Genomic DNA, 56,922 nt, shown 5'->3' with positions numbered 1-56,922 from the left:
TCCACGAGCGGCGAGCCGTCCTTGGCGGTCTTCCACCGCTCGTACGCGACCAGCGCGCCGAAGACGACGAGGGAGCCGGCCATCATGACGTACCCCCACGTCGGCCAGCCCAGCTCGCGGCCGCGGGTGAGGGGGTAGATCAGCATCAGCATGCCGAGGGTGACCAGGACGACGCCGACGAGGTCGAGCTTGAGGGCCCTCGGGGCCTTGGACTCGGTGATGAACTTCCGGCCGAGGACGACGCCCGCGATACCGACCGGCAGGTTGATGAGGAAGATCGGCCGCCACTCCAGGCCGAAGAGGTTCCACTCCGTGAGCAGCGCGCCGAGCAGCGGTCCGGAGACCGCGCCGAGGCCGACGATCATGCCGAAGAGCCCGAAGACCTTCCCGCGCTCGTGCGCGGGGAACGTCGCGTGCACGATGGACAGCACCTGCGGCACCATCAGCGAGGCCATAGCGCCCTGGAGGATGCGGGAGGCGACCAGCATCTCCGGGTTGGCGGCGAGCCCGCACAGCGCGGAGGCCACGGTGAAGCCGGTGATGCCTATCAGGAAGAGCCGCTTGCGGCCGTGGATGTCGCCGAGCCGTCCGCCCGTGATGAGTCCGGCGGCGAACGCGAGCGCGTAACCGGCGGTGATCCACTGGATCTGGCTGTAGGTGGCGCCCTGGTCCCGCTGGATCGACGGGATCGCGATGTTGACGATGGTGACGTCCACGAGGTCCATGAAGGCGGCGGTCATCACGATGGCCAGGGCGAGCCACCGGCGCCGGTCCGCCGCCGGCCGGGCTTCGGGCAGGGTGCTGGGGGAAGAACTCATGCCGGAAGGCTAGAAGGCATGTAGGTCATAACAGTTCCTATATCCACGGCATGCTGGATGCCATGACGACGACCGAAGGTCCGACGAGGACCGCGCCGCTGCCCCGAGTGGCCGGCGCGTGACGGGGGCGACGGGCGCCCAGACGCCCATCCGGCTGCTGCAACTGCTTTCGCTGCTCCAGACGCCCCGCGAGTGGCCCGGCAGCGAGCTCTCCGAGCGGCTCGGGGTGAGCCGGCGCACGGTGCGGCGCGACGTGGACCGGCTGCGGGACCTCGGCTATCCGGTGCAGGCGACCCAGGGCGCCCTCGGCGGGTACCGGTTGGTCGCGGGCAAGGCCATGCCGCCGCTGGTCCTCGACGACGAGGAGGCGGTGGCCATCGCGGTGGGGCTGCGGGCCGGGGCGGGGCACGCGGTGGAGGGCGTGGAGGAGGCGTCCGTGCGGGCGCTCGCCAAGCTGGAGCAGGTCCTGCCGGCGCGGCTGCGCCACCGGGTGTCGGCGCTGCAGATCGCGACGATGCCGCTGACCGGCGGGGACGGGGCGAGCATCGCGCCGGAGACGCTGACGGTGATGGCGTCGGCCACGGCCGGCCACGAGCGCCTGCGGTTCGCCTACCGCGCGGGGGACGGCACCGAGTCGCGGCGCCTGACGGAGCCCTACCGCCTGGTCTCGACCGGGCGGCGCTGGTATCTCGTGGCGTACGACATCGACCGGGAGGACTGGCGCACCTTCCGGGTCGACCGGATCGCGGAGCCGTTCCCCACGGGGGCGCGGTTCGTGCCCAGGGAGCTGCCGAAGGGGGATGCCGCGGAGTTCATCCGCCAGTCGGTGTGGCGGGGGCAGGAGGCGTACGAGATCGACGTGACGTTCGCCGCGCCCGCGGAGTTCGTGGCGGCCAGGCTGCCGTCGACGCTCGGTGCGGTCGAGCCGCTGGACGCGGGCCACTGCCGACTGCGCGGCAGGGCGACGGACTCCGTCGAGTGGCTCGCGGTGCGCCTGGCGGTGACCGACTGCGACTTCACGGCCCACGGGCCGCCGGAGCTGATCGACTGCCTCCGGGAGATGGGCAGCCGGCTGACCCGGGCGGCCACCCCGGATCCCGACGGGGGCCCGGCCCGCCCTGCCTAGCCGGTCGCGCACCTCGGCCCACGGAGTCGGGGCCACGCGGGCTCCGCGCCGGCCCGCTAGGCGACCGCGTCGAAGCCCGTGTCCCGCGCCAGCTTCTTCAGTTCCAGCAGGGCGTGCTTCTCGATCTGGCGGATCCGCTCGCGGGTGAGCCCGTGCTCCTTGCCGACCTCCGTCAGCGTCCGCTCGCGGCCGTCGTCGATGCCGTACCGCATCTTGATGATGGAGGCCGTGCGCTGGTCGAGGCGGCCGATCAGGCCGTCCAGCTCCTCGCTGCGCAGCAGTGACAGGACGGACTGCTCGGGCGAGACGGCGGAGGTGTCCTCCAGGAGGTCGCCGAACTGGGTGTCGCCCTGGTCGTCCACGCCCATGTTCAGCGAAACCGGGTCGCGGGCCCAGTCCAGGACGTCGATGACGCGCTCGGGCGTCGAGGACAGCTCGGCGGCGATCTCCGCGGGCTCCGGATCGCGGCCGTGCTCGCGGTTGAACTCGCGCTGCACGCGGCGGATGCGGCCCAGCTCCTCCACCAGGTGGACGGGGAGGCGGATGGTGCGCGACTGGTCGGCTATCGAGCGTGTGATGGCCTGGCGGATCCACCACGTGGCGTACGTGGAGAACTTGAAACCCTTGGCGTAGTCGAACTTCTCGACGGCGCGCACCAGGCCCGCGTTCCCCTCCTGGATCAGGTCGAGGAGGGGCAGGCCGCTGCGCGGATAGCGGCGGGCGACCGCGACCACCAGGCGCAGGTTCGACCGGATGAAGACGTCCTTGGCCCGCTCGCCGTCGGCGACGAGGGCTGCCAGCTCCTCGCGGCCCGCGGTGACCTTGCTGTCCTCGACCTCGCCGTCCAGGATCTTGCGGGCGTACACACCCGCTTCGATGATCTGGGACAGCTCCACTTCCTTGGCGGCGTCGAGCAGTGGCGTACGCGCGATCTCGTCGAGGTACATGCCGACCAGGTCGCGGTCGGCGATCTCCCCGCCTACGGCGCGAACACTGCGTGCCGCGTCGGTCTCGCCGGAGGCGGACTTGCGACGGGCGACGGCACGGGTTGCCATGCGTGCTCCCTTGCGTGTGGTGTCCTGGTCGGCCCTTTTGCCGGGGCCTGCTGTGTGTCGGCCCCGCTGGGGCCTGTGTGGTGGATGGCACACCCTCGAGTGCCCTGCATCCGATGGAAACAACGACTGGAATCCGGACAGAATTCCCATGCGGCGCTTCTTTTTTCCTGACGGTGCAGTACCCTGTCGCGCCACACGGGGAGGGCAGTCGATGACAGAACGTGCGCGGGCGCAGGTCAGGCCGGGGGTCGAGAGCGATCTCGAAGCCCTCACCGACCTCTACAACCACTACGTACGTGAGACGGCCATCACCTTCGACACCGTCGCCTTCCTGCCGGAACAGCGCCGCCCTTGGCTGCTCTCCCACCCCAAAGACGGCCCTCACCGTCTTCTGGTTGCCCAGGAAACGCGTTCCGACGCACGCCCCGGCCGACTGCTCGGCTACGCGACCAGCGGCCCGTTGCGCCCGAAGCCCGCCTACGCCACCTCCGTGGAGGTCAGCGTCTACTGCGCGCCGCACGCCGCGGGCCGCGGCATCGGCACCCTCCTCTACACGGCGCTCTTCGCGGCCCTGGAGCGCGAGGACCTGCACCGCGCCTATGCCGGGATCGCCCTGCCGAACCCGGCCTCGGTCCGCCTGCACGAGTGCTTCGGCTTCCGGCACGTGGGCACGTACGAGGAAGTGGGCAGGAAGTTCGGGCGGTACTGGGACGTCGCCTGGTACGAGCGTCCCCTCGGCCCTCCTCGGCCGCCGGACCTAGGGCCGGGACAGGACCAGGTCTAGGTCCCCGGGCCGTTACGGGCCGCCCGGTCGGGGGCCTACCGTCCCCGCATGAGCGACAGCACTCCCGGCACGACCGACCCCACAGGAATCCTCGACGAGGCCTTCGAACGGCTGCACGGCTTCGGGCCCGAGCGGCTGGGGCGGCTCACCAACCACGCGCCGATGGCCGTCGAGGCGCTCGCCGCGCGCGGGCAGGCGGGGGCGGTCCACCGCTGGCTCGATCGCTACGCCCCGAAGCTGGAGGACCTGCCCGCCCCCGTCGCGCCGATCACCGACGCGGACCGGCACACCGCCCTCGGCGATCCGCGCCGGGCGGCCGACTGGATCGCCCACTTCCGCCGGGAGATCGCCGCGCGGCCCTGGCGTGACGTGCTCGCCGAGTGGTGGCCCGTGCTGCTGCCAGGGATGTACGGGGGCTCGACGCACCCCGTGATCCGGGTGGGCCACGCCGTGCGGGCCCTGGCGGGGGGCGAGACCGCGCCCCGCCTGGCCGAACTCGCGCACGGCCTCGGCTACTGGGCCGCCCGGCACCGCCCGGTGACCGGCGTGGCCCCGCTGCCGGGCGCCGTGAGCGCCGCCGAGGCCCTGGAGGCGGTGCCCCCCGTCGCGGACCGGGCGGCGGGCGGCTTCCCCGACCGGCTCGCCCGGGTGCGCGGGCTGCCGGTGTGGGCCGCCTCGGTGGCCGACCCCGAGGAGGCGCGGCGGGCGCTGGCCGAGCTGGTGCGGGCGGCCACGCACCGGTACGCCACGCACGGCCACGGCGACGAGGTGATGCTCGTCCACGCGGCGACGGCCCCCAACGCCGTGCTGCGCGCCCTGCCCGCGCTCCCTCGCGCGCTGTGGGTGCCGAGTCTGCGCGCCGCCTGGACGGCGTCGGCGGCGGTCACCGCCATGTACGCGCCGGACGCGCCGGTCGCGTACGAGCCGCGGGGCTCCCGCGCCGCGGCGGAGGTGGTCGAGCTGGCGCTGGCACACGGCGACGAGCACGTCATCAAGTTCACGGACACGGCGCTCGACGTCGGCGACGAGCGGGCGCTGGCCTCGGCGCTGCGGGCGGTCGAGCTGGGTGAGCCGCTCGGGTAGCCCGGCGGCTGTCCTGTCGTGGGGCCCGCGCTAGCCGAACTGCACCGACCGCTTCGCCAGCCCCATCCAGAACCCCTCGATGACACTGCGCTGACCGGTGAGGTCGCCGGTGGCGTCGGCGGCGCCGAGGGTCACGAAGAGCGGGGCGAAGTGCTCGGTGCGGGGGTGGGCGAGGTGCCCGGCGGGGGACGCGTGGCCGAAGTCGAGGAGCGCGTCCACGTCGCCCGCCGCCAGGGCCTCCTTCCCCCAGGCGTCGAACTCGGCGGACCAGGAGGGGACGCCGTCCTGCCGCAGCGCGGCCAGGTTGTGCGTGAAGAAACCGCTGCCGACGATCAGGACGCCCTCGTCGCGCAGCGGCGCGAGCCTGCGGCCGAGGTCCATGAGGCGGCGCGGTTCCAGGGTCGGCAGGGAGATCTGGAGCACAGGGATGTCGGCGTCGGGGTACATCTCCACCAGCGGCACGTACGCGCCGTGGTCGAGGCCCCGGTCCGGCACGTCCTGCACGGGTACGCCGGGGGCGCGCAGCAGTTTGCGCACGGAGTCCGCGAGGGCGGGGGCGCCCGGGGCGGCGTACGTCACCTGGTAGTAGCGCTCGGGGAAGCCCCAGAAGTCGTACACGAGCGGCGCGGTCGCGGTGGCGCCGAGGGCCAGGGGGGCCTCTTCCCAGTGGGCGGAGACCATGAGGACCGCCCGGGGCCGGGGCAGGCCGGCGGACCAGGCGGCCAGTTCGGCGGGCCACACGGGGTCGTCGGCGAGCGGTGGCGCGCCGTGGCTGAGGTACAGGGCGGGCATGCGGGTCATCGCGCACCTCCGGGCTGCGTGGCGGGTCTGCGGGGCCGTGGCGGGGACCTCCGGCCGACCGAGGCATCTACTTGAACTCTCAAGCTTCGCGGTCGACGGTACGCGCGGTTTGTTCAAAGTTCAAGGAAGGGCCTCGTACAGTGGAGTACATGGACATGGCACCCACCCCTCCCCCGGACGGCGGACCGCGCTGGCTGGACAGCGACGAACAGCGCGTTTGGCGGTCCTACCTCCAGGCGAGCACCCTCCTCGACGACTTCCTCGACCGTCAGCTCCAGCGCGACGCGGGCATGCCGCACATGTACTACGGGCTATTGGTCCAGTTGTCCGACGCCCCCCGGCGTCGGCTGCGGATGACCGAGCTGGCCAAGACGATGAAGATCACCCGGTCCCGGCTCTCGCACGCGGTCGCGCGCCTGGAGAAGAGCGGCTGGGTGCGTCGCGAGGACTGCCCCTCCGACAAGCGGGGCCAGCTCGCGATCCTCACCGACGCGGGGTTCGAGGTGCTGCGCAGGACCGCCCCCGGCCATGTCGCCGCCGTACGCCAGGCACTGTTCGACCGGCTCACCCCGGAACAGCAGAAGTCCCTCGGCGAGATCATGACGATCGTCGCCGAGGGACTTCAGCCGAAGGAGGCGGGGGCCGACCTCCCCTGGCTCCGCTAGGAGACCCTGCCCGGGTGAGCGGGCCGGGTCAGTGGGCCATCACCGGGATCTTCAGCTCGTCCTCGGTGCCCTCCACCGCGTCACCGGAGGCCGCGGGGCCGCCCTGGTGGCCGGTGTTGATGAACGTCGCCGCGATCAGCGCGGCGACCGCCAGGATGCCGACCGCCCACCAGATGGCACTGGTGTAGCCCTCGACCATGGCCTGCGCCTTGACGAGCTTCAGGTCGGCGCCGCCGGCCACGTGGTCCGCGAGGTACGCGGAGGTCGCGGAGGCGGCGATGGTGTTCAGCAGGGCCGTGCCGATGGCGCCGCCGACCTGCTGCGAGGTGTTGACCATCGCGGAGGCGACACCGGCGTCACGGGGCTCGACGCCGTGCGTGGACAGCGACATGGCGGGCATGAACGCCGTGCCCATGCCGAGGCCCAGCATCAGCTGCGCGGGCAGGATCAGACCGGCGTACGAGGTGCCGATCTCCAGCTGGGTCAGGAGCAGCATGCCGAGCGCGGCGAGCAGGAAGCCCGGGGCCATCAGCAGCCGCGGCGGGACGCGGGTCATCAGGCGGGCGCCGAGCTGCGTGGAGCCCACGATCATGCCGACGATCATCGGCAGGAAGGCGAAGCCGGTCTTGACCGGCGAGTAGCCCTTGACGATCTGCAGGTAGTACGTGAGGAACAGGAACAGGCCGAACATCGCGATGATGGCGAGGCCGAGCGAGAGGTAGACGCCACCGCGGTTGCGCTCGGTCAGCACGCGCAGCGGCAGCAGCGGGGACTTGACCTTGGCCTCGGTGAGGACGAACGCGGCGAGCAGTACCGCCGACGCCACGAACATGCCGACCGTCACGGAGTCCGACCAGCCGTCGGACTCGGCGCGGGTGAAGCCGTAGACGAGCGCGACCAGACCGAGGGTGGACAGGACCACGCCCGGGACATCCAGCGGCGAGCGGTTGCGGGTGCCGGCCGGCTCGCGGATGACGAAGTACGCGCCGAGGGCGGCGATCACCGCGAAGGGGATGTTGACGAAGAACGTCCAGCGCCAGTTCAGGTACTCGGTGAGGAAGCCGCCGAGGATCAGGCCGACGGCGCCGCCGCCACCGGCGATCGCGCCGTAGATGCCGAAGGCCTTGGCGCGCTCCTTGGCGTCGGTGAACATCACCGCGAGCAGCGAGAGGGCGGCGGGCGCGAGCAGCGCGCCGAACACGCCCTGGAGGGCGCGGGCGCCCAGCATCATGGCCTCGCCGGTCGCGGCGCCGCCGAGCGCGGAGGCCGCGGCGAAGCCGATGAGGCCGGTCACGAAGGTGCGCTTGCGGCCCCACAGGTCGGCGATGCGGCCGCCGAAGAGCAGCAGACCGCCGAAGGCGAGCGCGTAGGCCGTGATGACCCACTGGCGGTTGCCGTCGGATATGCCGAGGTCCTGCTGGGCGGAGGGCAGCGCGATGTTCACGATGGTCGCGTCGAGGACGACCATCAGCTGTGCGAGGGCGATGAAGACGAGGGCTTTCCAGCGTCTCGGATCTGCTGCAGACATGGGTGTGCCACCTAGCGGTACGAAAGTGTGAACAACGATGTGGGAAAAAGGCGGCGGACTCGGCCCTGGGCCGGATTCGCCGCACGGCGGGGTCAGCGCCTGCGGAGGTCCTCCAAAGTCGCCGCCTCCCCCGGGAGTTCGGAGCGGGCGGGTGCCATCAGGCCGTCGAGGAACAGCTGGAGATGGCGGTGGACGAAGCGGTCCATGTTCGGGCAGGCCGTGCCGGGCAGCGGCCGGCCGAGCTGGGAGAGGGCGACCATGAGGTCACCGACGGCGATGTCGGTGCGCAGCTGCCCGGCCGCGCGGGCCCGCTCCACGAGGCCCTCGATCGACCGCTCCAGGTGATCGCGGGCGTCCAGCAGGTCGGGGTGGTCGTGGTCGAAGGCGGCCGACAGCATCGGGCACAGGGCGCCGATCCGTTCGTCGGCCGCGGCGTGGACGAAGGTGCGCAGGGCCGTGAAGGCGGCGCCCTGGTCGGCGTCGGCCGTGGCGATGCCCTGTTCGGCGTGGGCGGCGACGCGGCCGGTCACGTAGAGCACGACCTGGCGGATCAGTTCGGCGCGGTCGGCGAAGTGGCGGTAGAGCGTGGCGTTGCCGACGCCCGCACGGCGCGCGATCTCGTCGAGGGGTACGTCGGATCCGTACTCCACGAGCATCTCGCGTGCGGCGGCGACGATCCGCTCCCGGTTGCGCAGGGCGTCGGCCCGCGGGCGGGACGCTCGGCGCTGCGGGGCGGTGGCGGTGTCCACGGCGTGCTCCTCTGCTGACTCTTGCGGTGACGATCCTGGTGGCGATCGACGGCTGTCGCCGGACGGCGATGGCGGTCGATGTCCTGCGCCCGGTGCGATGCGGGGAACGACTCCCCGTTTCGCGCGGACACAGGTCTAAACGGGGAGACAGTCCCCGGATATTTCCCGCACCGGCCCTGAACCGCTGTGTCCCGCGTCACACCTGATGCGCCGGAAATACCCACGGGGGATCGGCGGAATACCCACGATCGGTCGCACCCAGCGCGCGCCCGCGCACCCCCCGGCACAGGGTGATCGGACAGGGTGCAGCCAGGACCGGCGGCTGCCGCTAGGTGGAAGGCCCACGCATGCAGCAGCCGATCTGGCGCCGGATAGGCCCCGCCCGTCGCGGTGTGGCCCTCGCATCGGTCACGGCACTCGCCCTCGCGGTCACCACCTCGGCGAGCACCGGACGGCTGATGGAGGACTCGCCCAGCGCGGCGGGCCCGGTGTCGATGGCCCGCGGGGCCACGCTCGGCCCCTGCATGATCAGCGGCACGATGGGCGTCCAGATGTCGGAGGGCATGCCCACCTCACCCGGCTACTCGCGCTCCACCGGCACCGTCCGCGCCCTGAACCTCATGGTCGACTTCTCCGACGCGCCCGGCCAGGGCAGCGCCATGGACCGGCTCGCGGAGTTCTTCCCGCAGACCTCGCAGTGGTTTCGCACCAGCTCCTACGGTCGCCTCGACTACCGCCCCGAATCCCCCGTGCCCGACTGGCTGCGGATGCCCAAGCCGTTCGCGGAGTACGGGATAGAGCGCGGCGCCCCCTTCGACCCGGGCTACCGGGAGCTGGTGGAGGACATCGTGGCCGCCGCCGACCCGGACGTGGACTTTCGTACGTACGACCTCGTGAACGTCCTCGTCACCCCGAACGCCGGGCCCTCCGCGCTGGACACGGTCCTGTCGGTGACCTTCGCGGGCAATCACGAGGCGCCGGTCGCCGACGGCGTGCCGGTCTCCAACGCGTCCTTCGTCTACAGCCGGCAGGACGACGGCTCGGGCAGCTACCAGGAGACGGGCTACCGGGTGCTGCCGCACGAGAACGGCCACGTCTTCGGCCTGCCCGACCTCTACACGCAGGAGGGCGGCGGCGCGGCCGGCCACTGGGACATCATGAGCGAGGACTGGGGCGCCAACAACGACCTGCTCGCCTGGCACAAGTGGAAGCTGGGCTGGCTCGACGACGACCAGATCGGCTGCGCGGCCAGGACCGGCACCACCGAGCACGTCCTGACGCCGCTGGCCCGTTCCGGCGGCACGAAGCTCGCGTTCGTCCCGCTGACCGAGAAGACGGGGTACGCGATAGAGGCCCGTACCCAGGGCGGCAACGACGAGGCGGTCTGCAAGCCGGGCGTGCTCGTCTACCGGGTGGACGCGGACGTCGACACCGGCCACGGCCCGGTCACGGTCGCCGACTCGGCGGCGGACAGCGGCGGTTGCACCCGTCGGCCCAACGTCCACGCGGAACTCTCCGACGCGCCCTACGCCCCCGGCGAGACCTTCACCGACCGCCGGTCGGGGGTGCGGGTGACGGTGGCGGACGTGACGGACGGCGGTGACTACCGCGTGCACGTCACGCGGCCGTAGCGCCGTTCCCCGCCTGGGCGTTGGCACTGCCCGCCCCCGGCACGGTCTGCTGCACCTGCCGCAGGAACGCGGCGTTGCCCGGGGTCTTCTTCATGCGCTCGATCACCGTCTCCAGAGAGGCGTGGCTGTCCCTGCCGACCAGGGCCCGCCGCAGCCCGCGTACGGCGGTCAACTCGTCGTCCGTCAGGAGCAGTTCCTCCCTGCGGGTGCCGGAGGGGGTGATGTCGACGGCGGGGAAGAGGCGCCGGTCGGCGATGACGCGGTCGAGGCGCAGCTCCATGTTGCCGGTGCCCTTCAGCTCCTCGAAGTAGTAGTCGTCGGCGCGTGAGCCGGTGTCCACGAGGACGGTGGCGAGCATCGTCAGGGAGCCGCCCTCCTCGGCGAGCCGCGCGGCGCCGAAGAGCCGCTTGGGCCCCTGAATCGCGGTGGCGTCGACGCCGCCGCTGAGGGTCTTGCCGCCACTGGAGGCGGCGTTGTTGTACGCCCGGCACAGCCGCGTCAGCGAGTCGAAGAGCATGACGACGTCCCGGCCCTGCTCGACCAGGCGCTTGGCGCGCTCCACAGCCAGCTCGGCGAGCGCGATGTGCTGCTTGGCGGGGCGGTCGAACGTCGAGGAGTACACCTCGCCGCGGACCGACCGCAGCATGTCGGTGACCTCCTCGGGCCGCTCGTCCAGCAGGACGACCATGAGGTGGCAGTCGGGGTGGTTCTCCGCGACCGCCGCGGCGATCTGCTGGAGCAGGATGGTCTTGCCGGTCTTCGGGGGCGCCACGATCAGGCCGCGCTGCCCCTTGCCCACGGGGGCGACGAGGTCGACGAGGCGTCCGGTGACGCCGCCGCCCGCGGACTCCAGGCGGAGCCGCTCGCGGGGGTGCAGCGGCGTCAGTTCCCCGAAGCGGGGCCGCCCGCGCAGGGCTTCGGGCCGGTGTCCGCCGACGCGGTGCACGCCGGTGAGGGTGCGGGCCCGCCCGGCGCACTCGCCCTCGACGAAGTCGCCGGTGCGCAGTCCGAGGCGCTGGACGAGGGGGGCGGGGACCTGCACGTCGTCGGAGGCCGGCAGGCATCCCTTGCCGCGCAGGAACCCGCGGCCGTCCCGGGCGATGTCGAGGACGCCGGTGCAGGTGACGGGCGCGGTGGTGGGGGACGCGGCGCGTGAGGCCGGTGCGGTCGCGGTGGCGGTCATGTGAGTGGTCCTTTCGCGGACGGGCAATGAGGGGGCCCTGCGGGGCGGCGATGACCACGCCCCGTACGACGGGTGCTCCGTACGACAGGTGATCCATCCATCGGGTGATCCGTGCGGCGCATGCCGGGAACTGCCGAGTGAGCAGTGTGGGAGAAGGCCCGATCGGCCTGGAAGACCCCGAGAAGGGGAGCTGGGAGAGGAGTACGGGCGCCCTGAGACGAACCGGGGCGTACACACGTACTGCTCGCACCGTAGCACATGCCGCTACCGCCGCACCGGAAAACGCGCCGCCTCAGGACGGGGGCGCGGGGTGGGGTCAGCTTCGGGGGGCAGTGGGGCGGACCGCGGGGACCACGACCGGGGAGCCGTCCGCCGCCGAGCGCAGGATCTCCGCATCGATGCCGTAGAGCGTCTTGACGAGGTCCGCGTCGACCACCTCGCGCGGCGGGCCCGTCGCCACGATCCGCCCGGCCAGCATGGCGACGACGACATCCGCGTACCGCGCCGCCGCGGCGAGGTCGTGGACGACCATCACGATGGTCCTGCCCTCCGCCGCGACCTGCCTGACCAGGTCGAGGACCTCCACCGCGTGGCCGATGTCGAGCGCGCTGGTCGGCTCGTCGAGCAGGACCACGGGGGTTTCCTGGGCCAGCGCCATGGCGAGCCAGCACCGCTGGCGCTGCCCGCCGGACAGCTGGTCGAGGCGCCGTTCGGCGAGTTCCGCCGTGCCGGTGGCCTCCAGCGCCCGGGTCACGGCGCGCTCGTCCTCGGCGGACCACTGGCGGAACAGCCCCTGGTGGGGGTGGCGTCCGTACCGCACGAGGCCCGCGACCGTGACCGCCTCGGGCGCCTGCGGCGACTGCGGCAGGAGGGCCACGCGGTGGGCCGTCTCGCGCTGCTTGAGCCGCCAGATGTCGGCGTCACCCGCGAAGACGCGTCCGGAGACGGGCTGGTGGAGCCGTGCCATGCAGCGCAGGAGCGTCGACTTGCCGCAGCCGTTGGGGCCGACGATGGCCACCACCCGGCCGGATTCGACCGTGAGGTCCACGCCGTCGACGGCGGTGTGCGTGCCGCCGTAGCCGGCGGTGAGCTGCTCGACGCGGAGTTCCACGGGGCGTGCCTTTCCGGGTGCGAGGGGCTCACCCCTTGCCAAGTTGACCTAAGGTAAGGCTAACCTTAGCTAAAAGGGTGGTCGTTGACGACCACTTCATCATGTCCTCTTGATCCCGGAGCTGTTGATGACCGTCCCCCGCCGCCCCTTCTCCCTCGTCTCCCGAAGCGCGACCCGGTCGGTCGCGGTGCTCGGCGCGGCGGCGCTGCTCCTGACGGGCTGCGGCTCGGACGACGGCTCCGACAAGGACTCCTCCGCCAAGGGCGATTCCGGCTCCTCCGCCACCCGCACCATCAAGGACGCGACCGGCAAGGCGGTGAAGGTCCCCGCCCACCCCGAGCGCGTGGTGACGCTGACGCAGGAGGACCTGGACGCGGTGCTCGCGCTCGGCGTGAAGCCGGTCGGCATCACCAACGGCCAGGGCCTGGACAAGCCGCCGGCCTACCTCGCCGACAAGGTCGAGGGCATCGACGTGGTCGGCAACCTCCTCCAGCCCGTCATGGACAAGGTCGTCGCGGCCAAGCCCGACCTGATCCTCGCCGGTGACATGCAGGACGAGCAGGTCCTCAAGCAGCTGCGCGAGATCACGCCCGCGACCGTCGTGACCATGGCGCCCACCGACGACTGGAAGCTGACCCTGCGGGGCATCGGCAACGCCGTGAACGAACTCCCCAAGGCCAACAAGGTCATCTCCGCCCACGAGAGCGCCGCCAGGGCCGCGGGGAAGAAGCTCGGCGCCAACAGGGGCGCCGAGGTGTCGATCGTGCGCTGGAACCCGGACGGCCCGAGCTGGATGGAGAACAAGCAGTTCGCCAGCGGCGTCGCCCTGGAAATGGGCCTGAAGCGGCCCAAGAACCAGAACAAGGACGGCAACGCGCACACCCCCTCGCTGAGCCTGGAGAAGATCAACGAGATCGACGGCGACTGGCTGTTCCTCTCCACGCTGACCTCGGACGGCGAGAAGGCCCTGAAGGACGTCCAGAAGAAGCCCGCCTACAAGGACCTCGGCGCGGTCGAGAAGAAGCACGTCGTGACCGTGGACGGCTCCGTGTGGTCGACCCGCGGCGGCCCGCTGGCCGCCGACGAGGTCATGCGCGACATCAGCGAGGCGCTCACGAAGAAGTAGCCCGCTCACGAAGAAGCGGCCCGCGCCCGTCGCGCGTGCGCGAAGTCGGCCGCCGTCCACGCCATGCCGAGCGCGCCGTCCAGCAGCGCCCGCTCGGCGGCCGGGGAGACGGCGGCCGCCGCGAACTCCGGTTCGTGCGGCCCGCAGGCGCCGCCGCTGATGTCCAGGACGGGGTGGATGGACGGCACGAGGTGCGAGACGTTGCCCATGTCCGTGCAGGCGAAGGGCTCGCGCTCGACGGGTTCGGCCCGGCCGAGGGCCCGGGCGTTCGCCTGCCACAGGGCGATCAGCTCCGGGTCCCCCCGGAAGTCGAGGTAGTCGGGCTCGGGGCGCTCCAGGGTGACCTCGCAGCCGGTGGCGAGCGCTCCGGCGCGGAAGCAGTCCTCGACGCGTTCGCGCAGTTCGCGCAGGTCCTCGGCGGCCAGGGCGCGGATCTCGTACGAGGCGGTGGCGCGGTCCGGTATCGCGTTCGGCGCCGTGCCCGCCGCGGTCGTGATGCCGTGCACCCGCCACTGGGGCGGCAGATGCTGGCGCAGCAGGCCGAGCGCGACCTGCGCGACGGTCAGGGCGTCGGCGGCGTTGCGGCCCTCGTGCGGGTTGAGGCTCGGGTGCGCGGACCTGCCTGTGTACGTCACCGAGAGCGTGCCGAGCGCGAACGAGCGGAAATCGGCCATCTCGAACGGGCAGGGGTGGACCATCATCGCCGCGTCCACGCCGTCGAAGGCGCCCGCGTCGATGAGCAGCGCCTTGCCGGCGCCGCGCTCCTCGGCCGGCGTCCCGAGCACCCGTACGGTCAGGCCGAGTTCGTCGGCGTACGGGGCCAGGGCGAGGGCCGCGCCGAGCCCCGCGGCGGCGATCAGGTTGTGGCCGCAGGCGTGGCCGAGGCCGGGCAGGGCGTCGTACTCGCAGGCGAGGGCGACCGTGACGGGCCCGGAGCCGATCGTGGCGCTCACCGCGGTGTCGAGGCCGAAGGCGGGCGCGGTCACCTCGAAGCCGTGCTCGCCGAGGAGTTCGGCGCACCAGGCGGCCGCGCGGTGCTCCTCGAAGGCCGTCTCGGGGTGCGCGTGGATGCGGGCGCTGAGGGCGAGGAGGGCGGCGCGGTGGGTCTCGACCTCCTCGCGCAGGGCCGCCTTGAGGTCGGCCGGTTCGGCGTCGGTTGTCTTGAAGTCGGCGGTCGGCTCGGCGCCGGCCGTTTCGGCGCCGGCTGTCACGCGGTCGCGCGGGGCGGTCGTGAGGTCCGTGGGGGCGGTCGTCTTCTCCATGGCGAGCAAGATAGCTTAGGCTTACCTAAGTTGACATGGGTGGGCCCGGTCGCGGGTTCACACCCAGGTTCGGTCACGCACGTCCAGGTTCGGGTCAGACACCTCCAGGTTCGGGTCCAGGTCCAGGTTCACGGGAGTCCTCACACACATGCATCAGCGCCCCGACCGCCTTCCCCTGCTCAGCGCGCAGGCCGGCATCTTCTACGCGCAGCAGCTGGACCCGCGCAGCACCGCGTACCACACCGCGGACCGCGTCGAGATCAAAGGCCCGCTGGACACCGCCCTGTTCGAGGACGCGCTGGCGCGCACCACGGCCGAGGCCGAGACGCTGTCGCTGTGGGCGGGCGAGGACACGGACGGCACGCCCTGGCAGGAGGTCGCGCCCCGAACGGCGCGTCCCCGCCTGCACCACCTGGACCTGCGCGGCGAGGCCGACCCGGAGGGCGCCGCCGAGGCCTGGACGCGGGCCGACCTCGCGAGACCGGTGGACCTCACGGGCGGTTCCGCCGCCGATGGCGGCCTCGTCACCCAGGCACTGATCCGTCTCGCCGACGACCGTCACTGGTGGTACCAGCGCGTCCACCACTTCGCCGTCGACGCCTACGCCCTTCAGCTCATCGGCGACCGCGTGGCCGAGCTGTACACCGCCCTCGCGGCCGGGCGACAGGAGCTGCCCGAGCGCCGGTTCGCCCCGCTGGCCGACCTGGTCGAGGAGGAGCGGCGTTATCTGGACGGCGAGCAGTACGCCGCCGACCGCGCCTTCTGGGCCGAGCGGACCGCCGGGCACACCGGCCCCGCCACCCTCGCCGCCCGCGCCGGCGCCGCCGGCCCGCCGCGCCGCCGCGCCCTGGACCTGCCCGAGGGTTCCTTCGAGCGGATCAGCCGTGCCGCGCAGGCCGTGAAGGCCACCTGGGCCGAGCTGGTCATCGCCGCCACCGCCGGGCATCTGCACCGCGTCACCGGCGCCGAGGACATCGTGCTGGGCCTGCCGCTGACCAACCGCCGCGGCCCCGCCGCGCTGCGCACCCCGGCGATGACCGTCAACGTCCTGCCGCTGCGCGTCGCCGTGCGGCCCCGCGACACGGGCGCCGAACTGCTGCGCCGCGTCGTCCTGGAGCTCCGCGCGGTCCGCCGCCACCAGCGCTACCCGCAGGCCGGCCTGCGCCGCGACCTCGGTCTCGGCACGGCGGGCGAGCCGCTGACCGGGCCCATGGTCAACATCAAGCCGTTCGAGACCGACCTGGACTTCGCGGGCCTGCCCGGCACCGTCCACAACCTCGCCGCGGGCCCCGTCGAGGACCTCGCGATCGGCGCCGCCCCCCGCGCCGACGGCACCCTTCGCCTCACCCTGGACGCCGCCGCGACACGGTACGAGGACGCCGAACTCGCCGGTCACGGACGTACGTTGGCCACCTATCTGGACGCCCTCGCCGGCCTGCTCCTCGCCGACCCGCACCGCCCCATCGGCACCCTCGACCTCCTCACCCCCGACGAGGTCCGCGCGGCCACCGCCGGACGCGCCGAGCCGCCCGCGGAACGCACGCTCCCCGAGGTGTTCGCCGCGCAGGCCGCCCGCACCCCCGACGCGGTGGCCGTGCGCAGCGGCGGCGCCGCCCTGACCTTCGGCGCGCTGGACGCGGCCGCGAACCGTCTCGCCCACCGCCTGGCCGCCGACGTGGCCCCGGGCACGCCCGTCGCCCTCGCCCTGCCCCGCAGCACCGACACGGTCGTGGCGCTGCTGGCCGTCCTGAAGGCGCGCGGCGTCTGCCAGCCGCTGGACCTCGGCCATCCGCCCGCCCGGACGCTGGACGTGCTGGCCGACGCCCGGCCCGCGTACGTCATCGGCACCCGGGCGACCCTCGCCGCCCTCCCCGGCCACGGCCTGCCCGTGCTGGCGCTCGACGCCCCGGACACCGCCGCCGCGCTCGCCGCGCTGCCCCCCGACGCCCCGGCCGCCTCCCCGCGACCCGCCGATCCCGCCTACATCATTCACACCTCCGGTTCCACGGGCCGCCCCAAGGGCGTCGTCGTCACCCACGCCTCGCTCGCCAACCTCCTCGCCGGGCACGGCACCGACCACATCGCGCCCGCCGTGCGGCGCGCGGGCCGGGAGCGCCTGCGGGTCGCGCACAGCGCCTCGTTCGCCTTCGACGCGTCGTGGGACCCGGTGCTGTGGATGGTCCACGGCCACGAACTGCACCTCCTGGACGACGCCGCCTACCGCGATCCGTCGGCGCTCGCCGCGTACGTCGACGCGCACCGCGTCGACTACCTCGACGTCACCCCGTCCTACGCCGAGGCGCTCGTCGCCGAGGGCCTCCTGGACGAGGGCAGGCACCGTCCCGCCGTCGTGGTCGTGGGCGGCGAGACCGTCCCCGCCCCGCTGTGGGAGCGCCTCGCGGCCACGCCCGGCTCGCGCCCGATCAACCTGTACGGGCCGACCGAGACGACCGTCGACGCCTACTACTGGCTGCCCGGCCCCGACGGCACCACCACCGGGCACCCCGTGCGCGGCTCGCGCGTGTACGTCCTCGACTCCTGCCTGCGCCCGACGCCGCCCGGCGTCACCGGTGAGCTGTACGTCGCCGGGGCGTGTCTGGCCCGCGGCTATCTCGGGCGCCCCGACCTGACCGCCGAACGCTTCGTCGCCGACCCGTTCGGCGCGGCGCACGGCGACCCCGGCGGCCGCATGTACCGCACCGGCGACCTCGTGCGGCGCCGCGCGGACGGCACCCTGGAGTTCCTCGGGCGCGGCGACGACCAGGTGAAGATCCGCGGGTTCCGCATCGAACTCGGCGAGATCCAGGCGCGGCTCGCCGCCCATCCGGCGCTCGCCCGGGCCGCCGTCATCGCCCGGGACACCCCGCACGGCAAGCGGCTCCTCGCCTACGCCGTCCCGACAGCGGCCGTCACCCCGGACGAACTCCGCGCCCACCTCGCCGAGACCCTCCCCGCGCACATGGTCCCGGCGACCGTGACGCTCCTCGCCGAGCTGCCGCGCACCGCCAACGACAAGCTGGACCACCGCGCCCTGCCCGACCCCGAGCCGGCGCCCCCGGGCGGCCCCGCCGGTGACGCCGGCGACCCGCACACCCAGGCGCTCTGCGACCTCTTCGCGGACGTCCTCGGCCTGGACTCGGGGTGGCCCTCACCCGACGCGGGGTTCTTCGACCTCGGCGGTCACTCGCTGCTCGCGGGGCGCCTGGCCGCCCGGATCCGCGAGCGGTTCGCCGCCACGGTCGGTATCGCCGACATCTTCAAGGCGCCGACTCCCGCCGCCCTGGCCGTACTTGTGCGCGCCTCGTCCGCTCCCGCCCCCGGGGCGGCGGCCCCGCTCGTCCCCGTTCCCCGCACCGACGCCCTCCCCCTGTCCCCGGCCCAGCAGCGCCTGTGGTTCCTGCACCGCCTCGAAGGCCCCAGCCCCACGTACAACATCCCGCTCGTCCTCACCCTGGACGGCCCCGTCGACGACAGCGCGCTGCTGCTCGCCCTGCACGACCTGAGCGCCCGCCACGAGACACTCAGAACGCTCTATCCCACCGCTGACAACGCCTCGGGCCGTGGCGCCGACTCCGCCCCCGCCGACCGCCCCCACCAGCGGATCCTCGCCCCCGGCCATCCCCTGGCCCAGCCGGCCCTGCACCGCGCGCCGCTCACCCCGGGCGCCGTGCCCGAGGCCGTCCGGCACTGCTTCGACCTGGCCGCCGAACCCCCGCTGCGCGCCACCTTGTTCACCGACCCGGACAGCCCCGTCCGCCACACCCTCCTGCTGCTCCTGCACCACATAGCGGGCGACGGCGCCTCCACCACCCCGCTCGCCCGCGACCTCGCGACCGCCTACACGGCGCGCGTGGCGGGCCGCGCCCCCAGCTTCGCCCCGCTCCCCTTCCAGTACGCCGACCACGCCGCCCACCAGCAGAAACTCCTCGCGGACGGCCTGGCGCGGACCCATCTCGCGTACTGGAAGGAGGCTCTCGCGGGCCTGCCCGACCAACTGGAGCTGCCCACCGACCGGCCGCGCCCACCCGTCGCGTCGTCCGAGGGCGACACCGTCCCCTTCGCCCTGGACCCCGCGACGCACCGCGCGCTCAAGCAGCTCGCGGCCGCCACCGGCACCACCGTCTTCATGACCGTCCAGGCCGGGCTCGCCGCGCTGCTCACCCGGCACGGCTGCGGCACCGACATCCCGCTCGGCACCCCCGTCGCCGGGCGCGACGACGACGCCAGCGCCGACCTCGTCGGCTTCTTCACCAACACCGTGGTGCTGCGCGCGGACACCTCCGGCGACCCCGCCTTCCGGGTGCTCCTGGACCGCGTACGCGGGACGACGCTCGCCGCGTACGAGCACGACACGCTCCCCTTCGACCAGCTCGTCGAGGAGCTGAACCCGCCCCGCTCCCTGGCCCGTCACCCCCTCTTCCAGGTGATGCTGGCCTGGCAGTCGATCCCGGACGGGCCGTTCGCGCTCGGCCCCGGCACGACGGCCCGCCTGACCGCCGTCCCCTCCGGCACCGCCAAGTTCGACCTGACCCTGAACGCCGGCGAGCTGCCGGACGGGGGCGGCATCGGCGGCTTCCTCGAATTCCGCACCGACCTGTTCGACCGCGCCACCGCCGAGGCCCTCACCGGCCGCCTGGCCCGCCTCCTCGCGGCGGCCGCCCGCACCCCCGACACCCCCCTCGGCCTGCTCCCCCTGCTCGGCGCCGAGGAGCACCACCACGCCCTGGTGACCGTCAACCGGCCCGCCGTACAGCCGCGCCCCCAGGCGCCCGCGACACTCGCCGACGTCTACGAGCGGGCCGCCGCCCGGCACCCGCACCGTACCGCCGTCTCCCACGCCGGCCACACCCTCACCCACGCCGAACTGTCCGCCCGCGCCCACCGTCTGGCCCGCCTCCTCGCCGATCGCGGCATCGGCCCCGGCGCCATCGTGGCGCTCGCGCTGCCCCGCTCGGCCGACCTGGTCACGGGCCTGCTCGCGGTCGCGCTCTCGGGCGCCGCCTACCTCCCCCTGGACCCGGACTACCCCGCCGACCGCCTGGCGTACATGCTCGGCGACGCCCGGCCCGCCGCCCTCGTCACCGACACCGCGACCGCGCCCCGGCTGCCCGCCGAGGCCCACGCGCTGCCCCTGATCGCGGTCGACGGCGCCACCCCGGACGCGTACGACGCGGGCCCCCTCGCCCAGGCCGACCGCACCCGCCCGCTCACCCCCGACGACCCCGCGTACGTCATCTACACCTCGGGCTCCACGGGCCGCCCCAAGGGCGTCGTCGTCACGCACCACAACGTCACGCGGCTGCTGACCGCGACCGACCAGTGGTTCCGCTTCGACGAGAACGACGTGTGGACGCTCTTCCACTCGTACGCCTTCGACTTCTCGGTGTGGGAGCTGTGGGGCGCGCTCCTGTACGGCGGCAAGGTCGTCGTCGTACCGCACCTGACCAGCCGCGACCCGGGCGCCTTCCGCACGCTGCTCGCCGAGGAGCGGGTCACCGTCCTCAACCAGACGCCCTCGGCCTTCTACCAGCTCGCCGCCGCCGACCGCGAGGCCCGCGACGGCCGCGAACTCGCCCTGCGGTACGTGGTGTTCGGCGGCGAGGCGCTCGAACTGGCGCGGCTGGACGAGTGGTACGACCGGCACGCGGACGACAGCCCCACCCTCGTCAACATGTACGGCATCACCGAGACGACCGTGCACGTCTCCTACGTCGCCCTCGACCGGCGGACGGCCGCCGCCGCCACCTCCAGCACCATCGGCGTGAACATCCCCGACCTGCGCGTCTACGTCCTCGACGACCGCCTCCAGCCGTGCCCGCCCGGTGTCACCGGCGAGATGTACGTCGCCGGTGAGGGCCTGGCCCGCGGCTATCTGGGCCGCCCCGACCTGACCGCGACCCGCTTCGTCGCCGACCCGTACGCGCACCTGTTCGGCGAGCGCGGCGCCCGCATGTACCGCTCGGGCGACCTCGCGCGCCGCCGCGCCGACGGCACCCTGGAGTACTTCGGGCGCGCCGACCAGCAGGTGAAGATCCGCGGGTTCCGCATCGAACTCGGCGAGATCGAGGCCGTCCTCGCCGCCCACCCCGCCGTCCGGGACGCGGCCGTCGTCGTCCGCGAGGACGTGCCCGGCGACAAGCGCCTGGTCGGTTACACGGTGGCCGACGCCGTCACCCCCACCGAACTGCGCGAACACGCGGCCGGCGCGCTCCCCGTCCACATGGTCCCGTCCGCCGTCGTCCTCCTGGACCGGCTGCCGCTCACCAGCAACGGCAAGCTGGACCGCAAGGCCCTGCCCGCCCCGGAGCGCCCCACCGCCATCGGCACGGGCCGCGCCCCGCGCACCCCCCGCCAGGAGCAGCTCTGCGCGGTCTTCGCGGAGGTGCTGGCCCTGGCGGGGCCCGTCGGGATCGACGACAACTTCTTCGAGCTGGGCGGTCATTCGCTGCTCGCCGTGCGGCTCGCGGGCCGCGTGCAGGCCGCGTTCGGCACGGAGATCTCCATCAGTACGGTCTTCCAGTCGCCGACACCCGCCGCTCTCGACACGTTCCTGGACGCGGGCAGCGAGCAGGCCGACCCCCTGGACGTCCTGCTCCCCCTGCGCCCCGCCCGCGACGGCGACCGCGCCCCCGTCCACTGCGTCCACCCGGCGGGCGGCCTGAGCTGGTGCTACGCGGGCCTGATCCGCCACCTGCCGGCCGACGTGCCGATCTACGGCCTCCAGGCACAGGGCGTGGGAGCGGCGACCGCCGCCGACCCGCTGCCCCGCACCCTGGAGGAGCTGGCCGCCCACTACGTCGCCCGCCTGCGCGAGGTGCAGCCGGCCGGTCCCTACCGCCTCCTCGGCTGGTCGACCGGCGGCATCATCGCGCACGCCATGGCCACCCACCTCCAGGAGCTGGGCCACGAGGTGGAGCTGCTCGCGATCCTCGACGCCTACCCGGCGGAGGGCTTTCGCGAGCTGCCCGAGTCCGACGAGGCCGAGGCCCTGGAGTCGCTGCTCACCATGGGCGGCCACGGCCCCGACAGCCTCGCGGGCAAGGCGTTGACCACCGGGAACGTCATCGACGTGCTGCGCCGCGAAGGCAGCCCTCTGGCGGCCCTCGCCCCCGCCACCTTCGAGGCGCTGCGGGACATCTACCTCAACACGAACCACCTCGTACGGGGCTACGACCACCGCCGTTTCGACGGCGACGTGCTGTTCTTCCGGGCGACCGTCGACACCATCGACGAGACCCTCACGCCCGGGACGTGGTCCCCGTACGTGAGCGGACGCATCGCGAACACGGACGTCGCCTGCTCGCACAAGGACATGACCCTGCCCGAGCCGATCGCGCGCATCGCCCGCGTGGTCGCCGACCGACTGACCGAGCTGGAGACCCGCGATCATGAGTGACGCACCCGCCAACCCCTTCGACGCGGACGGGGAGTTCCTGGTCCTGGCCAACGACCGCGGCGAGCACTCGCTGTGGCCGTTGTTCGCCGCCGTCCCCGACGGCTGGTCCACGGCCCACGGGCCGGGCCCGCGCCAGGACGTACTGGACTGGATCAACAGCCGGTGAGCGGCGGCGGCCTGCTGGTCACCCCCCGGATCCGCCCGAAGGTCGCCGTCGTCCTCGTCTACACGGCCGCGATGTGCATGAACGGCCTGGACTCGACGATCGTCAACCCGGCCCTGTTCACCATCGCGGGCGACTTCGGCCGCCCGGTGTCGGCGGCGAACACGGTCGAGACGGCGTTCCTCGTCGCCCTGGCCCTCGCGCTGCCGGTGGCGGGCTGGCTGGGCGACCGCCTCGGCACGAAACGCGTCTTCCTCGGCGCGCTCGCCGCCTTCACGGCGGCCTCCGCCGTGTGCGGCCTCGCGCCGAACCTCACCACGCTCGTGGTGGCGAGGGCCGCGCAGGGCCTGGCGGGCGGGCTGCTCACGCCGGTCGGCATGACGCTCCTCTTCCGGGCGTTCCCGCCCGAGGAACGCGTGAAGCTGTCCAAGGTCCTGATCGTGCCGACCGCGCTGATGCCGGCGCTGGGCCCGCCCCTCGGCGGCTTCCTGACCGAACACCTCTCCTGGCACTGGCTGTTCTTCGTCAACGTGCCGGTCGGGACGGCGGCCGTGCTGCTCGGCGTGATGTGCCTGCGCGAGCACGTGGAAGACACGCCGGGCCCCTTCGACCGCGTCGGCTTCCTCCTGGCGACCCCGGCACTGGGCCTGCTGACCTATGCCCTGGGCTTTGGCCCCTCGCAGGGCTGGACGCGGCCGCCGGTGGCGATCAGCGCGGTCCTGGGCGTGCTCCTGCTGACCACCGCGGTCATCCACCAACTCCGGGTACGGGAACCGCTCCTGCGCCTGCGCCTGCTCGGTGACCGCGTCTACGGCTCGGCGTCGGCGCTGGCGCTGGTCAGCGCGGCGGGCCTGATGGGCGTGCTGTTCGTCTTCCCGCTGCTCTACCAGGCGGCGCTGGGCGCGTCGGCGCTGGACGCCGGGCTGAGCGTCTTCCCCGAGGCGCTCGGCCTGATGTTGGCGTCCCAGGCCGTGGACCGCCTCCTCCCCCGCCTCGGCCCGCGCCGCCTCGCGGCCCCGGCGCTCCTGCTGGCATCCGGCGTCTTCGCGGCGCTCGCGGCGCCGGGGGTGGCGGAGAACGCGTGGGCGGTGCGGGGGCTGATGTTCGCGGTGGGCCTGGTCCTCGGCACGGCGGTCCTGACGATCCAGATCGCCGGCTTCGAGACCATCGCCCCCGCCGACATGGGCCAGGCGATGGGCCTCTTCCAGATCATCCGCACCCTGGGCGGCGCCCTGGGCATCGCGGCGTGCGCGGCCCTGATCGGCGGCCACGGCGTGGCCTTCACGGACCCCGCCCCGTACCGGCTGGCGGTACTGGCGACGGCGGCCTTCGTGGCGACGGGCGCGGGGCTGGCGCTGCGGTTGCCTCGGGGGGCGCCAGCACCGTGAACCGCCCGAGTGGTGACCAGCGTCCGCACGTCGGAGGCCTCGGTGCTGCTCGTCGGGCAGCCAAGTACGCACGCACTGCCATCCGGCATGCAGGGCAGCAGCCACTGCAGAAGTCTCTCCCAACGGCACGCTTACGAGGGCATCAGCAGGCAGGCCACAACGGAAACCCCGGACCAATGAGCACCGCTTTAGGAGAGCGGGTATCGCTCGCAGCGCCATGAAGCGGCCCCCGCCGACGACCACGGCGCGTAGTCCGAGGCCGTGGAGGACCGAGACGGCCCGGGCCTGCGGAACCGTGCGTCAGCGCGGGCGGATGGACCGCTGGGCGCGGGTGATGGCGGCCTGTGCTTCTTCCCCGTACACAGCGGATGCGTTGAGCGTGTGCCAGACGCGGAGGTAGGTGGACACGTTGTCGTCATCGTCGAGCCACAGCTCCGCGTGCCAGTCCTCGGCGATGACGAGCCGTTCGTCCAGCACCCAGAAGCCGTTGGCAGCCGGGATCTTGAGCGGGGCGGAGAGCGGGATGACGCCGAGACGCACGGTGTCCATGCCGATCGTTCCCGCGAGCCGGTCGAGCTGGCTGATGAGCACGTCCGGTGGGCAGATCAGGGCGTGGAGGGCTGCCTCCCACACGAGGGCGTGGAACTGGCGCCCCCTCTCGTAAAGCCACTCCTGGCGCCGCATGCGCGAGCGGACCGCTTCGTCGGTGTCCCGTGCCGTGTCGTGAAGCCGTGCGTAGTGCAGGAACATGGCGCGGGCGTAGTCCGCGGTCTGGAGCATGCCTGGGATCACGGCCTCCTCCCACGCGCGGATGACCTTGGACCGGTTCACCTCAACGTGCCAACCGTCCTGCACGGGCCGGTGCCCGGCCGCGAGTTGGCGGCGCCAGGATCGGATGCGCGACTCGAACCCCTGGAGACGAGCGCGCAGTTCATCGAGGGCGTCGCTCCGGCCGGTACCGTCGGCCCAGGCGCGCAGGTCGTCGACGGTCGCGGTCTGTCTGCCGTTCTCCAGCTTGTAGATCTTGGAGTGGGGCCAGCCGAGCCGCCGGGCGAGCTGGGGGCCGGTGAGCCGACCACCAGGAGCCGAGAGCCGCAGCTCACGGAGGCGCACTCCGAGGGCTTCTCTGGCCTGCTGGAAGTCTGTGCTCACCGGCTCCCCGCCATCAGTCGGCGCGCAGCCGCGCCGTGAACTCGTCGTAGGGGACCGCGTGGCGCACAGCCGCGTCCCGGGCCTGGCAGTATCGCAGGACCTCAGCGGGCTCCGTGATCACCTCCACATCATGGAAGGCGTCCTGCGCGTCGAAGCGGAGTACGGCCACCAGACGGCTGTCGAAGATCCAGAAATCCTCTGCGGGCAGGTGCGCCCGCCGTGCGTCCTGCCGCCAGATGCAGCGGACGTCCTCGCCTGTGGCCGCGTTGCATCGCGAGTAGTCCAACAGGAACAACTGGCCCTCGGTCGGCGGGTCGTCCATGACACGCACGCGGCCGACGTACTTACCACTGGACGTCTGCCGGCGGATGTTCACGCACCAGTCACTGTCCAGGTCCATGGGGGCTCGACCGGTCCTCCGGAACTCCACGAAGCCGGGATCCTCGCGGTCGGAGGCGTAGCCGCGGCGCGTCTCCAGGTGCCACGCCGAGTTCTCGAACGTCTCGAAGAGCCGGCCGAACTCTGCAAGGCCGATCAGCTTCGGCACGCGTGTCATCTCCTTCGGACCGTGGTTGACGAGCAGTTCGCGCGGCACCACCACCGCGACCTCATCCGGCCCGAGGTGCCGCAACTGGGCGAGGTCGGCGCAGTCACTGACGGGCGGACCCTGCACGATCACCTCTCCGGAGTCGATGTCCTCGTGGATCGCCGGGCACCCGCCGTTCTTGCTGTCCGTGCCGTTACAACGCAGTCGTCGTGCCATAGCGCCTCCCGCAGTTCAGGGTCGTCCGTCACAGCATCACGACGTGGTGGGTCACCGAGCCATGGGTTGCAGCCCTCGATACGAGAACACTTGGGAACATTCGGCAGGGCGTCGGGAACATTCACGAACATGGCCTGTGTACGGAGTGCCGCGCCTTCATACCTTCCTCGTCATGGCCCCTACACCCGATGCGAGCGATGCCCTCGGCGTCGATCCGTCCGCTGCCGCGTACGCGGACAACTGGCTCGCGGACTGCGCCCGGCGCCCCTCTCTCGCTCACGAAGTGTGGGCCATGGGTGGTCTCGCGCCGGTTCACTGCACCCGCTGGCTCGCCGCCGAGGTCCCGCTCGTCCTCGCGCTCCGGGCGAGGGAGCGGCTGACGGCGCACGCGTGTGGGCCGCTCCTGGTGGACGTCGGCCTCGACCGCGCCTGGTGGCTTGTCCCGCTCGGCGCCGGTGAGGGGGCGCCGCGTGGCCGGGGCGTCACCTTGCGGCCCCATGGGTGGCCGTTGCACTGTCCGCCGGCGAGCCGCCCGGCCGCCGGCCGGCGTTGGCTCGTCCCTCCCGACGGGACCGGGTACCTGACCGATCCCGTCGCCCTCGCCGCCGCCACCGGCCCCGGGCTCCGCGCGGAGACGTTCGGGTGAGCGTCCAGGAGGAGTTCTCCGCGGTTGCGGACTGGCTCGCGCGTGCCCAGCTCCCTCCCCTGCGGGCCCGGCGCGCATGGGCGGCCGTCGGCGTCGCCCTGCTTCCGCTCGGTCCCCGGTTCGAGGCCGTCCGCCTGCCCGGACGGCTCGTCGCCGCGGCACTGCGCGCCGCCGATCCGCGGGAGATCGCCGGGCGCCTCGGCCCGCTCCTCGGCGGTCCGGTCATCTTCGACGGCCGGACGCTGGACGGCACCTACTACCCCCTCATGCGACCCAGCGCCGGGCGCCCTTGGGAGTACGAGGCCCTCGCGCCGTGCCTCGGTGCGGGCACCTACCTCGGCGTACCGCGCGTCGACCGCAGGAAGCCGCCCGGCACCTACTGGGTGACGCCCCCGCGCTTCGAGGGCGACCTGTGCGAGCCCGCCGCCGTCGCGGCCCTCGTCGCCCACGCGGTCAGCGCCGGTGGCGAGGGGGAGCAGGGGCAGTGACCGCTCCGGCTCCGCGACGGGCGTCAGCCCGACAGCAGGCCGGCCAGCCCCGTCGCCAAGCCTCCGCGCCAGCACGCGTAGTCGTGGCCCCCGTTGAACTCCTCGTACGTCACCTCGTAGCCCCGCGCCCGCAGGACGTTGCGCAGCCGGCGGTTCTCCGTGAGGAGCATCCACTCCTGGGCGCCGACCTCCAGGTGGAGGCGGACCGGGCGGTGCGGGGCGCGGGCGTATGCGCGGGTGAGCCATTCCGGGCCGCGGCCGTCGGGCGCGTTCTCGTCGGGCCACCAGAACGAGCCCGACTGGGAGAGCGCGGCGCCGAAGCGGTCCGGGCGCCGGTGCGCCGCGTACGCCGCCGTGAGGCCGCCCGCGCTCTGACCTGCGATGACCGTGCGCTCGGGGGCCGCCGTGGCCCCGTACGTGTCCGCCGCCCAGGGCAGCAGGACGTCCGCCAGCCAGTCCACGAAGGCGCCGCTGCAGCTCAGGTCCTCCATGCGGCGGCCCATCGTGTGGACGAGCAGCGCGGCCGTGGGGGGCAGGGCCCCGTCGGCGTGCAGGGCGTCGAACGTGTCGCCGATGCCGAGCACCGGGCCCCACATCTCGCCGTCCAGGAGTACGGCCACCGCGCGGACCGGCTCCCGCGGCAGGTGCGCGGTGACGCGCCTGCCGTCCACCTCGGCCTCGACGGACCGCCCGGCCGCCCGCACGCGACGGCCCACGTACGGCTGGGGCGGCGCGTCGGGCAGGGACATCACCGAGGCGGGGTGGCGGCCGTCGCGGGCGGGCAACCGCGGAGAGCCGTTGAGCGGGTCGGGGACGGCCTCCGCGAGGACCCGCAGCCACGCCTCGCGGTCGGTGCGCAAGGTCTCGTGCCGGGGGCCGCGACCGACGTAGAACTGGTAGGACGCCCGGTGGTCGGACCGCAGCCGGTGGCTGAGCGCCCAGACGTCCGTGCCGGGCAGGCGCTCCATCAGATGCGGGGTGAGGTCGCCCGCGTGCCGGTCCTTGTCCGTGACGGTGTGCAGCAGCGCGAGGACGTCCGTGGCGGGGCGCGCGGGATCGTCCCGCCACAGGAAGGTGACGAGGCGGTACGCCGGGTCGCCCGCGGGGTCGGCCTCGACCAGGGGCGCGCCGCCTGCCTCGATCCGGTTCCAGAAGTCCCGCTCGGCGCCGGGCACTTCGGCTCGTGCGGCGTGCAGGAACGTCCGCAGCAGCGGGCTTCGCACAGGGGTGGCCTCTCTCGGGTCGCGGGATGTCGATGTCGTGGGCGCGTCCGGGGATGTCGTACGCGGGTCCGTTGCTGCTGTCGTATGCGCGTCAGTGGCTGTCATACGCGCCTCCGCGGCTTCGTACGCGCGTCCGGTGCTGTCCGTCATACGCGCGTCGCCGCCGAGCGGCCCAGCAGGACCCAGAGGAGGAACGGACCGCCGAGGACCGTCGTGACGACGCCGACCGGCAGTTCCGATCCGTCGAAGGCGATCCGCCCGAGGGTGTCCGCGACGACCACGAGCAGCGCGCCGGTCAGCATCGAGCCGACCAGCGGCACCCGCAGCGGGCCCGCGAGGCGGGAGGCGATGACGGGCGAGGCGAGGGCGACGAAGCCGACGGGCCCGCAGACGCCGACCGCGAGGCCGGCGAGCGCGACGGCGAGGAGCAGGCAGATCACGCGGGTGCGCCCGGCACGGGAGCCGAGCGAGGCGGCGGTGGCGTCGTCGAAGCGCAGGACGCCGAGGTGGCGGGCGACGGCGAGGGAGAGCGGGACCAGGACGGCGAGACCGATGAGGACGGGCACGGCGACGGAGTAGCCGCGGCCGTTGAGGCTGCCGGAGGTCCACACGTACAGCGAGCTGGCCGAGTTGAGGGAGCGCCGGGAGAGGACGACCTGGGTGGCGGCGGAGGCGAGCGCGGACATGGCGAGGCCGACGACGAGCACCCGGTAGCCGCGCTGCCCGAGCCCGCCGGAGACCAGCGTGACGACGACCACGGCGACGAGCGCGCCGATCGGGCCCGCCCACCAGGCGCCGAAGGACCCGGAGGCGCTGAAGGTGACGGAGACGAGGACGGCGGCGGTGGCCCCGTCGTTGACGCCGAGGAGTTCGGGGGTGGCGAGGCGGTTGCGGGCGAGGGTCTGCGTGAGGCACCCGGCGAGGCCGAGCGCGGCGCCCGCGGCGAGCCCGGCGACGATGCGGCCGAGGCGGAACTTCTGTACGAGCAGTACGTCGAAGTGGTCGCCCTGGCCGAACACGGCCCGGAAGGTGCGGCCGACGCCCATGTCGCTCTGCCCGGCGTACGCGGAGAACACGACGGCGACCAGCAGGAGACCGGCGAGCAGCAGCGCGGCGAGGGTGGCGCGGCGGGCCACGAGGAAGGAGAGGGGGCCGCGCCGCAGGACGTAGCTGTCGGCGGGGCGGACGCGCGGGGCGCGCTGCTTCACCGGGCGTGCGTCGGTTCGCCCGGCGGACCGTAGGTCACCGGTCCGCCCGGGGAGCCGCAGCACGCTCGCCCAGGCGGGGCGCCGGGGGACGCCGGCCCGTCCGGGGATTCGCAGGGTGCCGGTCTGCTCGGGGAGCGGGAGGTCGCCGGTCTGTTCGGGGAGGCGGAGGTCGCCGGCCTGTTCGGGGAGCGGGAGGTCGTCGGTCCGACGTAGGGCCCCGGCCCGCCCTGGGAGCCGCAGGACGCCGCCCCGCCCGGGGAACCGCAAGGTGCCGGTCAGGCGGCGCCGCCCGGAAGGAGCGCTCTCCTCCGTCGCGGGTTCCGTCATGCCCATCGTGGCGAACTGCCGGGAGCGGACGATGAGGATCAGTACGGGCGCGCCGATCAGCGCCACGATGACGGACACCGGCGCCTCGTACGGGCGGGAGACCACGCGGGCGGCGACGTCCGAGACGGTCAGGACGCAGGCGCCGACGAGACCCGCGAGGAGCAGCCGGGCCGGCAGCCGGGTGCCCGCGAGGGCGCGGGCGAGGAAACCGGCGAGGAGGCCGAGGAAGGAGATGGGTCCGGCGAGCGCGACGGCGGCGGCCGTGAGCAGGGTGACGCCGACGGCGACGACGGTACGGATCAGGGGCGGCCGGTGGCCGAGGCCGCGGGCGAGGTCGTCGCCGAGGGCGAGGGCGGACAGCGGCCGGGCGACCAGCAGGGCCACCAGGAAGCCGGCGGCGAGGACGGGCGCGAGCCGCCCCAGTTCGCCGTAGCCCTCGACGCCCGCGAGGGACCCGAGTACCCAGAAGCGGAACTTGTCGTACGTCTCCGCGGAGTTGACGACGATGACGCTGGTGAGGCCGCCGAAGGTGGCGCCGAGCGCCGATCCGGCGAGGACCAGCCGCATGGGAGAGCCGCCGCCCTTGCGTCCGGCGATGAGCAGCACGAGGCCGCTGGCGACCACGGCGCCTCCGAACGCGCAGCCGAGATAGGCGAAACCGGAATCGACTCCGAGCAGCGCGATGCCCGCGACGACGCCCAGTGAGGCGCCGGCGTTGACGCCGAGCAGGCCGGTCTCGGCGAGCGGGTTGCGGGTGACCGCCTGGAGCAGGCACCCGGCGACGCCGAGGGCCCCGCCGACGAGCAGCGCGGTCAGGGTGCGGGGGATGCGCAGGTCGCCGACGACGAGGGCGAGGCGGGCGTCGTCGCGTGCGCCGTCGCGGTTCAGGAGGTAGTCGAGGACTCCGCCCGGCCCGATCTCGCCGGCGCCGACGCAGAGCGAGAGGGCCACCAGGAGCAGCAGGGCGAGGGTGAATCCGGCGACGGCGAGGGCGACGGTGCGGGATCGGGGTGGCGCGGTGGGGGCGGCGGCGGGTGCGGGGCGCTCCGGTGACGACCCGTGGGCGTTCCTCCCGGTGGCCGCTTCGGGGTTGCCTTCCCGGTCCCTTTCGGCCAACTCGCCCGGTGTTTTGGGCTGTTGGGGTGCTCGGGGCGTGGTGCCCGCTGTCGGCATGCGCATAAGGTGAGGCTAGCCTAACTATGTCGACAGGGTGGCGACCTCTGGGCAGTGGTTATACGTTAGGTTAGGCTTACCTAAAAAGTAGGGGGAGGTCGCTCACTCATGCCTGAGCACATACCTGACGGGTCGCACGCCGAGGGCGAGTTCGCCGGGCGTACGGCTCTGGTGACCGGCGCGGGCCAGGGCATCGGCGCCGCCGTCGCCACCGCCCTCGCGGCCCGGGGCGCGCACGTCGTCGCCACCGACCGCTCGGCGCACGGCATCGACGAACTGGCCGCCGCCGCACGGGGGACGGCCGGCGGCACGCGGGGGACGGCCGGTGCCATCACACCGCGCGTCATGGACGTCACCGACCCCGCCGCCGTCACCGCCCTCGTCGACGACGTCGTACGCGAGCACGGCGCCCTCGACCTCCTCGTGAACGTCGCGGGCATCCTGCGGACCGCGCCCGTCGCCGAACTGACCGACGCCGACTGGGCCGAGACCTTCGCCGTCAACACCACCGGCGTCTTCCACACCTCGCGCGCCGCCGCCGCCCACATGACGGCGCGCGGCTCCGGCTGCATCGTCACCGTCGCCTCCAACGCGGCCGGGATCCCCCGTACGGGCATGGCCGCGTACGCCGCGTCGAAGGCGGCGGCCACGATGTTCACCAAGTGCCTCGGGCTGGAGATCGCCCGCAGCGGGGTGCGGTGCAACGTCGTCGCGCCCGGGTCCACCGACACCGCCATGCAGCGGGCGCTGTGGCCCGAGGGGCAACAGGACGTGCCGCGCAGCGTCATCGACGGCGACCCCGCGACGTACCGCACCGGCATCCCCCTCGGCCGGATCGCCGCACCCCAGGACATCGCCGACGCCGTGCTGTTCCTCGCCTCGGAGCGGGCCCGGCATGTGACCTTGCAGGAGTTGTACGTGGACGGGGGCGCGACGTTGCGGTGAGTCCCCCGGCCGGGGGCGGGGGCGGGGAACTGGACCGCCGCTGCGCGTCGGATGCCGCCCACCCACCCGTTTGCCCCGCGTCCCCCCGTACCGAACGAACCACCCCCACCCCCACCCCCGGACCGACCGCGGGGCGTACCCCGCCCCCAGAAACGGAGCCCTCCGTGTCGACGGCACCCGAAGTCGCCACGCCCGTCACGACGGCGGCCGAGCAGGCCCACCCCGCCGTGGGCGCGGCCACCGCCCTCCTCGACGCCTACACCCCCGGCGAACGCTTCCTCGCGACGCCCACCCGCACCCTCCTCTCCGAGGGCGGCGTCCACGCCCACGTCCCGCACGACGACAGACCCCTGCCGCAGCGCGTGGCCGCCACCCTGGCCGGCGCCCGCCGCGCCGGGCTCGCCAGGCCGTACGTCGTCGGCGCCGTCCCCTTCGACCACACCGCGCCCGCCGCGCTCGCCGTCCCCGCGGCCGTGCGCACCGCGCCGCCGCTCACCGCGGACCCGCTGATCGCGCTGCCCGCCGAGACGCCGGACGCCACCGACTGGCACATCCGCCCGGTACCGGCGCCCGAGGAGTACGGCGCCGGTGTGGCCGCCGCCGTAGAGCGCATGTGGCGCGGCGACTTCAGCAAGGTCGTCCTCGCCCGCACCCTCGAACTGACCGCGCCCGCCCCGCTGAACATCCCCCTGATGCTCCAGCGCCTGGCCCGCCGCGACCCCTCCGGCTACACCTTCGCGCTGCCGACGGCCCCCGGCCGCACCCTGATCGGCGCCAGCCCCGAGCTGCTCGTCTCGCGCCGCGGCCGGCAGGTCGTCGCCAACCCCCTCGCCGGTTCGACGCCCCGCAGCGACGACCTCGCCGAGGACGTGCGCCGCGCCGCCGCGCTCCTGGAGTCCGCCAAGGACCTGCACGAGCACGCGGTCGTGGTGGACGCCGTGCACCAGGCGCTCGCCTCGTTCTGCACGGACCTGACCGTCCCGGCCCGCCCCACCCTGATCCGCACCGCCACCATGTGGCACCTGTCCACCACGGTCACCGGCACCCTCGCCGCCCCCGACGCCTCGGCCCTCGAACTGGCCTGCGCCCTGCACCCCACCCCCGCGGTCTGCGGCACCCCGACCGCCACCGCCCGCGAGGTGATCCGCGAGACCGAGCCGTTCGACCGCGGCTTCTTCACCGGCATGATCGGCTGGGGCGACGCGAACGGCGACGGCGAGTGGGTCGTCACGATCCGCTGCGCCGAGGCCGAGGAGCGCTCCCTGCGGCTGTACGCGGGCGCGGGCGTCGTCGCCGCGTCGGACCCGGCGGCGGAGACCGCGGAGACGGGCGCCAAGTTCCGCACGTTCCTGAACGCGGTGGGAGCCGAGCTGTGAGCACCCCCGAGGCGCCGACGTGGCCCGAGGAGTTCGCCGCCCGCTACCGCGAGGCCGGCTGGTGGCGCGGCGAGACCTTCGGCCGGATGCTGCGCGAGCGCGCGGCCGAGCACCCCGACCGGATCGCGATCGTCGACCCGGCGGGGGACCCAGCCGGGCCCCGCCGCTGGACGTACGGCGAACTGGACCGCCGGGCCGACCGCCTCGCGGCCGGCCTGCTCGCCCGCGGCATCGCCAAGGGCGACAAGGTGGTCGTCCAACTCCCCAACATCGCCGAGTTCTTCGAGACCGTCTTCGCGCTGTTCCGCATCGGCGCCCTGCCGGTCTTCGCGCTGCCCGCGCACCGCGAGACGGAGATCCGCTACTTCTGCGAGTTCACCGAGGCCGCCGCGTACGTCATCCCCGCCGAGGACGGCGGCTTCGACTACCGCGACCTGGCGGCGCAGGTCCTGGCCGCCGTCCCCACCCTGCGCCACGTCTTCGTGGCCGCCGGCGACCCGGGCGCCTTCGAGGCGCTGTCCGACGTGCCCGTCGACCCGGCCACCGATCCGGTCACCGTCCCGGACCCGCCCGTCCCCTCCGACCTGGCGTTCCTCCAACTCTCCGGTGGTTCCACGGGCGTCCCGAAGCTGATCCCCCGCACACACGACGACTACATCTACTCGCTCCGCGGTTCGAACGAACTCTGTGGCGTCGACGCGTCGTCCGTGTACCTGGTCGCCCTCCCCGCGGCGCACAACTTCCCGCTCTCCTCGCCCGGTTCGCTCGGCGCGCTGTACGCGGGCGCCCGCGTCGTGCTCTGCCCGCGGCCGGCCCCTGAGGTGGCCTTCCCGCTCATCGAGTCCGAGGGCGTCACGATCACGGGCCTGGTCCCGCCGCTCGCCCTGGTCTGGACGGAGGCGGCGCCGTCATCGACGTACGACCTGTCCAGCCTGGAGGTGCTGCTGGTGGGCGGCGCCAAGTTCAGCGAGGAGGCGGCGCGGCGCGTGAGGCCCGCGCTCGGCTGCACGCTCCAGCAGGTCTTCGGCATGGCGGAGGGCCTGGTCAACTACACGCGTCTGGACGACCCGGACGAGACGATCGTGACCACACAGGGCCGGCCGATCTCCCCCGACGACGAGATCCGGATCGTCGACGACGAGGACAACGACCTGCCCGTCGGCGCGAGGGGCCACCTCCTGACCCGCGGCCCGTACACGATCCGCGGCTACTGGAAGGCGCCCGAACACAACGCCCGCTCCTTCACCCCGGACGGCTTCTACCGCACCGGCGACATCGTCCGCCTCACCGGGACGGGCCACCTGGTCGTCGAGGGGCGTGCGAAGGACCAGATCAACCGCGGCGGCGAGAAGATCGCGGCCGAGGAGGTCGAGAACCACATCCTCGCCCATCCGTCCGTGCACGACGCCAACGTCGTCGCCGAACCGGACCCCTACCTCGGCGAACGCACCTGCGCGTACGTCATCCTGCGCGCCGGCGCGGAGCCGCTGAAGCCGGTGGCGGTCAAGAAGTTCGTACGCGGACGGGGCCTCGCGGCGTACAAGGTGCCCGACCGCGTCGAGTTCGTGGAGGCGTTCCCGCAGACGGGCGTGGGCAAGATCTCGAAGAAGGACCTGCGGGCGGCGGCGTCCGCCACGCGGCCTGGGCCCCCTTCGCGGTCTGTTTCCTCCTGGCGGTCCGATTCCCCTTCGGGCCCCGAGGCCGAACCCATCCCACAGCCCGGGGGCGCGTCCCAGCCCACGCAAACCTGAACCCGCGAGCCTGCACGCACGCCTGAACGCCCCTCTGAACGCAAGCCTGAACACCTGAACGGAACACGTCACCACCATGGCCCTGCCCGCCATCGCCCCGTACCCGATGCCGTCCGCCGACGAACTGCCCGCCAACCGGGTCGACTGGAAGGTCGACCCGTCCCGCGCCGTGCTCCTCGTGCACGACCTGCAGAACTACTTCCTGTCGGCGTACGACCGCGACGCCTCACCCGTGCCGGAACTGCTCGCGCACGTAGCCGAGTTGAAGCGGACGGCGGACCGGCTCGGCGTGCCGGTCCTGCACACCGCGCAGCCGGGCGGCCAGACGCCCGAACAGCGGGGTCTCCAGCAGGACTTCTGGGGCCCGGGCCTGCCGGCCGACGAGCAGGCGGCGGCGTTCGCACCGGAGATCGGCCCGGCGCCCGCCGAGACGGTCCTCACCAAGTGGAAGTACAGCGGTTTCGTCCGCACCGACCTGCTGGAGCGGCTGCGCGAACAGGGCCGCGACCAGCTGGTCATCACCGGCGTCTACGCCCACATCGGCGTACTGATGACGGCGTGCGACGCGTGGATGCAGGACATCCAGGCGTTCGTGGTGGCCGACGCGGTGGCCGACTTCTCGGCGGACGACCACGCGATGGCGCTGCGCTGGGCGGCGGGCAAGTGCGCGGTGGTCACGACGACGGCGAGGGTCTTCGACGACGCCGGCCACGACGCGATCTGACGACTCAGAGGCCCTGAGGCCCTGACAGGCCTGTCGGCCCTACCTGCCCCCTGACTGCCCTGACTGCCCTGACGGCAAGGAGCGACACCGTGACCACGACCCCTCTGACCCTCGACCAGCTGCGCGCGGACGTGGCCGACGTCCTCGGCGAGGACCCGGCGGACATCCCCGCGGACGAGAACCTCGTCGACTACGGCCTCGACTCCGTACGCCTGATGAGCCTGCTGGGCCGCTGGCGCCGCGACCACGGCGTGACGGCGTCGTTCGCGGACCTGGCGGAGCAGCCGGCGCTGGAGAAGTGGGTGCCGCTGCTGACGCGGGAGGCGTAGGTCCCGCCCGGCGCGTTCAGAAGGCGGAGTCCGTTCAGAAGGCGGAGTTGTCGAACCACCGGTCGAGCAGCTCCGGGTCGCCGGAGGTCCGGAAGGCCTCCGCGTCGCGCCCGAGCCGCCCGTAGAGCAGCAGAAGCAGATCGGCGGCGGCCCCGCGCACGGAGGCGGCGGCGGCCTGCCCGGTGGCGCGGATGAGCCCGAACCCGTCGCTCCGCAGCTGTACGAGCCACTCCTGACCGGTGTCGTCGGCGCGGAACCGGAGGACTTCGTCCCGGCCGCGCAGTCGGACGACGCCGGGCGCGAAGGGCGTGGCGTAGGGCAGATTGACGAGGAACTCGTCCACGCCGTCGGCCGCGAGCACCGGGTCGATCACGGTCGGCAGCCCCAGGGCGGCCTCGGCGTCGGTGCGGTGCACCAGGGTCTCGTACAGCATGCGCCGGACCCAGAAGCGGGCGTGCGGGTCGGCGCCCCAGGTCCACATGCGCCCGTCGGTGTCGATCTCGGCGAAGGTCCGGGCGGCCAGCTCCGCGCCGGCGGCGAGCCAGGCACCGTACGCGTCCTCGCGCTCGGGCAGATCCAGTTCGACCTCCCGCGTCCGGGGCGCTTCCTGGACCCCGGCGCGCAGCAGGGCGGAGAACCACCGCTGCACGCCCCCGGTGTGCCGGACCAGATCGAGGAGCGTCCAGCCCGGGCAGGCGGGCACGGGAGTGGAGAGATCGCCCCGTTCGAGGACGGCGGCGAACCGCCGGGTCTCACGGGCGACGGCGTCGGCGTGCAAGTCCGCGCCGAGCCCCCTGCGAGGACCGACGCCGGCACCGAAGTCACCGGACACAGTCACGCGCACCCTCTTCCTCGGCTTCCGTACCGACCTCCGTACCGACTTCCGTGCCGGCGGCGTCGAGGGCGTGGGTCAGCGCGTTGAGCCGGGAGCGCAGGTCGCGTACCTCGTCCAGGGAGAGCCCGGTGGACGAGGCGATGGTGCGCGGCACGGCGAGAGCCTTCTCCCGCAGCGTGACGCCCTGCTCCGTGGGCCGCACCGAGACGGACCGCTCGTCCTCGACGCTGCGCCGCCGCTCCACGTACCCCGCGGCCTCCAGCCGCTTGAGCAGCGGCGACAGCGTCCCGGAGTCCAGCCGCAGCCGCTCCCCGATCTTCTTGACGGGCAGCTCGTCGTGCTCCCAGAGGACGAGCATGACGAGGTACTGGGGGTAGGTGAGCCCGAGATCCTTCAGGGCGGTCCGATAGACGCCGTTGAAGGCGCGGGCGGCGGCGTGCAGCGAGAAGCAGACCTGCTGATCGAGCCGCAGAAAGTCCTCGTCCCGGTCCGCGCCACCGCGTCGCGCGCCGGACTCCTTGACGTTGTCCATCCCCCCACTGTACTGACGTACCCCCCAATCGAGTAGCGCCCAATTAGGTTGCGCACAACTAAATAGCGTGCTCTACTAAACCCATCGGTTCCCGCCGGCACCCATCGGCTCCTACGGGTGACCGCGAACGGAACCGCGAAAACCAGCAGGAAGAAGGAGAATCATGGACGCGCTGTACACCGCTGTGGCCACCGCCAACGGCCGCGAGGGCCGCGCCGTCAGCTCCGACGGCCAGATCGACCTCCCGCTCGGCTTCCCCACCGCCCTCGGCGGCAACGGCAAGGGCACCAACCCCGAGCAGCTGTTCGCGGCGGGCTACGCGGCCTGCTTCGCCAGCGCCATGGGCAACATCGCGCGCCAGGAGAAGATAGACGTCTCGGACGTCTCGGTGACGGCGGAGGTGAGCATCGGCAAGGACACGGACGGCGGCTTCGGCCTCTCCGTGATCATGCGCGCGGAACTCCCCGACCACCTCCAGGGCCCCGCGGGCGAGGACCTCCTCAAGAAGACCCACGCCTTCTGCCCCTACTCAAAGGCCACGCGCGGCAACATCCCCGTGGAACTGGTCATCGAGTAACCACCCCCGCCCTTCACCTCGGCACCCCCAAACGACCACCCGCTACACTGACGGCGGTGACGCGCTCCCCAGGGACCCGCGCCGCCATGCCTCGCCTTCGTAGCTCAGGGGATAGAGCACCGCTCTCCTAAAGCGGGTGTCGCAGGTTCGAATCCTGCCGGGGGCACCAGGTCAGCAGGGTTAAGGCCCAGGTCACGGAGCAAGTCTCCGGTCCTGGGCCTTTGTTGTGCGCACTCTGGCTACACGCTCAGACAGCCTCGCTACACCCTCGCTACCGGAGCGCGGCTCCTAAATTTCCCCTACATGATCTCCGCGTTTCCGCAGGTGGCGGCCGGGAGTCACGAGATGCACACGCAGGCCACCCGTGAGGGAGGACCTGCTGACGCGCCGGCACCGTTCGTGGAGGGGGGTGATCCACCTATGTGTACCGACGGCGGACCATCGGGGCCCGCGTCCGCGAAGAACGCGTGCGGCTGACCCTCACCCAGGAGCAGGTCGTCCTTGCGGCCCGCATCGACCGAGTCACCCTGTGGGTGATGGAGATTTCGCTGGCTGCACTGATGGATTGATCAGCACCCGTCCCTCCTGAAGCCTCAGCGGGCGGGCCCGCCCCGGGGGTCGACGATGGGCGGGCCACGGCGGGCGTCTACCGGGACGTGCGCCGCACGAAGGTGGGCAGCTGAGGGCAATTCATGCGCCACCAGACGACCGCCCCGCCTGCCGAAAGGGACTCCTTCGGCATGGAAGTGCCGGGGTGATCCTTGGTGATCGGCGCGTCGCAACGCCAGCAGAACCGTGTGCCCTCGCTCATCGGCAGTCCTCTTCGCTGGGCTCGTAGTGCTTCAGCAACGACGGCACGCCGCGGAGGGCGCGACACAAGCGGGCCCGCTCCTCGCACGTCCCGGGGCCGCAGCCGGGGCAGTCGGCCTGGTGGGCACGAATGCGCCCCTCCAGCAGGTACGCGGCCGCTTCCGGACCGTAGATCCAGGTAAGCCGACTACTCGGAGGGGCGCTCACAGCTCCGCCTCCTGGGTGATGCTGAGTCCGAAGCCGATCAGGGCCTCGACGGTGGCGGGCTCGCACAGGTCACCTTCGAACCGCGGTGGCACCACCCAGTGGGTGCCCGGCGGCTTCGTGCGGCCGATCTTCGGTACGCCGAGATAGGTGCCGACTCCCAGGCGCGGGGCGAGGTCCTGGTACTTCCAGACGTGCCCGGTCCGATGGGTCCGCATCAGGACGTCGAAGGTGCCGCCCATCGCCCGGCCGTCGAAGAAGGCGGGGCCGTTGAGGAACCGGGTGAGGCGTTCGGTGATCTCCAGCGGATCGTACGTGTCCACCGCCGCGAGGACGAGCCGCGCGGGCAGGCGCGCGGCCTCGAACTGCCGGCCGAGCGGGAGCAGGGCGACGCCGGTGTCCGCCCATTCGCGGTGGGCCTGCTCGGGAGCCTGTTGAGCACAGGCGAGCCATGTCGCGATCTCGTCCACGTCTTGTCGCGCAATCATCGGACCCCTCACAGTCTGGTGGCTTGCCTCACACCGGTGACCGTAGGGGCCTCTGCCGGGCTCACCCGAGCTGACAGTTCGGGTGGACCATAGGCTCGTCAGCTACACGAGTCCGATCCGCACTGCCAGCTGCTCAGCCTGCCGGGCGTGCATCGCCCGTGCCCGGCGGATCACCGTCAGCACCAGCTGCCGAGCGAGCGGCGCCCGAGTGAGATCCTCAGGGGCAATGGTCTCCAGGCCGAGGAGGGCCAGCAGCGCGGCTGCATCGTCCCGCCGCTGGCTGTGGCAGGCCGCCACCTCCAAGCCGAAAGTGAACTCCCGCTCCAGCGAGGGCAGTCCACTGACGTCGATGGCATCCGCCGTGTGCAGTGCCTCGCCGGTCTCGCCCGCTTCCATCTCGATGGACAGAGCGTGCAATGCGATGTTCGTCGGCCCGAACACCGTCCACCCGATGTTGCTGTCGTCGGGCACCGCACATGCCGCAGGACCCGCGTGCTGAACGAGTCGCTCGCGCGCTTCCCACCACCGACGCCGGCGAGAGGCGCCGACGACAGCCACGAGTTGGAGAGCGCCTCGCATCGCTGTTCGCTCGACCTCTCGCATCCGCGCGTCGACTACGTCTTCTGCCGCCCGCAGCGCGAGTTCCTCAGCCTCTGCCGGTTGGCCAGCAGCGAGCAGGACGTGTCCGAGGTTCCACTGGGCGGCTGCGATGCGCAGTGGGTCATCGGCGTCTTCGGCAGCTCGCATCGCCCGATCTGCCGCGATGGTGGCAAGGTCGACGCGGCCGGTACGCCGCAGGTAGGAGCGGAGCAGGCAGTACAGGTCTGCGGCTGCCCGGAGAGTGCTGCGCCCCTCGACCGGATCCGGTCCGGTCCGAGCGGCACGCGCGGCGTGCTCCACATCGGCAACCAGTGCGGGCAGCGTCTCGGCCGCTTGGGTGAATCGGTCCCCTGCGGTTTGCCAGGAATGCCAGGCGGCTTCCACCCGGTCCCTCAGCTCAGCCGCTGTGGCGGGCGCACCGCTGAGGGCTGGACCGTAGCCGAGGAGCGCACGGCCGACCGCGGCCTCCGCCGTGTCCGTCAGCTCTTCCTCTTCAGGCGGCTGTTCCGACAACAGGGCAGCCGTGGGAACCCCCAACTCCTGAGCCAGTGCGTACAAGATGGGCAGCGACGGAACCTTGAGACCGCGCTCAATCTGGGACAGGTAATCGGGAGAAATGCCCACCAGACCAGCTACCGCGTCTTGCCGTCTCCCTCCGCGGTAGTGCCTGATTCGGTCCCCGATAGGAAGGTCTGAGGCCACCATGCGCCCGCTCCTTGCTCGCTATGCCTGAGCGTAAGGTGCCCGCTACGCGGGGACACAGGAATGCAGCGAGAGAGGGGGCGCCGTGACGAAGCTGGTGCTGTGGGACATCGACCATACGCTGATGGCCACGGGCGACCTGGGGCGTGAACTGTGGGCCCAGGCCTTCGAGGAGGTGACCGGAGTCGAGCTGAGAGAACAGGCGTCCGTCACCGGGTCGACGGAGCGCGTCATCCTGCGGGAGACCGCGCGCCTGCACGACATTCCCTACAGCGATGAGCTGTTCGAGTCCTTCGCCAGTGCTCTCGGCGGCGTCCATGTCCGGCGGGCCGCCGAGTTGCGCGAGCGCGGGCATGCCCTGCCCGGAGCCGCCGCTGTCCTCGCTCGCCTCGCGAAGCAGGGCCTGCGGCAGACCGTGGTGACGGGCAACGTGCGTGGGGCCGCCGAGGTGAAGCTCGCGGTCTTCGGCCTTGATGACTACATGCGACTCGACGAGGGGGCCTACGGCGAGGATGGGGAGGAGCGCCCCGAGCTGCTGCGTGCGGCCCTGGCACGATCCTCGGCTCGGGCCGAGGCCACGGTGTTCCTCGGTGATACTCCTGCGGATGTCGCGGCTGGGCTGGAGGCCGGTGTGCGGATTGTCGCCGTCGCCACGGGGCGCACCTCTGCACAGGAGTTGCGGAGCGCCGGTGCTGACACAGTGCTCGAAGGGTTGACGGATACTGAGGCGGCGCTCGCCGCCATCGTGTAGGTGCGGCTCGTCCAGGGTTACGAAAGGCTTGTCAGTCGGCCACGCCCCGGAGCCGTTCAAGCGGTCGCCGGGGCCCTGCCCGACTCATGGGGACGGAACGTCCCAGTTTCGCGGCGCTAGTCCCCTGCTCCCAGGAACTCGGCCAAGGGGCTCAGCCCGGCCGGGTGGTTGGGGAGTGCCCACAGGTCGCGCACGATGGCCACGGCCAGCGTGTGATGCCGCATCCACGTCGGCGCCACGCGGCGCAGGGACTCCAAGGCCTTCACGGCCCCTGCCGCGTCCCCGAGGTCTGTGTGGGCGCGGGCCACGTCCAGCAGCAGCCATGTCCGCCAGGACGGCGGAGTGTCCTTGCTCAGCCGCATTCCCTCGGCGAGGGCCAGAGCGTCTTCGGGGTGCCCGTACTGGACGGCCAGCCGGACACGTTCGATCCGTACCGAAGACGGGCTGAACACGCTGACCATCCGGCTGTCGCTGCCCTGCGGCAGCTCGGCGACACGAGCGGCCTCGGCCTCGGCGCCCGCCATCAGCTCTGCCGCTCGCCCGTAGTCGTTGCTGCGCGCGGCAGATGTGGCAGCGGACATGGTCAGTGCGCCCCAGACCTTCAAGCCGTCAGCGGTGTCCGTGTGGCCGCCCCTCTGGACGTCGTCGGCGGCGAGCAGAGCGATGCTGAGGGCGTCGGCGAGGCGCCCCTGCCTCTGGTACGCCCACGCGACGGAGTTGACGATCATGGGGCGGAGGAGCGGGTCAGAGGACTGCCCTGCCGCCTCTATCGCCCTCTCCAGGCTGATGAGAGCGAGGTCCGTCTTGCCCATGCGCACAGCAACGTGCCCGGCGAGCTGGAGAGCCTTGCCCAGTGCCGCGAACCCGGCGGCTTCGTCGTCGCCGAGAGTGGCGGCGCGCGCCTCGGAGATCATGTCCGGCAGCGCCTGCATCACGGTCTCGAACTCGGCAGCGTGATAGTGCGTCCAGCCGTCCGCGATCTGCTCACGCAGGGCGGCCAGTGAGAAGTCGGGCCCGGGCGGCGTCGGTTGTGCCCCCCACAGGGCCGGCATGATGGCGCGCCGCACCGCCACGAAGCGAGGCCCGTCGTTCTCTCCGGTGGAGACGGCCGGCGGATCGCCCAGGAGGGTCGTCAGCTCGACGCCGAGTCCATTGGCCAGGGCATGAAGTGTGGGCAGCCGCGCCGAATGCTTACGCCGCTGTTCGAGCTGCCGGATCACGTCGACGGATACTCCCGAGCGCTCGGCCAAGTCCTCCTGGGTCAAGGAAGCCAGGCGGCGGAGAGTTCGCCCCAGGTCGTCGGTTGCCACGCCGTCACGGTACGCCGAACCGGCGGAGAGGTGGCCCGCCGGGCTGGCGGCAGGCCCCGTCGGCGCGTGCCGAAAGGGTCCCCTCGCGCCCGAAACGGGCATGGTCAGCGGGACGGCAGCCGGACCTACCGCTCCGCCCCCGTGAACCGGTCCAGGCCCAGGACCGCCAGCAGTTGCAGCTTCTCGTGGGCCTCTGTGCGGGGTGGGGCCGTGAGGACCAGGAGGGTCTGGGACTGGTCCTCGGTGAACAGGGCCTGGCAGTCCAGTTCGATGGGACCCAGTTCCGGGTGGATCAGTGTCTTGTGGTCCTCGAAGCGCTGGGCGACCTCGTGCCGGTCCCACAGCTCCGCGAACTCCGCGCTCAGCTTCCGCAGGCTCCGCGCGAGGTCGCCGGCCCGGGAGCGCGGGCCGCGCAGGCCGTACGCGGCGCGCAGGCTCGCGACCAGCGCCCGGCTCTGCCGGTCCCGGTCGGCCTCGGGGTAGCGCGACCGCTCCCCGGGGTCGGTGAACCAGCGGTGGATCACGCTGCGGTCGGCTCCCGTGTAACCGGACGCGTCGCCCAGCAGCGCGGCGGCCATCCTGTTCTGTACGAGCGTCTCGCCCAGCTCGGACAGGATGAGTGCCGGGGTGTCGTCGAGGCGGTCGAGGACCCGCAGCAGCGCGGGCGCGACATGCGGCGCGGACGACGCCGTCGTCGGCGCGTTGTGCCCCGCGACCCGGTACAGGTACCGGCACTCGTCGCCGGTCAGCCGCAGCGCCCGGGCCAGCGACCCCAGCATCTGCTCGCTCGGCTGCGGGCCGCGCCGCTGTTCGAGGCGCGTGTAGTAGTCGGTCGACATCAGGGCGAGGGACGCGACCTCCTCCCGTCGCAGGCCCCGGGTCCGCCGGCGCGCACCGGCGGGGAGCCCGACGTCCTGCGGCTGGAGCTCCTCGCGGCGGCGGCGCAGGAAGTCGGCCAGGGCTGCACGGTCCATGGCCCGAGTATCGCCCGCCGGCCGGGGGCGAGCCAGGGATCGCCGGTCCCCCGATGAGTGGTCCCTGCCCCCGCCGCGCTCGGCTGGCGACAGTGGACCCATGAACATCTCCGGAAACACCGTCTTCATCCCCGGTTCCACCAGCGGCATCGGTCTCGCCCTCGCCCTGGAGTTGAAGGCCAGGGGCAACACCGTGATCGTCGGCGGCCGGCGCGCCGAGGCCCTGGAGCGGATCGCCGCCGAGCACCCCGGCGTCGACACCGTGCGGATCGACACCACGGACCCCGCGAGCATCGCGTCGGCCGCCCGGCAGGTCCTCGCCGACCACCCCGACCTCAACGTCCTCATCACGATGGCCGGCGTGATGCGGGTCGAGGACTGGCACGAGCCCGCGTCCTTCCTTGCCTCCGCCGAGTCCACCGTCACGACGAACGTCCTCGGGCCGATCCGCCTCATCGCCGCGTTCATCGAGCACCTCCGTACGCGGCCGGACGCCACGATCATGACCGTCTCCTCGGGCCTCGCCTTCGCGCCGCTGAAGGCGACGCCCAGCTACAACGCCTCCAAGGCCGCGATCCACATGCTCAGCGAGTCGATCCGGCTCCAGCTCGCCGACACCTCGGTGCAGGTCGTGGAACTCGAACCGCCGGCCGTCCGCACCGCCCTCATGCCGGGCCACGAGGACAACGAGTCGGCCATGCCGCTCGATGAGTACATCGCCGAAACGGTCGGCCTCTTGGAGTCCCGGCCCGACGCGAAGGAGATCCAGGTCGAGCGCGTGAAGTTCCTGCGCTACGGCGAGGCCCGCGGCGACTACGACGAGGTCGTCGCCGCGCTCAACAGCACCGACCCGCACGGGAAGTGACGGGTCCGGCCCGGCGGCACACGACGGCAGTGCCGTACATCTGTACAGCCGTCGTGCGTCTACAGGTCCAGCTGGTACTCGTGGGACGTGTGCGTCGGCAGATGGCCCAGCTCGTCGTTGACGCGCCGCATGTGCGGGTTGTTGTCGGCGGTGTCGGTCAGCAGGCCGCTCAGCGCGGGGTGGCGTTCGCGGGCCCGCACGATCGAGGCGGCCTTCATCCAGCGGGCGAGACCGTGGCCCCGGTGCTCGGGCAGGACGGCCGTGCCGTAGTGCTGGGCGTCACCCGTCCCGTCGCCGGGCACCACCAGTTCGGTGAAGCCGACCACGGCCCCGTCCGAGCGGTGGACGGCCGCCACGGTGTGCAGGAGGTCGCCGCGTGCGGAGACGGCGTCCGCCGCCGCCCGTACCCGCTCGTGGTCCCAGCTCACCGTGCCGTGGTCGAGGGTGCCCGTCGGCATGTCGTCCATGGCCCGGCGCGAGGCCACGAAGGTGTCGGCGAGTTCGTCGGGCACCGTGCCCTCCCACTCCGTCAGCCGGTAACCGGCGTGCGGCGTCCCGGCGTACGCGGTGAGCGCCGGCAGGTCCGCGTCGGCCGACGACAGGCGGGCGTAGGTGAGCGTCAGCGCGGTACGGAAACCACCGGCCGCGAGGAAGGCGGCGCCGGGGGTGCCGGCCTCGGCCTGCGCGACGACCGCGCGCCGGCCGTCCCGGCGGGCGGCGGTGACGGCCGCGGCCAGCAGCAGGGTGCCCGCCCCGGCGCGCCGCTCGGCCGGGTGGACCCCTACGTCCAGTTCCGCGAGCCGGCGCCGGCCTTCGTCGGTGAACAGGCGCAGGAAGGCGTGTCCTGCGGGGGTGCCGTCCGCTCGGGTGGCCAGCCAGGCCAGTCGGCGGAAGGAGGGGCTCTCCTCGGGGTCGGTCAGGGCGGTGACGCGTATGGACAAGCTGTCTCCGTGAAGTCGTGGAGCCGTCAAGAGCGCGAGGAGGCGCTCTCTGCCGCACTGGCCGCCGTCGTCGACGACCCCGCGCCGGCCATCGCGCCCCGGGCCTGCGCCGCGCTGATCGCCGCGGCGGACCGGCTCCTCTTCCGGCGCATCCAGGAACTCACGCTGGCGGGCCGCGCCGACGACGAGATCGAGGCCACGCTGCTCCCGGAGGCCGACCACCTCCGCGCCCTCCTCGCCGCGGCTCTCGGCGACGACCTCACCCCCTGATGCCCGCGAGGGCCGGGCGGAGGGGTACGGCGGCTTGACCCTGACACCGTGACAACCTCTTTGCTGGGGCGCGGAGGTGGTCCTCATGATCACGAACGACACGGCTGCCCTGGACCGGGCGCTGGAGGACGGCCGCTCGTCCGTACGGCTGCGGGCCGCGCTGGCGATCGGGACGACGCCCGATCCCCGGTTCGTCGACCGGCTCGTCGAGCGGTGCGCCGTCGAACCCGACTTCTCCGTGCGCGAGATGCTTACGTGGGCGCTCACCCGGCATCCGGCGGAGGTGACCGTCCCGGCGCTGATCGGTGAGGTCCGCTCGGAGTGCGCGCAGGCGCGTGCGCAGGCGCTGCACACGCTGTCCAAGATCGGGGACGGGCGGGCGTGGCCGGCCATCACGCGGACGGTTCTGTGCGACAGCGACGACGAGGTGGCGCGGACCGCCTGGCGGGCGGCCGTCGCACTGGCCCCGGAAGGGGAAGCGGCCGGGCTGGCCGCCGTACTGCTGACACAGCTGGGGCGTGGCGGACACGAGACCCGGCGCAGCCTCAGCCGGGCGCTCGTGGCGCTCGGCGAGGTGGTCTCGACGCCCCTGCGGGCCGCGGCGGAGGACGCCGACCCTCACGTACGGGCACACGCACTCGCCACGGAACAGCTGCTGCGCGACCCGGACATGGGTTTCGAGTACGCCGTGGAGGAAGCCAAGCGCGTGGTGGCCCTCGGCGGGGAGGAACGGGTGGTCGTCGGCGACGTCCGGCCCGGCGGGGGCGGCTGACTCGGCCGGGGGCAACTCAGTGCGGGCGGCACTCGGCCGGGGGCCGGCCCCGCGGGGGCAGCCGGTTCGACGAGGACAGCTGACCCGGTGGGGGTGGCTGACCCGGTGGGGGTGGCTGACCCGGTGGGGGCGACTGACACGGTGGGGGGCTGACCCGGTGGGGGGGCTGACCCGGTGAGGGTGGCTGACCCGGTGGGGGGGCTGACCCGGTGAGGGTGGCTGACCCGGTGAGGGTGGCTGACCCGGTGGGGGGGGCTGACCCGGTGAGGGTGGCTGACCCGGTGAGGGTGGCTGACCCGGTGAGGGTGGCTGACCCGGTGGGGGGGCTGGCTCGGCGCGGTGGCGGACTTGGCGGGGGGATCGGCCCGGCGGGTGCGGCTGACGAGGCGGGGTGCTTGACCCGTGGGGTGGCCTGGGGTGGCGGTCAGGCCGGAAGGGGAGGCGGGCCGGGAGTGGGTCGGCGGGGCGGCCAGTTGTGGGGTGTGGGGGGATACGGTCGGAAGGGGCGGGAGGGTGTGCGGCGTGCGGGGAGAGAGGGCGTGGGGCGCGGTGTTGATCGGTGAGGTGGCCCGGCGGTCCGGCGTCAGCGCCCGCATGCTCCGGCATTACGAGTCGCTCGGACTCGTGCGGCCGACGGGGCGTACCGTCGGCGGCTACCGGGAGTACTCCGGGGAGGACATCCGGCGGATCTTCCACATCGAGAGCCTGCGGTCGTTGGGGCTCTCGCTGCGGGAGATCGGGCGGGCCCTCGACGACCCCGGCTTCACGCCCTCGGCGCTCGTCGACGACCTCGTCCGGCAGACGCGGGACCGCATCGCGCGGGAGACGGAGCTGCTCACCCGCCTCAGCCGGGTCGGCGCCGCCGGGCCCCACGACTGGGAGGACGTCCTCCACGTCGTCGCGCTGCTCCAGGCGTTGGGGTCCAAGAGCGCGGGCAGGCGCCAGCGCGCGGCCCTGTCGTCGGGGCAGCCGGCCGCAGGCCAAGAGGCCCCCGTGGAAGCGCTGGTGGAGGCCGCGCTGCGGGAGGCGGACCCGGTCGTCGCCGGGGCCCTTCGATGGGCCTTGGCGCGTGCGGGCGGCAGCGGGTGGGAGCTGCTGGCGGAGGGTCTCGGCTCGGCGGACGCCGACGTGCGCAAGCGGGCCGTCCAGAGCCTCGCCGAGATCCCGGACGCCGAGGCGACCAGGCTGCTGGGGGACGCCCTCGCCCACCCCGACGTCGTGGTCCGCAGGTACGCGGCCCTGGCCCTCGGCGCACGGGAAGCGGCCTCCTCGCCCCCGACACCCACCGGGCCACGCCCCGGGAGGGGCACGGGCCCTCGCGCCACCCCGCCCCCCGCCACGCCCACCACCCCTGCCCCGTACGCCGACCCCCGTACGGACACACTCACCGACACCGACACCGACACCAACCCCGGCCCGCGTGCCACCCCTGACCCGTACGCCGACCCACGCCCCCGCCCCGACCCGCACACCGTCCCTCCCCTCGACCCGCGCCCCGCCCCACTCCCCGACCCGCTCGTCGCTCCCCTCGTCGGCACCCTGCTCGACATGGTCGTGGCGGAGGCGAACGACGTGGACGCGGCCGACGCGTTGGGCGTGCTCGCGGGGCGAGGGGCCGAGTGGGCGGAGCGGATCGCCGTCCTGTTCGTCGATCACCTCGACCGCGCCGCCGGCTCCCCCGGCGCGCGGCGGCGCCTGACGCAGGCGCTCGCGGACATCCCCGGACCCACCGCGGCACGCACCCTCGCCGAGCTGGCACACGACGAGGACCGTGCGGTTTCCCTCACCGCGACCTACCTCCTCGGCAGGCGCGACCTGGGGTGACCACCCGCGCCCTGCCAGAGTGGGGACCGCGAGGCGGTACGGCCGGCCGGAGACGGACGAGGTCGCCGCGCGGCCGGGATTCGGCTTCCGTCCCTTCGGGGTCGGACCCCGCAGCCGCGGGGGGGGCGGGCCGACCATGGTTGAGGCCGCACTGGTGCTTGCGCTTCGTCGTCTCGGCCTACGGCGACATCCGGACGCTGGTCACCCCACGGGACAACCGCCCAGGATCCCTTACGGGAGCGATTCCGTGACGTAGATCACGCCAATGTGCTGCCCGCGGGCGATGAGTAACGGTCCTGTCCGGCGTCTTACCCACGACCGCACCTACCGCCGGAAAGGAACCGCCGTGAGCGACACCGCAGTGAAGGGCCCCACCAGTTACTTCCCCTCGATCGAGAAGAAGTACGGGCGGCCCGTCGAGGAGTGGAAGCAGCTGGTGCGGGCCTCGCCGCTGACCCGGCACATGGAGCTGGTGACCTGGCTCAAGACCGAGCACGGCATCGGCCACGGCCACGCCAACGCCATCGTCGCCCACACCCTCGCCGAGGCCCGGGAGGCGTGAGGGGGGGCACCGGCCGGTCCGGGCGGTTTGGCGGTGCGGGTACGGGTACCCGCACCGCCACGCGCAGGGGGCGCCCGGGAGTGTCCTGCGCCAGGCTCTCCTCGTTGGAAAAGCAGCGTGGAGAGCTGCCTCTCCTGCCGTCGGCCGCACAGCGGCCGTCGGTTCCGCTGACGCCGTCGGCTCCAGAGGCGCCGTCGGCCCCGCGCCTACGCCGTCGGCCCCGCGCACTCCGACGTCGACCGGGCGCGGGCCAGGCTCTCGTCCAGCGCCTTGCGGATGTCTTCGGGCAGGTCACCGGCGCAGCCCCAGGCCACGATCAGGTCCGCCACCCGGCTCAGTTTGATGTTGGTGTGCTGCGAGGTCTCCCGCAGCACCGTCCAGCCGTGGTCGGGGGTCAGCCGGCCCATCGCGACGACGATGCCGATCGCCTGGTCGATCGTGGCGTGGGACTCCACCGCCTGTTCCAACTGGCTGACCTTGCGTTGCAGCGCGATGACCTTCTCGCCCTGCGCCGCCGCGTCCTGCGGCTCGACGGGTGGTCGCTCCGGATCTCTGTCTGATGACGTCACATCGCCTCCGGGGGTAGCAGCCAGCGCCAGAATGCCACGGCGTATTCGTCGGAGCCTATGCTTCCCGCCGGGCGGGCGTCCCGGCCGCCCCATCACCGGGACCACCGGGACCACGGGGAGCGGGGGACGGCATGAGCGCCACGGGCACCACGGCAGGACCGACACCGCCCACGGCCCCCCGATCGCCCCTGCGCGTGGCCGCGTTCCGCCGCTTCCTGCTCGCCCAGCTCGTCTCCGCCACGGGCTCCGCGATGGCGCCGCTCGCCCTCGCGTACGCGGTGATCGGCGCGGGCGGCGGGGCCGGGGCGCTCGGTGTCGTGCTCGCCGCGAACACCGTGCCGACCGTGGTCTTCCTGCTCGCCGGCGGCGTCCTCGCCGACCGGGTCTCGCGCAGCCGGCTGCTGTGCGGCGGCAACCTCCTCGCGGCGGCCGCGCAGGGCGCGTCGGCCCTGCTGGTGGCCACCGGGCACGCGGACACGGCCCGGATCGCGGCCTGCGGCTTCGTCTCCGGTGTCGCGGTGGCCCTGACCGCGCCCGCCGCGCAGGGCGTCCTCACGCGGCTCGTCGCACCCGGGCAGCTCCAGCGGGCCAACGCCCTGCTGCGGCTGCCCACCAACGCCGTCAAGGTGGTGGGGCCGGTCGCCGGCGGTCTGCTCGTCGCCGTCGGCGGCCCGGCGTGGGCGCTCGGCCTCGACGCGCTCACCTTCGTCGCCGCCGCCCTGCTGCTGCTCGGGCTGCGGCTCGGCGCCCCCGCCGCCCGCGGCGGCGCCCTCGCGGATCTGCGGGCGGGCTGGACGGGGTTCTGGTCGCGGACCTGGCTGTGGACGTACACGGCCGCCGGGACCGTCCTGGTCGCCGCCTTCCTCGCGGGTTACCAGCTGCTGGGCCCGGTGATCGCCGAGGAGCACTACGCCGGCGCCCGCACCTGGGGGCTGGTCCAGGGCGCGTTCTCCTTCGGGCTGCTCGCGGGCGCGCTCGTGTGCCTGCGGTGGAAGCCGCGCCGGCTCCTCGTCGTGGCGGTGACGGCCAGTTCGGGGCTCGCGCTGCCCCTCGTGGCCCTGGCGGCCGGTCTGGCGCCACCCTGGCTGCTGCTGTGCGCCGCGCTCGCGGGCGTGTGCCTGGACGTCGCGGGCGTCACCTGGGTCACGGCCTGCCAACAGCAGGTGCCCGACGCGGAGTTGGGGCGGATGAGCGCCTTCAACCAGGTGGGCGAGCGGCTCGCCGTCCCCGTCGGCTACCTTGTCGTCGCGCTGTTCTCGCACGCGTTCGGCGACCGGTCCGTGCTCGTGGTGTGCGCGGGGATCATCGTGGCGGCCACCGCCCTCAACCTGTGCGTACGCGACATCCACCGCGTCCGGCGCCTCAACGAGCCACTCCCGAAAGGGAGTTGATGCCATCGCGCTATCCCCGAATGGCATCGGGGCAGTGCGTCCCGTGCTCCCGATACTCGTCCCGACCGGAGGCCGCACCCGCAGGCCTCCCTCCCGGAAGGGACACACCCCACATGAACAGAACCAGAGTCCTCGCGGCCCTCGGCACCGCGGCCCTCGTGGCCGGCCTGACCGCCCCCACGGCGTTCGCGGCCCCGGCCCCGGCCGTCGACCAGGCCCCCTCCGCGTTCCGGACATCGTCGTACGCCCCCTCCTCGTCCGCCTCCTCCTCGTACGACGGCGAGAGCCGGGCCGCCAATCGGCAGTTCTTCGAAGCCGTCATGAAGTCGGCGCTGAAGAAGCAGGCGGCGAAGCCCGGCATCCAGGCCGTGACCGTCACCTACAGCACGCGCCGGGCGCCCAGTTTCCGCGGCCAGATAGCGCAGAGCACCCAGATCTGGAACTCCTCCGTGAACAACGTGAAGCTCCAGGAGGGCAGCAGCGGAACGGACTTCGAGTACCGCGAGGGCAACGACCCGCGGGGCTCCTACGCCTCCACCGACGGGCGGGGGCACGGCTACATCTTCCTGGACTACCGGCAGAACCAGCAGTACAACTCCGTGCGCGTGACCGCGCACGAGACGGGTCACGTCCTCGGGCTGCCCGACCACTACTCGGGCCCGTGCAGCGAGCTGATGTCGGGCGGCGGCCCCGGACCGTCCTGCACCAACCCACGGCCCAACGCCCAGGAACGCCAGCGGGTCGACAGCATCTGGGCCCTCGGCGTCGCCGTCCTCAAGGACGAGGGCGAGCTGTCGAAGATCCGCTGAACCACCGGCTCGCCGGTCCGCTGAGCCGCCGAGCCGCCGCCCTGCCGGGAATCGGCTGATTCGCGACCACGGCGGACCCGTCGATCCGTGAGAATTGCGGATTCCGGGCCAACCCGGCCGCGCGTGGCGCACTCTCCCACGACATGGGGTCTCATGCTCAAGGGAAGAAGACGCGCCGCCGCGGCCGGAACACCCCCGGCGCCGGTCCGGCCCGTCGGCGGCTGGTGGACTATCCGCGCTCCGGGCGCGCGGGCGCCCGCCGCTGGCTGCCCTCGTGGCGTCAACTGCTGGGCACGAGCGCCCTGTTCGTCCTCGCCGTCGCGACGCTCTTCGTGTGCGTGTACGTCAGCGTGGACGTCCCCGACGAGAACGCGGCGGCCCGCCGCGAGGCCAATGTCTACTACTGGTCCGACGGCACCCAGCTGGCGACCACCGGCGAGGTCAACCGGCAGCTGGTGGAGCTGGACCAGATCGCCCCCTCGGCCGTGCACGCCGTGATCGCCGCCGAGAACGAGACGTTCTACGAGGACTCCGGGGTCTCCCCCAGCGGCCTGGCCCGGGCCGTCGTCAGCATGGTCGGCGGCGGCGAGACCCAGGGCGGCTCCACCATCACCCAGCAGTACGTGAAGAACACCTACCTCTCGCAGGACCAGACGGTCACCCGCAAGGTCAAGGAGTTCGTGATCGCGCTGAAGGTGGACCGCAAGAAGAGCAAGGCGGAGATCCTCAAGGGGTACCTCAACACCAGCTGGTTCGGGCGCGGCGCCTACGGCATCGAGGCCGCCGCCCACGCCTACTACGGCATTCCGGCCAAGCAGCTGAACCCCAGCCAGGGGGCCCTGCTGGCCGCGCTGTTGAAGGGCGCCGAGCTGTACGACCCGGCAGCCGGCGCGGCCAACCACCGGCGGGCGAAGGAACGCTGGGCGTGGATCCTGGACCGGCAGGTCGACGCGGGCCTGCTCGCGAAGAAGGAACGGGCGAAGTACCGCGTCTTCCCCGAGCCGCGCAAGCAGTCGCACTCCACCGGCCTCGGCGGCCAGAACGGCTACTTGGTCGACATCGCCAACAAGTACGTCCGGCAGCGCACCGGCCTCACCGACGAGGAGCTGGCCCGCGGCGGCCACCGCATCCACACCACCTTCGACAAGGACAAGGTGCACCGCCTGGAACGCGCCGTGCGCCGGGTCGCGGAACGCGACCTCGCGCCGAGGACCCGCGCCGCCGACCGGTACGTGCAGGTCGGCGCCGCGTCCGTGCGGCCGTCCGACGGGGCGGTGGTGGCGCTGTACGGCGGCCCCGACGCCACCGAGCACTTCAACAACAACGCGGACACCTCCGGGGTCCCGGTCGGTTCGGCGTTCAAGCCGTTCGTGCTGGCCGCCGCGCTCCAGCACGGGGTGGGCGGGACCGGGCAGTCCGCCGGCGACCTGGCCGACAGCCGGTACGGCTCCGACGGCACCCTGCGTCCCTCCCGGGGCCGGCGGGACCCCGACCGCCCCACCCTCGGCAGGGCCCTGCTCTTCGGCGGCAACGCGACCTACGTACGCCTCGGCGAGGACGTCGGCCTGGCGCAGGTGAGGCGGACGGCGCTCGACGCGGGGCTGCTGCGGCAGAGCATGGCCCCGCTGGAGCCGGCCTTCGCCCTCGGCACGTCCACGCCCAGCGCCATCCGGATGGCCACCGCGTACGGCACCTTCGCGAACGGCGGACTGCGGCACGCCCCCTACTCGGTGACCAAGGTCGTCAAGGACGGCGCCGCGCTGCCCGGACTGGAGCGGCCGGGGCCGGGCCGCGCGATGGACGCGGGGGTGGCCGCGGAGGTCACCGACGCCCTGCGCGCGGGGGCCAGAGGGCTCGGGCCGGGGGTCGCGGCGGGCCGCACGGGCGACCAGGACCGGCTGCGGACGGCGTGGTTCGCCGGCTACACGAAGGACCTCTCGACCGCGGTGACCGTGTTCCGCGTCCGCCCCGGGGAACCGGCGCTGCTGCCGATGTCGGGCGTCGGCGGGGCGAAGGCGCGGCGGGGCAACCAACTGCCGCCCCGGATCTGGCAGGCGTACGCGGGCGGCGGCTGACCGTCCGGGCACCCGCCGTTGACCTTGCCCCAGGGGCAGACTCCAGAGTCTGCGGCATCGGGCCGACCGGCCCGGTGACGGAGGATGGCACCGTGACCGCGCAACCAGAGGACGAACTGCTCTCCATCGGCGTGTTCGCCGCCCGCGCCCGGCTCTCGCCCAAGGCGCTGCGGCTGTACGACCGGCTCGGACTGCTGGCACCGGCGCACGTCGACGACGCCAGCGGCTACCGCTACTACCGGGCCGGCCAGATCGAGCACGCCCGCACCGTGGCGTTGCTGCGCCGGCTCGACATGCCGCTGGCCGGCATCGCGGAGACGGTACGGCTCGACGGGGAGCGGGCGGCACACGCGCTCGACGCCTACTGGGGCGCGGTCGAGGAACGGTTCGCCGTGCAGCGCACGCTCGCGCGGTACCTCCGTGGACGACTTTCGGGAAGGAACGCCGAGTTGTACGCGACATTCGAAGTGGAAACCGTGGACGTGCCCGAGACCCACGTCCTGAGCGAGACCCGGCATGTGAGCGCCGGGGAGCTGCCCGCCTGGATCGCCGCGTCGGCGGAGCGGCTGGAGCGGGCGGCCAAGGAGGAGTGCGGCGGCATGGCCGCCCCGCACTACGTCGTCTACCACGCGGAGGTGTCCGAGGAGAGCGACGGGCCCGCCGAGTCCTGCGTGCCCGTCCGGGACGCCGAGGCGGCCCGGGCCTGGGCGGCGGCACAGGGGCGCGCGGCCGGTGCCACCGTGCGGGTCGAGCCCGCGCACCGGCTCGCCCGCACCAGGATCACCAAGGCGCAGGTCGCCCATCCGCAGATCATCGCCGCCTTCGATGCGGTGGAGGCCTGGGCCGCCGAGCAGGGCCTGACCCTGAGCGGGCCGTGCCGCGAGGTGTACTTCGCCGACTGGGACGGCAGCGGCCCCGAGGACGAGGTGTGCGACGTGGCGTTCCCGGTCTCCGCCGGGTAGGCGCTTCCCCGCCCCGGTGCCGGGGAGGCGGCGTTCGGTGCCGCGCACCGTCTCTCCCGTGCAACCCAGGCGTCATCGCCCTCCCGCGCGCCTATTCTGAGGAAGCATGGGGGACGGGGACGGAACGCGGGGAGCCGTGGGCGCGGGGGTCGAAACTCCGCGCGAGCACGGCAGTTGGCGGGTGCGGCTGCGGCGGTGGGCCGCGTCGGGGAGCGGTGACGTGCTGGGCGCGGGGGTGCTGTTCGGCGGCGACCACGTGCTGACCTGCGCCCATGTCGTGCGCGATCCGGCGACCGGGCTGCGGCCCGACCGGGTGCGGGTGGAGTTCCCGCTGCTCCAGGGTTTGACCCGCACCCCACGGCGCACCGCGACCGTGGCGGCCGGGCACTGGGTGCCCGCGTTCGGCAAGGCGCAGGGCGACCTGGCGGTGCTGGTCCTGGACGAGCCCGCGCCCGTGCCGTCGCCGGTCACGCTGCACCGCACGCTCGACTACCGGGGCGCGCCGGTCCTCATCGACGGCTTCCCGGAGTACCGCTCGGGCGGGCAGTGGCTGACGGGCGTCTGCCGGGGTCCCGGCGGCGAGGGCGACGAGCGGGTGCAGATCGATTTGGGCGGGGCGGGCGGGCTGCGCGGCGGGTTCAGCGGATCGGGGGTGCTGGAGGAGGGCGGCGACCGGCTGCTCGGGATCGTCGTGCAGGCCGACGAGAGCGGCGCGCACGGGTACATGATCCCGGCGGCCACGGTCGCCAAGTACTTCCGCCGGTTCGCCGAGCGGTACGTGAGCGGCCCGCACGCCGTGCCCGGCCACCGCGTCGTCTCGGCCGAGGCGGCCCGCGCGGCCCGCCCGCACGGCCTCCAGCGCACCGTCACCCGCTGGCTGGAGGCCGCCGCGGACGCCTGGGACACCGAGGTCCTCTTCATCGCCGAGGACGACGAACGGGCCCGGCAGGCGTTGTACGTCGTGCTGAACATGGCCGACCGGGAACAGGCGCCGCACCTGGCCGCGGGCCCGCCGGCCGGCTGCGGAGCGCAGGCCCCGGGCGCCGGCCCGCCGGGCACCGGCACGCCGCTCCTGTCCCGCGCCGGGATCGCGCCCCGCGCCGGCAGCATCGCCCTGGTCCTGGACCTGGAGGGCGTCGCGCTCGACGACCCCGGCCGGCCGGAGGTGCGCGACGCCCTCGCCGTGCTGCGGCACGAGTTGCGGCACGCGGCGCGGCGGCCCACCGGCCCGGCCCGCGGGCCCGCCGTCGCCGTGCTGCACGCCGACCGCTCGCCGACCGAACCGGCCACGGCGGTCCGCGACCTGCGGGAGCTGGCCGAGGCGGGCGCGCGGCTGCTGCTCGTCGTGCGCGACGGCACCCACGGTTTCCCCTACGCGATGGCCGAGCATCTGCTGCCCGCCGACCGGGCCGCGCGGTGGCTCGGGCGGATCGGCGACCGCGTGGACGAGCTGGCCGACACCGAGCGGCGCGCGCGGTCCCTCTTCCGCCGCGTGGAACCGCACGTCGTGGACCCGCCTGCCGCCACCGGGTACGCGGCGCGGGCCGCGCTGTGGACCGTGCAGCTCAGCGATGAGCTGCGGCCGCCGACCGGGCGGGGCGGGCCGGGCCTCCTGGAGAAGCTGAGCCGGGCCGAACAGGCCGTGGACACCTATCTGTTGCGGGCGGCGGCCGCGGAGAGCGAGCTGCGGGAGATGCTCGACGAGCATCTGCGGCTGCGCGCGCTGCTCCGCGACCACCTGGCACGGCTGGCCCGGCGCGGCCTGACCGAACACCCCGACGCGGTCGGCCCCTACCGCGAGGCGCAGCGGCTGCTGATGGCGGGGCCGTGTCCGCTCGCCGACGCGGAACGGGCGGTGGAGGCCTTCGCCCGCGTGGTGCGGCGCCTGGCCGAAGCGGACGGTGCCGCGTGATGCCCGTCCAGACCTGCCCGCACCTCGACGCGACCGGCCCCCACCGCGAGGCACAGCGGCTCCTGATGGCGGGGCCGTGTCCGCTCGCCGACGCGGAACGGGCGGTGGAGGCCTTCACCCGCGTGGTGCGGCGCCTGGCCGAAGCGGACGGTGCCGCGTGATGCCCGTCCAGACCTGCCCGCACCTCGACGCGACCGGCCCCCACCGCGAGGC

49 protein-coding genes and 1 tRNA gene (1 of these 50 cut by a window edge) are annotated in these 56,922 nt (G+C 73.3%); 30 read left to right on the top strand and 20 right to left on the bottom strand.

Annotated elements, in window-relative coordinates; genetic code table 11:
• A protein-coding gene (locus ACZ5GP_RS17075) for an MFS transporter (protein ID WP_468751603.1) crosses the window boundary here: on the bottom strand, positions 1-818 show its 5' portion. It extends 706 nt beyond the left edge of the window; 818 of the gene's 1,524 nt are visible here — the first part of the coding sequence; the start codon lies at positions 816-818; its stop codon lies off the left edge, out of view.
• Positions 819-936: 118 nt separating this feature from the next.
• On the opposite strand from ACZ5GP_RS17075, the gene ACZ5GP_RS17070 reads away from it, so the two are divergent.
• Positions 937-1,944 carry a helix-turn-helix transcriptional regulator gene (locus tag ACZ5GP_RS17070; RefSeq protein WP_468751602.1) on the top strand — a complete coding sequence of 336 codons (1,008 nt, stop codon included), beginning with the start codon at positions 937-939 and terminating at the stop codon, positions 1,942-1,944.
• A 56-nt stretch (positions 1,945-2,000) separates the two neighbouring features.
• Here the strand turns inward: ACZ5GP_RS17070 and ACZ5GP_RS17065 are convergent, their stop codons facing one another.
• On the bottom strand, positions 2,001-2,999 hold the full coding sequence (locus ACZ5GP_RS17065; protein ID WP_468751601.1) for a sigma-70 family RNA polymerase sigma factor: 999 nt from the start codon (positions 2,997-2,999) through the stop codon (positions 2,001-2,003).
• A 211-nt stretch (positions 3,000-3,210) separates the two neighbouring features.
• Between ACZ5GP_RS17065 and ACZ5GP_RS17060 the strand changes: the two genes are divergently transcribed.
• Both ACZ5GP_RS17060 and ACZ5GP_RS17055 read left to right on the top strand, forming a co-directional pair.
• Positions 3,211-3,783: a GNAT family N-acetyltransferase gene (locus ACZ5GP_RS17060; RefSeq protein ID WP_468751600.1), complete on the top strand. Its 573-nt coding sequence runs from the start codon at positions 3,211-3,213 to the stop codon at positions 3,781-3,783.
• Positions 3,784-3,831: 48 nt separating this feature from the next.
• The gene (locus ACZ5GP_RS17055) at positions 3,832-4,866 is read left to right on the top strand and encodes a questin oxidase family protein (protein ID WP_468751599.1); all 1,035 of its coding nucleotides are present in this window, start codon (positions 3,832-3,834) and stop codon (positions 4,864-4,866) included.
• A gap of 30 nt (positions 4,867-4,896) precedes the next feature.
• Here the strand turns inward: ACZ5GP_RS17055 and ACZ5GP_RS17050 are convergent, their stop codons facing one another.
• Positions 4,897-5,658 (bottom strand): dioxygenase family protein, encoded by a 762-nt coding sequence (locus ACZ5GP_RS17050; RefSeq protein WP_468751780.1) that lies wholly within the window; start codon positions 5,656-5,658, stop codon positions 4,897-4,899.
• Between the two features lie 158 nt (positions 5,659-5,816).
• On the opposite strand from ACZ5GP_RS17050, the gene ACZ5GP_RS17045 reads away from it, so the two are divergent.
• On the top strand, positions 5,817-6,332 hold the full coding sequence (locus tag ACZ5GP_RS17045; protein ID WP_468751598.1) for a MarR family winged helix-turn-helix transcriptional regulator: 516 nt from the start codon (positions 5,817-5,819) through the stop codon (positions 6,330-6,332).
• 28 nt (positions 6,333-6,360) lie between these two features.
• Here ACZ5GP_RS17045 and ACZ5GP_RS17040 read toward each other — a convergent pair whose 3' ends face one another.
• Both ACZ5GP_RS17040 and ACZ5GP_RS17035 read right to left on the bottom strand, forming a co-directional pair.
• Complete coding sequence (locus ACZ5GP_RS17040) at positions 6,361-7,860, bottom strand: MFS transporter (RefSeq protein WP_468751597.1); 1,500 nt, start codon at positions 7,858-7,860, stop codon at positions 6,361-6,363.
• 92 nt (positions 7,861-7,952) lie between these two features.
• Positions 7,953-8,609, bottom strand: a complete 657-nt coding sequence (locus ACZ5GP_RS17035; RefSeq protein WP_468751596.1) for a TetR/AcrR family transcriptional regulator — start codon at positions 8,607-8,609, stop codon at positions 7,953-7,955.
• Positions 8,610-8,956: 347 nt separating this feature from the next.
• On the opposite strand from ACZ5GP_RS17035, the gene ACZ5GP_RS17030 reads away from it, so the two are divergent.
• Positions 8,957-10,240: a M6 family metalloprotease domain-containing protein gene (locus ACZ5GP_RS17030; protein ID WP_468751595.1), complete on the top strand. Its 1,284-nt coding sequence runs from the start codon at positions 8,957-8,959 to the stop codon at positions 10,238-10,240.
• On the opposite strand, the gene rho is transcribed toward ACZ5GP_RS17030, so the two are convergent.
• Both rho and ACZ5GP_RS17020 read right to left on the bottom strand, forming a co-directional pair.
• Positions 10,227-11,423, bottom strand: coding sequence for a transcription termination factor Rho (gene rho / locus ACZ5GP_RS17025; protein ID WP_468751594.1), 1,197 nt, complete (start codon positions 11,421-11,423; stop codon positions 10,227-10,229). The genes ACZ5GP_RS17030 and rho overlap by 14 nt on opposite strands.
• A gap of 316 nt (positions 11,424-11,739) precedes the next feature.
• A complete protein-coding gene (locus tag ACZ5GP_RS17020; RefSeq protein WP_468751593.1) occupies positions 11,740-12,534 on the bottom strand; it encodes an ABC transporter ATP-binding protein in 795 nt (264 codons plus the stop codon).
• Between the two features lie 127 nt (positions 12,535-12,661).
• Between ACZ5GP_RS17020 and ACZ5GP_RS17015 the strand changes: the two genes are divergently transcribed.
• A complete protein-coding gene (locus tag ACZ5GP_RS17015) occupies positions 12,662-13,660 on the top strand; it encodes an ABC transporter substrate-binding protein (protein WP_468751779.1) in 999 nt (332 codons plus the stop codon).
• A gap of 5 nt (positions 13,661-13,665) precedes the next feature.
• On the opposite strand, the gene ACZ5GP_RS17010 is transcribed toward ACZ5GP_RS17015, so the two are convergent.
• Positions 13,666-14,922 carry a M20 family metallopeptidase gene (locus tag ACZ5GP_RS17010; protein WP_468751592.1) on the bottom strand — a complete coding sequence of 419 codons (1,257 nt, stop codon included), beginning with the start codon at positions 14,920-14,922 and terminating at the stop codon, positions 13,666-13,668.
• Between the two features lie 148 nt (positions 14,923-15,070).
• On the opposite strand from ACZ5GP_RS17010, the gene ACZ5GP_RS17005 reads away from it, so the two are divergent.
• The 3 genes from ACZ5GP_RS17005 to ACZ5GP_RS16995 are packed head-to-tail and all read left to right on the top strand — an operon-like array spanning position 15,071 to position 23,869.
• Positions 15,071-22,318, top strand: a complete 7,248-nt coding sequence (locus tag ACZ5GP_RS17005; protein WP_468751591.1) for an amino acid adenylation domain-containing protein — start codon at positions 15,071-15,073, stop codon at positions 22,316-22,318.
• Positions 22,311-22,484, top strand: a complete 174-nt coding sequence (locus ACZ5GP_RS17000) for an MbtH family protein (RefSeq protein ID WP_468751590.1) — start codon at positions 22,311-22,313, stop codon at positions 22,482-22,484. The genes ACZ5GP_RS17005 and ACZ5GP_RS17000 overlap by 8 nt, the downstream gene beginning before the upstream one ends.
• A complete protein-coding gene (locus ACZ5GP_RS16995; protein ID WP_468751589.1) occupies positions 22,481-23,869 on the top strand; it encodes a DHA2 family efflux MFS transporter permease subunit in 1,389 nt (462 codons plus the stop codon). Before ACZ5GP_RS17000 ends, ACZ5GP_RS16995 begins: the two co-directional genes overlap by 4 nt.
• 300 nt (positions 23,870-24,169) lie before the next feature.
• Here ACZ5GP_RS16995 and ACZ5GP_RS16990 read toward each other — a convergent pair whose 3' ends face one another.
• Both ACZ5GP_RS16990 and ACZ5GP_RS16985 read right to left on the bottom strand, forming a co-directional pair.
• On the bottom strand, positions 24,170-25,021 hold the full coding sequence (locus ACZ5GP_RS16990; protein ID WP_468751588.1) for a helix-turn-helix domain-containing protein: 852 nt from the start codon (positions 25,019-25,021) through the stop codon (positions 24,170-24,172).
• Positions 25,022-25,034: 13 nt separating this feature from the next.
• Positions 25,035-25,784, bottom strand: a complete 750-nt coding sequence (locus ACZ5GP_RS16985) for a DUF6879 family protein (RefSeq protein WP_468751587.1) — start codon at positions 25,782-25,784, stop codon at positions 25,035-25,037.
• Between the two features lie 172 nt (positions 25,785-25,956).
• On the opposite strand from ACZ5GP_RS16985, the gene ACZ5GP_RS16980 reads away from it, so the two are divergent.
• Both ACZ5GP_RS16980 and ACZ5GP_RS16975 read left to right on the top strand, forming a co-directional pair.
• Positions 25,957-26,430, top strand: coding sequence for a hypothetical protein (locus ACZ5GP_RS16980; protein ID WP_468751586.1), 474 nt, complete (start codon positions 25,957-25,959; stop codon positions 26,428-26,430).
• Positions 26,427-26,918 (top strand): hypothetical protein, encoded by a 492-nt coding sequence (locus ACZ5GP_RS16975; RefSeq protein WP_468751585.1) that lies wholly within the window; start codon positions 26,427-26,429, stop codon positions 26,916-26,918. Before ACZ5GP_RS16980 ends, ACZ5GP_RS16975 begins: the two co-directional genes overlap by 4 nt.
• Positions 26,919-26,941: 23 nt before the next feature.
• Here the strand turns inward: ACZ5GP_RS16975 and fes are convergent, their stop codons facing one another.
• Positions 26,942-28,141: an enterochelin esterase gene (fes, locus tag ACZ5GP_RS16970; protein WP_468751584.1), complete on the bottom strand. Its 1,200-nt coding sequence runs from the start codon at positions 28,139-28,141 to the stop codon at positions 26,942-26,944.
• A gap of 146 nt (positions 28,142-28,287) precedes the next feature.
• Positions 28,288-30,855, bottom strand: coding sequence for a Fe(3+)-hydroxamate ABC transporter permease FhuB (fhuB, locus tag ACZ5GP_RS16965; protein WP_468751583.1), 2,568 nt, complete (start codon positions 30,853-30,855; stop codon positions 28,288-28,290).
• Positions 30,856-30,957: 102 nt separating this feature from the next.
• Here fhuB and ACZ5GP_RS16960 point away from each other — a divergent pair, with 102 nt between their 5' ends.
• The 5 genes from ACZ5GP_RS16960 (at position 30,958) to ACZ5GP_RS16940 (ending at position 35,974) form a co-directional block, all read left to right on the top strand.
• On the top strand, positions 30,958-31,794 hold the full coding sequence (locus ACZ5GP_RS16960; protein WP_468751582.1) for a 2,3-dihydro-2,3-dihydroxybenzoate dehydrogenase: 837 nt from the start codon (positions 30,958-30,960) through the stop codon (positions 31,792-31,794).
• Between the two features lie 164 nt (positions 31,795-31,958).
• On the top strand, positions 31,959-33,170 hold the full coding sequence (gene dhbC / locus ACZ5GP_RS16955; RefSeq protein ID WP_468751581.1) for an isochorismate synthase DhbC: 1,212 nt from the start codon (positions 31,959-31,961) through the stop codon (positions 33,168-33,170).
• Positions 33,167-34,921, top strand: a complete 1,755-nt coding sequence (locus ACZ5GP_RS16950; RefSeq protein WP_468751580.1) for a (2,3-dihydroxybenzoyl)adenylate synthase — start codon at positions 33,167-33,169, stop codon at positions 34,919-34,921. Before dhbC ends, ACZ5GP_RS16950 begins: the two co-directional genes overlap by 4 nt.
• A gap of 76 nt (positions 34,922-34,997) precedes the next feature.
• Positions 34,998-35,645: an isochorismatase family protein gene (locus tag ACZ5GP_RS16945; protein WP_468751579.1), complete on the top strand. Its 648-nt coding sequence runs from the start codon at positions 34,998-35,000 to the stop codon at positions 35,643-35,645.
• Between the two features lie 89 nt (positions 35,646-35,734).
• Complete coding sequence (locus ACZ5GP_RS16940) at positions 35,735-35,974, top strand: phosphopantetheine-binding protein (protein ID WP_468751578.1); 240 nt, start codon at positions 35,735-35,737, stop codon at positions 35,972-35,974.
• Between the two features lie 34 nt (positions 35,975-36,008).
• Here ACZ5GP_RS16940 and ACZ5GP_RS16935 read toward each other — a convergent pair whose 3' ends face one another.
• Both ACZ5GP_RS16935 and ACZ5GP_RS16930 read right to left on the bottom strand, forming a co-directional pair.
• Positions 36,009-36,812: a maleylpyruvate isomerase family mycothiol-dependent enzyme gene (locus ACZ5GP_RS16935; protein ID WP_468751577.1), complete on the bottom strand. Its 804-nt coding sequence runs from the start codon at positions 36,810-36,812 to the stop codon at positions 36,009-36,011.
• Positions 36,796-37,341 carry a MarR family winged helix-turn-helix transcriptional regulator gene (locus tag ACZ5GP_RS16930; RefSeq protein WP_468751576.1) on the bottom strand — a complete coding sequence of 182 codons (546 nt, stop codon included), beginning with the start codon at positions 37,339-37,341 and terminating at the stop codon, positions 36,796-36,798. Before ACZ5GP_RS16930 ends, ACZ5GP_RS16935 begins: the two co-directional genes overlap by 17 nt.
• Positions 37,342-37,504: 163 nt before the next feature.
• Here ACZ5GP_RS16930 and ACZ5GP_RS16925 point away from each other — a divergent pair, with 163 nt between their 5' ends.
• Both ACZ5GP_RS16925 and ACZ5GP_RS16920 read left to right on the top strand, forming a co-directional pair.
• On the top strand, positions 37,505-37,918 hold the full coding sequence (locus tag ACZ5GP_RS16925; RefSeq protein ID WP_468751575.1) for an organic hydroperoxide resistance protein: 414 nt from the start codon (positions 37,505-37,507) through the stop codon (positions 37,916-37,918).
• 93 nt (positions 37,919-38,011) lie between these two features.
• Positions 38,012-38,087, top strand: a tRNA-Arg gene (locus ACZ5GP_RS16920).
• Positions 38,088-38,931: 844 nt separating this feature from the next.
• On the opposite strand, the gene ACZ5GP_RS16915 is transcribed toward ACZ5GP_RS16920, so the two are convergent.
• Together ACZ5GP_RS16915 and ACZ5GP_RS16910 are read right to left on the bottom strand one after the other, a co-directional pair.
• Positions 38,932-39,420: a hypothetical protein gene (locus ACZ5GP_RS16915; RefSeq protein WP_468751574.1), complete on the bottom strand. Its 489-nt coding sequence runs from the start codon at positions 39,418-39,420 to the stop codon at positions 38,932-38,934.
• Between the two features lie 102 nt (positions 39,421-39,522).
• A complete protein-coding gene (locus tag ACZ5GP_RS16910; protein ID WP_468751573.1) occupies positions 39,523-40,725 on the bottom strand; it encodes a helix-turn-helix domain-containing protein in 1,203 nt (400 codons plus the stop codon).
• A gap of 82 nt (positions 40,726-40,807) precedes the next feature.
• Between ACZ5GP_RS16910 and ACZ5GP_RS16905 the strand changes: the two genes are divergently transcribed.
• Positions 40,808-41,473, top strand: coding sequence for an HAD family hydrolase (locus tag ACZ5GP_RS16905; RefSeq protein ID WP_468751572.1), 666 nt, complete (start codon positions 40,808-40,810; stop codon positions 41,471-41,473).
• 116 nt (positions 41,474-41,589) lie between these two features.
• On the opposite strand, the gene ACZ5GP_RS16900 is transcribed toward ACZ5GP_RS16905, so the two are convergent.
• Both ACZ5GP_RS16900 and ACZ5GP_RS16895 read right to left on the bottom strand, forming a co-directional pair.
• Positions 41,590-42,783, bottom strand: a complete 1,194-nt coding sequence (locus ACZ5GP_RS16900) for a helix-turn-helix domain-containing protein (RefSeq protein ID WP_468751571.1) — start codon at positions 42,781-42,783, stop codon at positions 41,590-41,592.
• 125 nt (positions 42,784-42,908) lie between these two features.
• Positions 42,909-43,757, bottom strand: coding sequence for a helix-turn-helix transcriptional regulator (locus tag ACZ5GP_RS16895; protein ID WP_468751570.1), 849 nt, complete (start codon positions 43,755-43,757; stop codon positions 42,909-42,911).
• A gap of 100 nt (positions 43,758-43,857) precedes the next feature.
• Here ACZ5GP_RS16895 and ACZ5GP_RS16890 point away from each other — a divergent pair, with 100 nt between their 5' ends.
• Complete coding sequence (locus ACZ5GP_RS16890) at positions 43,858-44,622, top strand: SDR family oxidoreductase (protein ID WP_468751569.1); 765 nt, start codon at positions 43,858-43,860, stop codon at positions 44,620-44,622.
• A 59-nt stretch (positions 44,623-44,681) separates the two neighbouring features.
• Here the strand turns inward: ACZ5GP_RS16890 and ACZ5GP_RS16885 are convergent, their stop codons facing one another.
• Positions 44,682-45,563, bottom strand: coding sequence for a GNAT family N-acetyltransferase (locus ACZ5GP_RS16885; RefSeq protein WP_468751568.1), 882 nt, complete (start codon positions 45,561-45,563; stop codon positions 44,682-44,684).
• Positions 45,564-45,572: 9 nt separating this feature from the next.
• On the opposite strand from ACZ5GP_RS16885, the gene ACZ5GP_RS16880 reads away from it, so the two are divergent.
• From ACZ5GP_RS16880 to ACZ5GP_RS16865, 4 genes are all read left to right on the top strand, one after another.
• Positions 45,573-45,833, top strand: a complete 261-nt coding sequence (locus ACZ5GP_RS16880; RefSeq protein ID WP_468751567.1) for a hypothetical protein — start codon at positions 45,573-45,575, stop codon at positions 45,831-45,833.
• Positions 45,834-45,918: 85 nt separating this feature from the next.
• Entirely contained in the window at positions 45,919-46,605 is a 687-nt protein-coding gene (locus tag ACZ5GP_RS16875; RefSeq protein WP_468751566.1) for a HEAT repeat domain-containing protein, read from the top strand.
• A 522-nt stretch (positions 46,606-47,127) separates the two neighbouring features.
• A complete protein-coding gene (locus tag ACZ5GP_RS16870) occupies positions 47,128-48,429 on the top strand; it encodes a MerR family transcriptional regulator (protein ID WP_468751565.1) in 1,302 nt (433 codons plus the stop codon).
• A gap of 346 nt (positions 48,430-48,775) precedes the next feature.
• Positions 48,776-48,991 (top strand): DUF4287 domain-containing protein, encoded by a 216-nt coding sequence (locus ACZ5GP_RS16865; protein ID WP_468751564.1) that lies wholly within the window; start codon positions 48,776-48,778, stop codon positions 48,989-48,991.
• A gap of 206 nt (positions 48,992-49,197) precedes the next feature.
• On the opposite strand, the gene ACZ5GP_RS16860 is transcribed toward ACZ5GP_RS16865, so the two are convergent.
• The gene (locus tag ACZ5GP_RS16860) at positions 49,198-49,560 is read right to left on the bottom strand and encodes an ANTAR domain-containing protein (protein ID WP_468751563.1); all 363 of its coding nucleotides are present in this window, start codon (positions 49,558-49,560) and stop codon (positions 49,198-49,200) included.
• 131 nt (positions 49,561-49,691) lie between these two features.
• On the opposite strand from ACZ5GP_RS16860, the gene ACZ5GP_RS16855 reads away from it, so the two are divergent.
• The 6 genes from ACZ5GP_RS16855 (at position 49,692) to ACZ5GP_RS16830 (ending at position 56,870) form a co-directional block, all read left to right on the top strand.
• Entirely contained in the window at positions 49,692-50,951 is a 1,260-nt protein-coding gene (locus ACZ5GP_RS16855; protein WP_468751562.1) for an MFS transporter, read from the top strand.
• A gap of 113 nt (positions 50,952-51,064) precedes the next feature.
• On the top strand, positions 51,065-51,760 hold the full coding sequence (snpA, locus tag ACZ5GP_RS16850; RefSeq protein WP_468751561.1) for a snapalysin: 696 nt from the start codon (positions 51,065-51,067) through the stop codon (positions 51,758-51,760).
• Between the two features lie 143 nt (positions 51,761-51,903).
• On the top strand, positions 51,904-53,835 hold the full coding sequence (locus ACZ5GP_RS16845) for a transglycosylase domain-containing protein (protein ID WP_468751560.1): 1,932 nt from the start codon (positions 51,904-51,906) through the stop codon (positions 53,833-53,835).
• A gap of 74 nt (positions 53,836-53,909) precedes the next feature.
• Positions 53,910-54,797 (top strand): MerR family transcriptional regulator, encoded by an 888-nt coding sequence (locus tag ACZ5GP_RS16840; RefSeq protein WP_468751559.1) that lies wholly within the window; start codon positions 53,910-53,912, stop codon positions 54,795-54,797.
• A 106-nt stretch (positions 54,798-54,903) separates the two neighbouring features.
• Positions 54,904-56,709, top strand: coding sequence for a trypsin-like peptidase domain-containing protein (locus ACZ5GP_RS16835; protein WP_468751558.1), 1,806 nt, complete (start codon positions 54,904-54,906; stop codon positions 56,707-56,709).
• Positions 56,709-56,870 (top strand): hypothetical protein, encoded by a 162-nt coding sequence (locus tag ACZ5GP_RS16830; RefSeq protein ID WP_468751557.1) that lies wholly within the window; start codon positions 56,709-56,711, stop codon positions 56,868-56,870. The genes ACZ5GP_RS16835 and ACZ5GP_RS16830 overlap by 1 nt, the downstream gene beginning before the upstream one ends.
• Positions 56,871-56,922: the final 52 nt, after the last annotated feature.

Source organism: Streptomyces sp. NPDC031466, from assembly GCF_055581265.1.
The sequence above is the reverse complement of the archived record's forward strand: the minus strand, read 5'-3'. Positions and strand labels throughout refer to the sequence as shown.

Excerpts from the sequence above, each read along its gene's own strand:
- ACZ5GP_RS17065 (WP_468751601.1), bottom strand. The coding sequence starts at position 2,999 with ATGGCAACCCGTGCCGTCGCCCGTCGCAAGTCCGCCTCCGGCGAGACC.
- ACZ5GP_RS17060 (WP_468751600.1), top strand. The coding sequence starts at position 3,211 with ATGACAGAACGTGCGCGGGCGCAGGTCAGGCCGGGGGTCGAGAGCGAT.
- ACZ5GP_RS17055 (WP_468751599.1), top strand. The coding sequence starts at position 3,832 with ATGAGCGACAGCACTCCCGGCACGACCGACCCCACAGGAATCCTCGAC.
- ACZ5GP_RS17050 (WP_468751780.1), bottom strand. The coding sequence starts at position 5,658 with ATGCCCGCCCTGTACCTCAGCCACGGCGCGCCACCGCTCGCCGACGAC.
- ACZ5GP_RS17045 (WP_468751598.1), top strand. The coding sequence starts at position 5,817 with ATGGACATGGCACCCACCCCTCCCCCGGACGGCGGACCGCGCTGGCTG.
- ACZ5GP_RS17040 (WP_468751597.1), bottom strand. The coding sequence starts at position 7,860 with ATGTCTGCAGCAGATCCGAGACGCTGGAAAGCCCTCGTCTTCATCGCC.
- ACZ5GP_RS17030 (WP_468751595.1), top strand. The coding sequence starts at position 8,957 with ATGCAGCAGCCGATCTGGCGCCGGATAGGCCCCGCCCGTCGCGGTGTG.
- rho (WP_468751594.1), bottom strand. The coding sequence starts at position 11,423 with ATGACCGCCACCGCGACCGCACCGGCCTCACGCGCCGCGTCCCCCACC.
- ACZ5GP_RS17015 (WP_468751779.1), top strand. The coding sequence starts at position 12,662 with ATGACCGTCCCCCGCCGCCCCTTCTCCCTCGTCTCCCGAAGCGCGACC.
- ACZ5GP_RS17010 (WP_468751592.1), bottom strand. The coding sequence starts at position 14,922 with ATGGAGAAGACGACCGCCCCCACGGACCTCACGACCGCCCCGCGCGAC.
- ACZ5GP_RS17005 (WP_468751591.1), top strand. The coding sequence starts at position 15,071 with ATGCATCAGCGCCCCGACCGCCTTCCCCTGCTCAGCGCGCAGGCCGGC.
- ACZ5GP_RS17000 (WP_468751590.1), top strand. The coding sequence starts at position 22,311 with ATGAGTGACGCACCCGCCAACCCCTTCGACGCGGACGGGGAGTTCCTG.
- ACZ5GP_RS16985 (WP_468751587.1), bottom strand. The coding sequence starts at position 25,784 with ATGGCACGACGACTGCGTTGTAACGGCACGGACAGCAAGAACGGCGGG.
- ACZ5GP_RS16980 (WP_468751586.1), top strand. The coding sequence starts at position 25,957 with ATGGCCCCTACACCCGATGCGAGCGATGCCCTCGGCGTCGATCCGTCC.
- fhuB (WP_468751583.1), bottom strand. The coding sequence starts at position 30,855 with ATGCGCATGCCGACAGCGGGCACCACGCCCCGAGCACCCCAACAGCCC.
- ACZ5GP_RS16960 (WP_468751582.1), top strand. The coding sequence starts at position 30,958 with ATGCCTGAGCACATACCTGACGGGTCGCACGCCGAGGGCGAGTTCGCC.
- ACZ5GP_RS16945 (WP_468751579.1), top strand. The coding sequence starts at position 34,998 with ATGGCCCTGCCCGCCATCGCCCCGTACCCGATGCCGTCCGCCGACGAA.
- ACZ5GP_RS16930 (WP_468751576.1), bottom strand. The coding sequence starts at position 37,341 with ATGGACAACGTCAAGGAGTCCGGCGCGCGACGCGGTGGCGCGGACCGG.
- ACZ5GP_RS16925 (WP_468751575.1), top strand. The coding sequence starts at position 37,505 with ATGGACGCGCTGTACACCGCTGTGGCCACCGCCAACGGCCGCGAGGGC.
- ACZ5GP_RS16915 (WP_468751574.1), bottom strand. The coding sequence starts at position 39,420 with ATGATTGCGCGACAAGACGTGGACGAGATCGCGACATGGCTCGCCTGT.
- ACZ5GP_RS16910 (WP_468751573.1), bottom strand. The coding sequence starts at position 40,725 with ATGGTGGCCTCAGACCTTCCTATCGGGGACCGAATCAGGCACTACCGC.
- ACZ5GP_RS16895 (WP_468751570.1), bottom strand. The coding sequence starts at position 43,757 with ATGGACCGTGCAGCCCTGGCCGACTTCCTGCGCCGCCGCCGCGAGGAG.
- ACZ5GP_RS16890 (WP_468751569.1), top strand. The coding sequence starts at position 43,858 with ATGAACATCTCCGGAAACACCGTCTTCATCCCCGGTTCCACCAGCGGC.
- ACZ5GP_RS16875 (WP_468751566.1), top strand. The coding sequence starts at position 45,919 with ATGATCACGAACGACACGGCTGCCCTGGACCGGGCGCTGGAGGACGGC.
- ACZ5GP_RS16855 (WP_468751562.1), top strand. The coding sequence starts at position 49,692 with ATGAGCGCCACGGGCACCACGGCAGGACCGACACCGCCCACGGCCCCC.
- snpA (WP_468751561.1), top strand. The coding sequence starts at position 51,065 with ATGAACAGAACCAGAGTCCTCGCGGCCCTCGGCACCGCGGCCCTCGTG.
- ACZ5GP_RS16845 (WP_468751560.1), top strand. The coding sequence starts at position 51,904 with ATGGGGTCTCATGCTCAAGGGAAGAAGACGCGCCGCCGCGGCCGGAAC.
- ACZ5GP_RS16835 (WP_468751558.1), top strand. The coding sequence starts at position 54,904 with ATGGGGGACGGGGACGGAACGCGGGGAGCCGTGGGCGCGGGGGTCGAA.
- ACZ5GP_RS16830 (WP_468751557.1), top strand. The coding sequence starts at position 56,709 with ATGCCCGTCCAGACCTGCCCGCACCTCGACGCGACCGGCCCCCACCGC.